At 61.4% G+C, this 57671-nt stretch carries 47 protein-coding genes and 2 pseudogenes (1 of these 49 running past the window's edge); 29 read left to right on the top strand and 20 right to left on the bottom strand.

Annotation, left to right across the window (positions count from 1 at the left end; all coding sequences use genetic code 11):
- Positions 1 to 727, bottom strand: the beginning of a protein-coding gene (locus tag ACODSR_RS06770) for a conjugal transfer protein TraG (RefSeq protein ID WP_489074905.1). The gene continues 1298 nt to the left of window position 1, outside the view; only the first 727 of its 2025 coding nucleotides appear in the window; its start codon is at positions 725 to 727; the stop codon falls past the left edge of the window.
- A gap of 360 nt (positions 728 to 1087) precedes the next feature.
- Positions 1088 to 1939, bottom strand: coding sequence for a HEPN domain-containing protein (locus ACODSR_RS06765; protein ID WP_489074903.1), 852 nt, complete (start codon positions 1937 to 1939; stop codon positions 1088 to 1090).
- Positions 1940 to 2216: 277 nt separating this feature from the next.
- Between ACODSR_RS06765 and ACODSR_RS06760 the strand changes: the two genes are divergently transcribed.
- The 10 genes from ACODSR_RS06760 (at position 2217) to ACODSR_RS06715 (ending at position 16353) form a co-directional block, all read left to right on the top strand.
- Entirely contained in the window at positions 2217 to 3404 is a 1188-nt protein-coding gene (locus ACODSR_RS06760) for a Fic family protein (protein WP_489074901.1), read from the top strand.
- 93 nt (positions 3405 to 3497) lie between these two features.
- Complete coding sequence (locus ACODSR_RS06755) at positions 3498 to 3758, top strand: type II toxin-antitoxin system prevent-host-death family antitoxin (RefSeq protein ID WP_489074899.1); 261 nt, start codon at positions 3498 to 3500, stop codon at positions 3756 to 3758.
- A complete protein-coding gene (locus tag ACODSR_RS06750) occupies positions 3758 to 5767 on the top strand; it encodes a type I restriction-modification system subunit M (protein WP_489074897.1) in 2010 nt (669 codons plus the stop codon). Before ACODSR_RS06755 ends, ACODSR_RS06750 begins: the two co-directional genes overlap by 1 nt.
- The gene (locus ACODSR_RS06745; protein WP_489074895.1) at positions 5764 to 7062 is read left to right on the top strand and encodes a restriction endonuclease subunit S domain-containing protein; all 1299 of its coding nucleotides are present in this window, start codon (positions 5764 to 5766) and stop codon (positions 7060 to 7062) included. Before ACODSR_RS06750 ends, ACODSR_RS06745 begins: the two co-directional genes overlap by 4 nt.
- A complete protein-coding gene (locus ACODSR_RS06740; RefSeq protein WP_489074893.1) occupies positions 7059 to 8306 on the top strand; it encodes an AAA family ATPase in 1248 nt (415 codons plus the stop codon). Before ACODSR_RS06745 ends, ACODSR_RS06740 begins: the two co-directional genes overlap by 4 nt.
- Positions 8303 to 8926 carry a retron system putative HNH endonuclease gene (locus ACODSR_RS06735; RefSeq protein ID WP_489074891.1) on the top strand — a complete coding sequence of 208 codons (624 nt, stop codon included), beginning with the start codon at positions 8303 to 8305 and terminating at the stop codon, positions 8924 to 8926. The genes ACODSR_RS06740 and ACODSR_RS06735 overlap by 4 nt, the downstream gene beginning before the upstream one ends.
- The gene (locus ACODSR_RS06730) at positions 8923 to 11955 is read left to right on the top strand and encodes a type I restriction endonuclease subunit R (protein WP_489074889.1); all 3033 of its coding nucleotides are present in this window, start codon (positions 8923 to 8925) and stop codon (positions 11953 to 11955) included. The genes ACODSR_RS06735 and ACODSR_RS06730 overlap by 4 nt, the downstream gene beginning before the upstream one ends.
- 131 nt (positions 11956 to 12086) lie before the next feature.
- Entirely contained in the window at positions 12087 to 14282 is a 2196-nt protein-coding gene (locus tag ACODSR_RS06725; RefSeq protein WP_489074887.1) for a ScoMcrA-related endonuclease, read from the top strand.
- Positions 14279 to 15025 (top strand): PGN_0703 family putative restriction endonuclease, encoded by a 747-nt coding sequence (locus ACODSR_RS06720; protein WP_489074885.1) that lies wholly within the window; start codon positions 14279 to 14281, stop codon positions 15023 to 15025. The genes ACODSR_RS06725 and ACODSR_RS06720 overlap by 4 nt, the downstream gene beginning before the upstream one ends.
- Positions 15022 to 16353: an McrC family protein gene (locus ACODSR_RS06715; protein ID WP_489074883.1), complete on the top strand. Its 1332-nt coding sequence runs from the start codon at positions 15022 to 15024 to the stop codon at positions 16351 to 16353. The genes ACODSR_RS06720 and ACODSR_RS06715 overlap by 4 nt, the downstream gene beginning before the upstream one ends.
- 90 nt (positions 16354 to 16443) lie before the next feature.
- Here the strand turns inward: ACODSR_RS06715 and rlxS are convergent, their stop codons facing one another.
- The 6 genes from rlxS to ACODSR_RS06685 all read right to left on the bottom strand — a co-directional run bounded on the left by rlxS (position 16444) and on the right by ACODSR_RS06685 (position 21527).
- A complete protein-coding gene (gene rlxS, locus ACODSR_RS06710; RefSeq protein WP_489074881.1) occupies positions 16444 to 18432 on the bottom strand; it encodes a relaxase/mobilization nuclease RlxS in 1989 nt (662 codons plus the stop codon).
- Positions 18433 to 18773: 341 nt separating this feature from the next.
- The gene (locus tag ACODSR_RS06705) at positions 18774 to 19133 is read right to left on the bottom strand and encodes a hypothetical protein (protein ID WP_489074879.1); all 360 of its coding nucleotides are present in this window, start codon (positions 19131 to 19133) and stop codon (positions 18774 to 18776) included.
- A 321-nt stretch (positions 19134 to 19454) separates the two neighbouring features.
- Entirely contained in the window at positions 19455 to 20069 is a 615-nt protein-coding gene (locus tag ACODSR_RS06700) for a lytic transglycosylase domain-containing protein (RefSeq protein WP_489074877.1), read from the bottom strand.
- Entirely contained in the window at positions 20057 to 20629 is a 573-nt protein-coding gene (locus tag ACODSR_RS06695; protein ID WP_489074875.1) for a S26 family signal peptidase, read from the bottom strand. The genes ACODSR_RS06700 and ACODSR_RS06695 overlap by 13 nt, the downstream gene beginning before the upstream one ends.
- Positions 20622 to 20846: a helix-turn-helix transcriptional regulator gene (locus tag ACODSR_RS06690; protein ID WP_460989175.1), complete on the bottom strand. Its 225-nt coding sequence runs from the start codon at positions 20844 to 20846 to the stop codon at positions 20622 to 20624. Before ACODSR_RS06690 ends, ACODSR_RS06695 begins: the two co-directional genes overlap by 8 nt.
- A gap of 360 nt (positions 20847 to 21206) precedes the next feature.
- Positions 21207 to 21527, bottom strand: a complete 321-nt coding sequence (locus ACODSR_RS06685) for a DUF736 domain-containing protein (RefSeq protein WP_033967046.1) — start codon at positions 21525 to 21527, stop codon at positions 21207 to 21209.
- 575 nt (positions 21528 to 22102) lie between these two features.
- Between ACODSR_RS06685 and ACODSR_RS06680 the strand changes: the two genes are divergently transcribed.
- Positions 22103 to 22336, top strand: coding sequence for a hypothetical protein (locus ACODSR_RS06680; protein ID WP_489074873.1), 234 nt, complete (start codon positions 22103 to 22105; stop codon positions 22334 to 22336).
- A 59-nt stretch (positions 22337 to 22395) separates the two neighbouring features.
- Here ACODSR_RS06680 and ACODSR_RS06675 read toward each other — a convergent pair whose 3' ends face one another.
- From ACODSR_RS06675 to ACODSR_RS06660, 4 genes are all read right to left on the bottom strand, one after another.
- Positions 22396 to 22839 (bottom strand): hypothetical protein, encoded by a 444-nt coding sequence (locus tag ACODSR_RS06675; RefSeq protein ID WP_489074871.1) that lies wholly within the window; start codon positions 22837 to 22839, stop codon positions 22396 to 22398.
- A gap of 108 nt (positions 22840 to 22947) precedes the next feature.
- Positions 22948 to 24813, bottom strand: coding sequence for a ParB/RepB/Spo0J family partition protein (locus tag ACODSR_RS06670; RefSeq protein ID WP_489074869.1), 1866 nt, complete (start codon positions 24811 to 24813; stop codon positions 22948 to 22950).
- Between the two features lie 120 nt (positions 24814 to 24933).
- Complete coding sequence (locus ACODSR_RS06665; protein WP_489074867.1) at positions 24934 to 25368, bottom strand: DUF2958 domain-containing protein; 435 nt, start codon at positions 25366 to 25368, stop codon at positions 24934 to 24936.
- The gene (locus ACODSR_RS06660) at positions 25365 to 26348 is read right to left on the bottom strand and encodes an ArdC family protein (RefSeq protein ID WP_489075020.1); all 984 of its coding nucleotides are present in this window, start codon (positions 26346 to 26348) and stop codon (positions 25365 to 25367) included. The genes ACODSR_RS06665 and ACODSR_RS06660 overlap by 4 nt, the downstream gene beginning before the upstream one ends.
- A 754-nt stretch (positions 26349 to 27102) precedes the next feature.
- Between ACODSR_RS06660 and ACODSR_RS06655 the strand changes: the two are divergent.
- From ACODSR_RS06655 to ACODSR_RS06615, 9 genes and pseudogenes are all read left to right on the top strand, one after another.
- Positions 27103 to 27337 (top strand): annotated as a pseudogene (locus ACODSR_RS06655) (DUF1348 family protein); the annotation flags it as partial.
- A gap of 607 nt (positions 27338 to 27944) precedes the next feature.
- Positions 27945 to 29039, top strand: a complete 1095-nt coding sequence (locus ACODSR_RS06650; protein ID WP_489074865.1) for a glycosyltransferase family 4 protein — start codon at positions 27945 to 27947, stop codon at positions 29037 to 29039.
- 8 nt (positions 29040 to 29047) lie between these two features.
- Positions 29048 to 31264 (top strand): amylo-alpha-1,6-glucosidase, encoded by a 2217-nt coding sequence (locus ACODSR_RS06645; RefSeq protein ID WP_489074863.1) that lies wholly within the window; start codon positions 29048 to 29050, stop codon positions 31262 to 31264.
- Between the two features lie 147 nt (positions 31265 to 31411).
- Entirely contained in the window at positions 31412 to 32284 is an 873-nt protein-coding gene (ku, locus tag ACODSR_RS06640) for a non-homologous end joining protein Ku (protein WP_489074861.1), read from the top strand.
- On the top strand, positions 32284 to 34788 hold the full coding sequence (ligD, locus tag ACODSR_RS06635; RefSeq protein WP_489074859.1) for a DNA ligase D: 2505 nt from the start codon (positions 32284 to 32286) through the stop codon (positions 34786 to 34788). The genes ku and ligD overlap by 1 nt, the downstream gene beginning before the upstream one ends.
- A gap of 326 nt (positions 34789 to 35114) precedes the next feature.
- Entirely contained in the window at positions 35115 to 37130 is a 2016-nt protein-coding gene (locus ACODSR_RS06630) for a TonB-dependent siderophore receptor (RefSeq protein WP_489074857.1), read from the top strand.
- A 17-nt stretch (positions 37131 to 37147) separates the two neighbouring features.
- Complete coding sequence (locus ACODSR_RS06625) at positions 37148 to 38317, top strand: PepSY-associated TM helix domain-containing protein (RefSeq protein WP_489074855.1); 1170 nt, start codon at positions 37148 to 37150, stop codon at positions 38315 to 38317.
- A 227-nt stretch (positions 38318 to 38544) separates the two neighbouring features.
- Positions 38545 to 39502, top strand: a protein-coding gene (locus ACODSR_RS06620; protein WP_489074853.1) for an IS630 family transposase whose coding sequence is annotated in 2 segments (ribosomal slippage) — positions 38545 to 38867 and positions 38866 to 39502 — 960 coding nt in all. Because the reading frame shifts where the segments join, the coding sequence is not laid out codon by codon here.
- Positions 39503 to 39688: 186 nt separating this feature from the next.
- Positions 39689 to 39907, top strand: a complete 219-nt coding sequence (locus ACODSR_RS06615) for a hypothetical protein (RefSeq protein WP_489074851.1) — start codon at positions 39689 to 39691, stop codon at positions 39905 to 39907.
- Positions 39908 to 39925: 18 nt separating this feature from the next.
- Here the strand turns inward: ACODSR_RS06615 and ACODSR_RS06610 are convergent, their stop codons facing one another.
- The 5 genes from ACODSR_RS06610 to ACODSR_RS06590 all read right to left on the bottom strand — a co-directional run bounded on the left by ACODSR_RS06610 (position 39926) and on the right by ACODSR_RS06590 (position 43415).
- Positions 39926 to 40234, bottom strand: a complete 309-nt coding sequence (locus ACODSR_RS06610) for a response regulator (RefSeq protein WP_489074849.1) — start codon at positions 40232 to 40234, stop codon at positions 39926 to 39928.
- Positions 40235 to 40277: 43 nt separating this feature from the next.
- Complete coding sequence (locus ACODSR_RS06605) at positions 40278 to 41165, bottom strand: iron-containing redox enzyme family protein (protein ID WP_489074847.1); 888 nt, start codon at positions 41163 to 41165, stop codon at positions 40278 to 40280.
- Positions 41166 to 41759: 594 nt separating this feature from the next.
- On the bottom strand, positions 41760 to 42341 hold the full coding sequence (locus tag ACODSR_RS06600) for an NAD(P)H-hydrate dehydratase (protein ID WP_489075019.1): 582 nt from the start codon (positions 42339 to 42341) through the stop codon (positions 41760 to 41762).
- Positions 42342 to 42625: 284 nt separating this feature from the next.
- Positions 42626 to 43258, bottom strand: coding sequence for a DNA -binding domain-containing protein (locus tag ACODSR_RS06595; RefSeq protein ID WP_489074845.1), 633 nt, complete (start codon positions 43256 to 43258; stop codon positions 42626 to 42628).
- Positions 43158 to 43415, bottom strand: a complete 258-nt coding sequence (locus ACODSR_RS06590) for a transcriptional regulator domain-containing protein (protein WP_489074843.1) — start codon at positions 43413 to 43415, stop codon at positions 43158 to 43160. Before ACODSR_RS06590 ends, ACODSR_RS06595 begins: the two co-directional genes overlap by 101 nt.
- Here ACODSR_RS06590 and ACODSR_RS06585 point away from each other — a divergent pair.
- The 5 genes and pseudogenes from ACODSR_RS06585 to ACODSR_RS06565 form a co-directional block, all read left to right on the top strand.
- Positions 43403 to 43543 (top strand): hypothetical protein, encoded by a 141-nt coding sequence (locus tag ACODSR_RS06585; protein ID WP_489075038.1) that lies wholly within the window; start codon positions 43403 to 43405, stop codon positions 43541 to 43543. The genes ACODSR_RS06590 and ACODSR_RS06585 overlap by 13 nt on opposite strands.
- A gap of 141 nt (positions 43544 to 43684) precedes the next feature.
- Positions 43685 to 44443, top strand: coding sequence for a LuxR family transcriptional regulator (locus ACODSR_RS06580; RefSeq protein ID WP_489074841.1), 759 nt, complete (start codon positions 43685 to 43687; stop codon positions 44441 to 44443).
- A 56-nt stretch (positions 44444 to 44499) separates the two neighbouring features.
- The gene (locus ACODSR_RS06575) at positions 44500 to 45114 is read left to right on the top strand and encodes an acyl-homoserine-lactone synthase (RefSeq protein WP_489074839.1); all 615 of its coding nucleotides are present in this window, start codon (positions 44500 to 44502) and stop codon (positions 45112 to 45114) included.
- Between the two features lie 15 nt (positions 45115 to 45129).
- A complete protein-coding gene (locus ACODSR_RS06570) occupies positions 45130 to 45564 on the top strand; it encodes a phytanoyl-CoA dioxygenase family protein (RefSeq protein WP_489074838.1) in 435 nt (144 codons plus the stop codon).
- Between the two features lie 158 nt (positions 45565 to 45722).
- A pseudogene (locus ACODSR_RS06565) lies at positions 45723 to 45970 on the top strand (IS5/IS1182 family transposase); the annotation flags it as partial.
- 287 nt (positions 45971 to 46257) lie between these two features.
- Here ACODSR_RS06565 and ACODSR_RS06560 read toward each other — a convergent pair.
- The gene (locus tag ACODSR_RS06560; protein WP_489074836.1) at positions 46258 to 47901 is read right to left on the bottom strand and encodes an AMP-binding protein; all 1644 of its coding nucleotides are present in this window, start codon (positions 47899 to 47901) and stop codon (positions 46258 to 46260) included.
- A gap of 455 nt (positions 47902 to 48356) precedes the next feature.
- Between ACODSR_RS06560 and ACODSR_RS06555 the strand changes: the two genes are divergently transcribed.
- Positions 48357 to 48590, top strand: coding sequence for a hypothetical protein (locus tag ACODSR_RS06555; protein WP_489074834.1), 234 nt, complete (start codon positions 48357 to 48359; stop codon positions 48588 to 48590).
- Between the two features lie 24 nt (positions 48591 to 48614).
- On the opposite strand, the gene ACODSR_RS06550 is transcribed toward ACODSR_RS06555, so the two are convergent.
- A complete protein-coding gene (locus ACODSR_RS06550; protein WP_489074832.1) occupies positions 48615 to 49088 on the bottom strand; it encodes an Lrp/AsnC family transcriptional regulator in 474 nt (157 codons plus the stop codon).
- A gap of 95 nt (positions 49089 to 49183) precedes the next feature.
- Between ACODSR_RS06550 and putA the strand changes: the two genes are divergently transcribed.
- Together putA and proC are read left to right on the top strand one after the other, a co-directional pair.
- Complete coding sequence (gene putA, locus ACODSR_RS06545; protein WP_489074830.1) at positions 49184 to 52807, top strand: trifunctional transcriptional regulator/proline dehydrogenase/L-glutamate gamma-semialdehyde dehydrogenase; 3624 nt, start codon at positions 49184 to 49186, stop codon at positions 52805 to 52807.
- An 11-nt stretch (positions 52808 to 52818) separates the two neighbouring features.
- Positions 52819 to 53595 (top strand): pyrroline-5-carboxylate reductase, encoded by a 777-nt coding sequence (proC, locus tag ACODSR_RS06540; protein WP_489074828.1) that lies wholly within the window; start codon positions 52819 to 52821, stop codon positions 53593 to 53595.
- A 307-nt stretch (positions 53596 to 53902) separates the two neighbouring features.
- Here the strand turns inward: proC and pdxR are convergent, their stop codons facing one another.
- Positions 53903 to 55390, bottom strand: coding sequence for a MocR-like pyridoxine biosynthesis transcription factor PdxR (gene pdxR, locus ACODSR_RS06535; protein WP_489074826.1), 1488 nt, complete (start codon positions 55388 to 55390; stop codon positions 53903 to 53905).
- A gap of 367 nt (positions 55391 to 55757) precedes the next feature.
- Here pdxR and ACODSR_RS06530 point away from each other — a divergent pair, with 367 nt between their 5' ends.
- The gene (locus ACODSR_RS06530) at positions 55758 to 57251 is read left to right on the top strand and encodes a M81 family metallopeptidase (protein WP_489074825.1); all 1494 of its coding nucleotides are present in this window, start codon (positions 55758 to 55760) and stop codon (positions 57249 to 57251) included.
- Positions 57252 to 57671 lie beyond the last annotated feature (420 nt).

The raw sequence follows: 57671 nt of genomic DNA, 5'->3' as shown, positions 1-57671 counted from the left end.
TGCGGCGTTCGAGCGCGCCTTCGGGATCGACCAGGATATCGGCGATGTTCTGGACGTCGCGCACTTCGTCGATGCCACGCCGGACCTCGAGCAGCGGATTATAATGCGCCGATGCGGCGTCGGTCGGGTTGAAGAGAAGACAGTGCGAGAAACGCGCGCGCCATCCGGCGGTCAGCGTCCAGTTCTCACCCTTGATATCATGGACGACGGTCGAGCCGGTCCAGGACAGCAAGGTCGGAACGACGAGGCCCACGCCCTTGCCCGATCGCGTTGGCGCAAACGCCATGATGTGCTCAGGGCCGTCATGGCGGAGATAGCGGCCGCCAAGCGTGCCGAGCATGACGCCTGCGTCGCGATGCAGCCCGGCGCGCTCGATCTCGCGGGGGCTTGCCCAGCGCGCCGAACCGTAGGTGGTGACGTTGCTCGACTGGCGCGCGCGCCACAGCGAGCCCAAGATCGCCGCCGCGCAGCCGACGAAGCCGCTGGCGCCAGCCAACATGCCGGCCTTGTCGAACACGATGGGGGCATAGGCGTCGTAGTGATACCACCAGCCGAACAGCGCCCAGGGATGATAGATCGGAACGGCGCCGAGCCGGAACCACGGCAACCCCAGTTCGGGCTGATAGGCCAGCATCGCCGCAGCCCATTGCGTCGCGGCCCAGACCCCTGCGATCACGATTGCGAAGACGACAAGGATCTGGCCGATAAGCAATTTGGTGGGTGTCACGTCGAGGCTCCCGCCCTCCGGACAGGACCGGCTCGGGCGGATTCAGACTCGGGGACAGGCTTGAAAAACGGAACGGGGCTGATGGGAGCAGAAGGGCTCGCGTCGGCCAGCTTTGGCCGAGTGGGGGAACCGGAAGCTATCCGGCAGGCGCCGTCCGACCCTCCTGAAGCGCGAATGATGCCAGTTTGATCCCGCTGCCACGTCGGTCAATCAAGAGATCAATTTCCATTGAGAGTCGCGCATGACACCGCCAACGCTGTATACAAATCGATCGGGACGCTGGTGACGCTCCGCCCTCCCGCCGTTCCGCATCGATGCTGTCAAAGCTATTCCGAGACAGCCCTCGGCAAATGGCGGCGCCTAGAGGCCCGCGTCGCTCCTGAGCGTTTCGATGCGCTCGCGAGATATTACCTCGACGATGTCGCGTAGCGAACGGACCGACTGCGATAGGGCGTCCAGATCGTCATTACCGATCTCGTAGCTGGCCGAATAGCGCGCCTCCACATACGCGCGCTTCAGAAGTTCGAAGCGACGGCGGTCGATTCGGGTCGCGCGCGTCCACGCCTGAATCAGCCGCGGCTCGCTGTCCTCGGCCAGCGACCGTAGGAATTTGATGTTGTGCGAGCGCGGGAAATAGAGCGTGCGAACGAGCAGAAAGCAGATGTAGGCCCGTTCCGTCGCCTGATGCAGCGTGAATGCCGCGTCCTTCCGCTTGCCCTTTTCGATGCAGAATTCAGCGATCTCTATCGCGTCATTCACTTTCGCAAGCCAATCCGAGAAATAGGCATGTGCCATCTCATAGGCATCGGCGGCCGTCAGCGGCTGCGGCGTGGCAAGTGCGCTCCCGGGCAATTCGTAGAGAACGATCCCGTCGCGGGCGATATCGACCCAGAAATATTCACCCCGGCTCAGCGCCTGGTTCACCTCCTGCAGCGTGTGGACGATGATGTTCACCGGCCGCGCAATCGCGGTATCGCGCAGGATTTTGTCCTCGGCGACATACCAGTAGTCGGCAATGTCGGTAAGGTCGGGATGGCTGACGATGACTAGCAGGTCGTAGTCGGACTGGTAGCCATTCTCGGGTTCATCGACCCAATCATCCCGCGCGTAGCTGCCAAACAGGATGACCTTGAGGATGCGGCCATTCTTCTTCCACGGCTGGTTCGCGCGCGCGGTCGCTTCGGCGAACTCGCCCATCAGCAATTGCTTCACCCGATCCAGTTCGCCTTGCTGGATCGAGGGCAGATGATCGACATCAGAGCGCACGGCGGCGATTCTCGCGAGAGACCAAGCGCTTGGCAAGCCTTGACCACGCGCAAGGGCACGTCGATGGTACCGCCTCACGCACGAGCGCAGCCTCGTAGATATCGAAGACGCCTGCGCATCACCCCGTCGTCTCCCTTATTTAAGCCCGCTTACCTTAGCCTGTTTGCTAATTAAGCCAAGAGCCAGTTGCTTAAATAAGAGACTCTCCGCATATTGGGTCCGCATGGTTGATCCCGAATCCAATCTGCGGCTGGGCCGCTTCGTTGAGACCCCCGTTGCGGGCGAAGTTGTGCGGGCCTTCGTACCGCCGCCGCTTCCACCAGCGCCACCCGTCGATGTGCTGGGCCTGCTCGATCGCCTCAGCCTGGCCGAACGCGCATTGGGTCGCCTCGACGGCATCACCATGCTCCTGCCGCGCCAGGAACTCTTCCTCTACATGTACGTGCGAAAGGAAGCGGTGCTGTCCTCACAGATCGAGGGCACGCAATCGACCTTGTCGGACCTGCTCCGCTTCGAAACCGAGGCGCAGGCCGGCCAGCCGATCGACGATATCCGCGAGGTCTCGAACTACGTCGACGCTATGATGTACGGGCTCGATCGGCTGGAAGAACTGCCGCTGTCGCTTCGTCTCATCCGCGAGATGCACGAACGCCTACTGCAAAGCGGCCGCGGCGGCACCAAAAGCCCCGGCGAATTCAGGCGATCACAAAATTGGATCGGCGGCACGCGCCCCGGCAACGCGCTGTTTGTGCCACCGCCGATTACGGAACTCGATGGCTGCCTGGATGCTCTCGAACGCTTCATGCACGAGAGTGAATCTCGCCTGCCCGCGCTGATCAAGGCGGGCCTCCTCCACGTTCAATTCGAGACGATCCACCCGTTCCTTGATGGCAACGGCCGCATCGGGCGCCTGCTGGTGACGCTGTACCTTTGCGTCAACGGTGTACTGCGCAAGCCGCTGCTCTACCTCAGTCTATATCTGAAAACCCACCGGACCGACTATTACCGGCTGCTTCAGGAGGTGCGCGAGCATGGCGCATGGGAGGCCTGGCTCGACTTCTTCCTGGCCGGCGTAGCAGACACAGCCAACCAAGCTTTCGATGCAGCTACCCGCATCGTCGATTTATTCAAGGAAGATCGCGAACGGATCACAGCCCAGAGCGACCGTGCTGGATCAGCGTTGCGCGTCCACGACCTTTTCCAGCAGAACCCGTTTCTGACCGCGAACCAACTGGTCGAACGGACGGGACTGTCGGCACCGACCGTTAACGCGGCGCTCGCAGACTTGGAGCGCTTGAGGGTGGTCGAGGAGATCACCGGAAGGAGACGCGGTCGCGTCTTCAGTTACCGCCGATATCTTGGAATTCTCAGCGAGGGCACCGAGCCTTTATCCTCCCGCGCTATGGGATGACGGCTTAGTCCGAGGATCCGGAATGGCTCCTTCGAATAAATTCAGGGGCTTTAATCACGATGTTACAAAATCACTGAGTGGCCACGTGGCTCCATGGCCATGTGTACCGCGGAAATGAGCTTTGCCGATCAACCCATTATGGCTAAAGTAGCTCCAACTCTGGAGGGGCACATGCAGCACATGCAGCACATGTCGGCGCGCGACGCCAAGAATGGCTTTGGTCGGCTGATCGATTTGGCCCGGGCCGCACCTGTGTCCATCGACAAATACGGAAGGCCGGTCGTCGTGGTCCTGTCGGTGGAGGAATACGAGCGGCTGACAACACATAACGAAAAGAACGGAACGAACGCCTGATGGCCACCCATACTGATCTTGCCAACCTGATCTGGGACATCGCCAACCTGCTCCGCGGCCCCTATCGCCCGCCGCAATATGAACGGGTGATGCTGCCGCTTGTCGTCCTGCGCCGCTTCGATTGCGTGCTGGCCGATACCAAGGATGCCGTAGTTGCCGAGGCCAAGCGCCGTGCGGGCGGCAAGATCGAGGGCGATGCACTCGACAGCAAGCTGAATGCCGTTGCGGGCCACCGCTTTCACAACCGCGCGCCCTATGATTTCAAAAAGCTCCTGGGCGACCCGAATGACCTTCGGCAGCACCTGCAAACCTACATCAACGGCTTTTCTGTCAATGTCCGAAAGATTTTCGACTATTTCGAGTTCACTGCTGAAATTGAGCGGATGGACGAGGCAGGAATCCTATTTCTGATCGTGCAAGCAATCGCCGGCGTCGATCTTCACCCCAACAAGGTCAGGAATGACCAGATGGGGCTTCTGTTCGAAAATCTGATTCGGCGCTTCAACGAACTGGCGAACGAAACGGCTGGCGATCACTTCACCCCGCGTGAGGTGATTACGCTCATGGTTGATCTGCTGTTCAACGATGATGACGACCTGTTCGTCAAGGAAGGTGCTGTTCGCACGATCCTTGATCCTGCGTGCGGCACGGGCGGAATGCTGGCTGAAGCGCAGGCCTATATGCGGCGGCATAACTCGCCAGCAAAGCTCTACGTCTATGGACAGGATTACAACAAACGCGCCTTCGCTACTGCTGCGTCTGACATGCTAATGAAGCAGGTTGACCATAACGGTCATGGCGAGAACATTCAGTTTGGCGACACCTTCACCGACGACAAGTTCGCGGAAAAGGGCAAGGACCGGTTCGATTACTTCATCGCCAACCCGCCGTTTGGCGTGGACTGGAAAAAGCAGCAGCGCGAGATTGTGCAAGAGCATAATCGCGGCAAATCGGGCCGGTTCCATGCCGGCCTGCCGCGCGTGAACGATGGATCACTGTTGTTCCTCCAGCACATGATCTCGAAGTTCGAGGATGTTGACCCGGCGAAGCAGAAATACGGCTCGCGCGCCGCGATTGTCTTTAGCGGTTCGCCGCTGTTTACCGGCGGCGCGGGCGGCGGGGAAAGCAACATCCGCAAGTGGATCATCGAAGAGGACATGCTGGAGGCGATCGTCGCCCTGCCGGAACAGATGTTCTACAACACCGGCATCGGCACCTACATCTGGATCGTCACCAACCGGAAGGCCAACGCACGCAAACGCAAGATTCAGCTGGTCGATGCGCGCGACACCTGGATCCCCATGCGCCGCAGCCAAGGCGACAAGCGCCGTAAGATCGGCGAAGGCCCGGCGCTGCCAGGCGAAGATCGCGCCGACGAGCCGGACCAGATCGCCGAGATTGTTCGCCGTTACGGACAGTTCGCCACCAGCGAACAATCGAAGATCTTCGACAATGAGGATTTCGGCTATACCCGCGTCACGGTGGAGCGGCCCCTGCGGCTGCGCTACCGGATGACGGTGGAGGACAAGGCTCGCTTCCTCGATGCCGCGCCGCACCTGCTCGATGATGTGCAGGCCATCGACAAAGGGCTTGGCCGCGAACCGCTGATGGACTGGAATGCCGCGTCAAAGGCCATTGAACGGATCGTCAAGCAGCGCGGATCGAAGTGGCGCGCGGCGGACGAGAAGCTGTTCCGCAGCGTGTTCACCGACAAAGCCCCTGCGGCGGAAAAGGTGCGCAAGGGCAAGGGTTTTGAACCCGATCCCGATCTGCGCGATTTCGAGAGCATCCCGCTCAAGGTCGATATAGACGCCTTCTTCGCTCGCGAAGTGCTGCCCCATGTGCCCGATGCCTGGATGGACCGGACCAAAGACAAGGTCGGCTATGAAATCAACTTCAACCGTCAGTTCTACAAGTTCACCCCGCCCAAACCGCTGACGATGATCGATGCCGAGCTGAAAGAGGCGGAAGATGAAATTTTGCGCCTATTGCGTGAGGTGACGGAGTGAGCGCCGTCGAACAACTGCGTCAAATGATGCCAATGCAGTGGCGGTTGAAGCCATTGCGATCAGTCGCCGAATACCAGGTCAGCAACGTCGACAAGCTCGTTGTTGAAGGTGAAGAGCCCGTTCGCCTTTGCAACTACGTCGATGTCTACCACAATGAAGTGATCGATCTCGACATATCCTTCATGCCGGCGACAGCCACTCCAGGGGAAATCGAACGATTTGGCCTCAAGGTCGGCGACGTTCTGATTACTAAAGACTCCGAATCCTGGGATGATATCGGCGTCCCGGCGTTAATTGGCGAAACAGCCCCAGACCTAGTTTGCGGTTATCACTTGGCGATGATCCGTCCTGATCCCGATCAGATCGAAGGTGAATTTCTGCTCCGGTGTTTGCAGGCGAAACCCGTTGGGATTCAGCTTGAACTCGCTGCGAATGGGATCACTCGTTTTGGCATTCCGAAAGCTGCGATTGGCAGCATGTCGATTCCAGTGCCGCCGCTTCACGAACAAAGGCGGATAGTCGATTATGTAGCGAGCCGGATCTGCGACATCGACGCCCTGATCGAGGCCAAGCAGAATCTGCTGGGCCTGCTGGTCGAGAAGCGGCGGACGCTGGTGGCAGAGGTGATCATGCGCGGGCTGGATCGCTCCGTCCCCTTGCGCCCCTCCGGCATCGACTGGCTCGGCGATATACCGGCGCATTGGGAGGTCCGTCGTAGCAAATGGCTTTTTGACGAGCGCGACGTTCGGAGCGCAACTGGCGAGGAGACCCTCTTTTCCTTGCGGATGGAGCGCGGACTGGTGCCGCACAATGATGTTTCGGAGAAGAAAACGCTGCCCGAGGAGTTGGTTGGATATAAAATCGCACGGCAAGGCGAACTGGTCGTCAATCGTATGCGAGCGGCAACCGGACTGATCGCGATTGCGCCGGAATATGGTTTGGTCAGCCCCGACTACGCCGTATTCGTGCCAAGCGCAGCGATCGAGTGCGATTACTATGTAGAACTGTTCAAAACGACATTGCTCCAAGCCGTATTCCGGTCTGAATCAACCGGTCTCGGAACTGGATCGCAGGGATTTTTGCGCCTGTATTCTCAAAATTTTCTTGCGCTGTGGTTCCCCTATCCTCCGATTGGGGAGCAGCGGAAAATTCTTGCGCACCTGAATGTAGAGCGCGCCAAAATCGACAAGCTGGCAACCGCCACCGAACGCTCCATCGGCTTGCTGAAGGAACGCCGTAGCGCCCTGATCGCCGCCGCCGTCACCGGCCAGATAGACATTCCGGAGGCCGCATGAAGATCACCAAGCTTGATGTGACCAACCTGCGCGGCTTCGAACATGCCTCGTTCGATCTAGATCCGTCATTCACGCTGCTGGTCGGCGTTAACGGCGTGGGCAAGAGCAGCGTGCTGGAAGCATTGCGGATTTCCCTGTCGCGCGTGATGCCCAAGTTCACGACCAGCAAAGGTATACCGCTCGCTTTCGCCGAAGATGATACGCGCATCGGCAGTCCGGCCCTGACTGTCCGTCTGGACTTCCAGTTTGCCGATGGCGGACGCCATTTCTTGATGCACCTGCCGCGCGAAAAATATGTCGCGGATCAGGAAGGCTCCGTGCGGCAGGGGGTGATGACTTTGCCCGATCAGGAGGAAATGTCGCAGCCCTGGCCAAAGGTGGACAAGGACGGCAGCCAGCCGATGGCCCTGTTTTTCGGCATTCGGCGGTCTCACCCCACGGACGAGCGCATCAACACAGGCCGAACTGTCACCGGTCAAGCCATCGCCTATGCCGATGCGCTCTCCACTGCCCGCGCGCTGCACCTGGCCGACATGGCATCATGGGTTCTGGCGCAGGAAGCCTTGGCCGAAGAACTGCCGCGCGCACGGATGCACCTCGACGCCTTAAAATCCGCCGCCGCACGCTTTCTGCCAACCTGCACCGATCTGCGCGCCACCAATGAAAACGACAAACCGCGCCTGCTGATCACCAAGGACGGCGTGGAACTGGACGTGCGCCACCTTTCCGAAGGCGAACGCGGGATGCTGGCGCTTGCCCTCGACCTTGCCCGCCGCCTGTCGCAGGCCAATCCCGGATTAGACGATCCGGTGCGCGACGGCGTGGCGGTGGTGCTGATCGACGAGCTTGATATGCACTTGCATCCAAGCTGGCAGCGCCAGATTTCCGGCCTGCTGACCCAGACGTTCCGCAACTGCCAGTTCATTGCCACGACGCATTCGCCGCAGATTTTCGGTGAAATCAAACCCGATCAAATCCGCAAGATAGATGACGGTAAGGTCTATAGTCCGGGCCATTCCTATGGTGTCGATTCCAGCCGGTTGTTGGAAGAAGAAATGGGCACTCCGCCGCGCAATGCCGACGTCGCGGCAAAGCTGGACGTTATCGCATCGCTCATCGGCGAGGAGAAGGGTGCGGAAGCGCGGAAGGCCATCGACGCGCTCGCTGAGGAGATTGGCGACAGCGATCCCGAAATCACGCGCGCGCGCCTCTTGCTCGATTTCATGGATGAGGGCGACGAATGAGGGCTATCACAAAAGGCGATGAGCCCGCCTGCCTTACTGAGCACCGCGCTACCGAACACAGCTTCTACCAGAACTATCCGGGCAAGGATGCGCTGCGCGCCGCGCTTGTGGCCGAGCAGCGCGGGCTTTGCTGCTATTGCACGTCGCGCATTTCTGCCGACGGACGGGCGATGAAGATAGAGCACTGGCGTGGCCAGAGGGCTTACCCGCATCTGCAATTGAACTACGATAATCTTTTTGGCGCATGCCGGGGCGGCGAAGGCGAGCCGCTGCTCAATCAGCATTGCGATACCCGGAAGGGTGGCCGCGATCTGATGGTAAACCCGGCCAGTCTTGATCAGGACATCGTCAATGGTATCCGGTATCAATCGAACGGCGAGATACGATCAGATCACGTTCAACTTAATGGCGAAATTGACGATATTCTCGGCTTGAATGTTGCTGTTCTGAAAAACAACCGGAAAAGTGTTTTGGACGTTGTTCTTGCATGGTGGCAGAATAAAAAGCCAAATCATGCGCAGGTGCAGGCGCGCATCGATAAATTCGACAATGGCGTTGGCGAACTTGAGCCCTTCACCCCCGTTGCTGTCTGGTTTCTGAACAAGAGGTTGGCCGCATGACCCAGGTAAAGCCCGCCCGGCACACCGAAGAAGCGTTCGAAATCGTCGTCGAGAGCGTGTTGCTGGCGAATGGTTATGCCTCGATCGCATCGGACCAGTTCGACCGTGCATCCGCCATTTTTCCCGAGGCTGTGCTCGATTTCATCCGCGCCACTCAGCCAAAAGAATGGAAGGCGCTGGAGGCGCTCCACGGCGACAAGACCGGCGCGCAAGTACTGGCCGACCTGGTCAAGTGGATCGATGCCAACGGCTCCCTTGCGACCCTACGGCACGGCTTCAAATGCTATGGCAAGACCTTGCGCGTCGCGACCTTCAAGGCGGCGCATGGCCTGAACGCCGAACTGGAAGCGCGGTACGCCGCCAATATAGTCAGCGTCACCCGCCAGCTTCGCTATTCGGTCAGAAATGACAACGAATTGGATCTGGTACTGAGCGTCAACGGCATTCCGGTGGTGGCGATCGAGCTGAAGAACGCGATGACCCGTTCGACCGTAGAGGACGCCATCCGCCAGTATCGCAATGATCGCGACCCGCGCGAACCGATCTTTGAATTCAAGCGGCGCATTTTGGCGCATTTCGCGGTCGATACCGATGCCGTGTTCATGACCACGCGCCTTGCCGGTGCCGCCACCCATTTCCTGCCGTTCAATCGCGGGGACAATGGCGGCGCGGGCAATCCGCCGGACCTTAAAGGCCGAAGCTATCGTACGGCTTATCTGTGGGAACAGGCGTTGCAGCGCGACAGCCTGCTCGATCTGCTGGCCCGCTTTGTGCATTTGCAGACCGAGGAAAAGCGGGATGAGGCCGGGCGAAAGGTCAAGAAAGAGACTTTGATCTTTCCGCGCTATCACCAGCTTGAAGCCGTGCGCGAGCTGGTCGCGGCGGCAAAGGCGGACGGTCCCGGACACAATTACCTGATCGAGCATTCTGCGGGCAGCGGGAAAAGCAACACCATTGGCTGGCTGACTCACCGCCTTGCCTCATTGCATGATGACGCGAACGACCGCGTGTTTGACAGTGTTATCGTGATCACGGATCGCGTCGTGCTCGACAAGCAGTTGCAGGACACGATCTATCAGTTTGAGCACAAGCACGGCGTGGTCCAGAAGATCGATGATAACTCCCGGCAGTTGGCGGAAGCCCTGGAAGGGTCCGTGCCGATCATCATCACGACCTTGCAAAAGTTTCCATTCGTGTCGCGCCAACTCGTCCGCCTCGCTGAAGAGCGCGGTTCGGCCGGCGATGGGGTGCTCAAGACACGGCGCTTTGCGGTCATCATTGATGAAGCGCACAGCTCTCAGGGGGGCGAAGCGGCCACGGACCTCAAGGAAGTCCTCGGCGGTGAGCGCCTGCGCGAAGAAGCCCAGCGCTACCGGGCGGAAAACGACGATGTGGGAGAGGAAGAGCTATTTCGCAGCATGGCCAAGCGCGGACGCCAGGCCAACATTAGCTTCTTTGCCTTCACCGCCACGCCCAAGCACAAGACTTTGGCCGTGTTCGGCAAGGGCGGCAAACCAGCCCATCGCTACACGATGCGACAGGCCATCGAGGAGGGTTTCATCCTCGATGTGCTCAAGCATTACACAACTTACGCGACCTATTTCCGGCTGCTCAAGTCCAGTGACGACGACCCGAATGTCGTGCGGAAAAAAGCAGCCCTGGCGCTGGCGCGGTTCTTAAAGCTGCACCCGCACAACATTTCGCAGAAAACAGAAGTGATGGTCGAGCACTTCCATGCCGCCACCCAGCACAAAATCGGTGGCCGGGCAAAGGCGATGGTTGTGACGGGATCACGCCTGGAAGCGGTGCGCTACAAGCAGAGCTTCGACCTTTACATCAAGACCAAGGGCTATGCGATCAAATCGCTCGTCGCGTTCTCCGGCGCTGTTGATGACGACAAGCTACACGGTGTGGCATACACCGAAGAAGCTATGAATCTGGGCGTGCGCGAGAGGGAACTACCGGACGTCTTCGCGACATCGGAATACCAGGTTCTCCTCGTTGCGGAAAAATACCAGACCGGCTTCGACCAACCCCTCCTTCATACCATGTATGTGGACCGGAGGCTGTCGGGCATTCAGGCGGTCCAGACGCTGTCGCGCCTGAACCGCACCCACCCCTTCAAGGAAGATACGTTCATTCTCGATTTCGTAAATGATCGGGACGAAATTCAAGAGGCCTTCAAAACCTACTACGAAGGCGCAGAGATCGGTGAAGAAGTTGATCCGAGCCGCATGTACCAAATCAAAGGTGAGCTGGATTCCAGCGGCATTTATTCAGGCGTGGACATTGAAGATTTTTCGGGCATTTATTTCAAACCAAAGTTGAAGCAGAGTCCTGCAGATCATCAAAAGATGAATGCGATTATCGACCGCCCAGTCGGCAGCTTTACCGAAATCGTGAAGAGCGATCCCACGGAAGCCGAGGTGCTGCGCGGCAAGATTCTAGCGTTTTGCAGCCTGTATGGCTTCCTCAGCCAGATCATTCCGTATCAAGATTCTGATCTGGAAAGGTTGTATGTCTTCCTGCGACACCTCGCGGCAAAGCTACCCAAAAAAGGCGGCAGCCCGTCTTACCAATTCGACGATGAGGTCAGGCTGGATTACTATCGCCTGCAAAAGGTGAGCGAAGGGTCGATTAGCCTTTCCGAAGGGACTGCGAGGCAACTCGACGGGCCATCCTCCGTTGGGTCCAAAATTGCCAGAGACGAGCAGGTTCCGCTTTCACGGCTGATTGATGTCGTCAATGAACGCTTCGGCACGGATTTCAACAATGCCGACCAGCTCTTCTTCGATCAGATTGTGGAAGCCGCATTGGCAGATGCGAGCCTGCGACAGGCAGCCATCGCCAATCCGGGGGAGAAGTTCGAGCTACTATTCAAAAATTTGCTTGAAGCTCTCTTTGTGGAACGCATGGACCAGAATGAAGAGATATTTGCTCGATACATGAACGATAAGGCATTCCAGGGTCTGGTCACCAATTGGCTTTCAACGGAAGCATATTCAAAGCTCAGGTCGTCACTTGAGTAGGGGGTTTATGGGGACATTGGGCACAAACCATCCGCATGCGATTTTCGCTGCTCCGGTCACGGCATATTCTGCCGTGGCGGGTCGAATGGTATTCAGCGCCGCCGAATTATTGGATGATTGGGAAACATAAGATGCGTGAGGCTGAATTTCGGGCGTGGCTGGAGGCGCAGGATTACGAAGAAGCGACGGTTATCATGCAGATCAATCGCGTGCGGCGGATTGAGCAGAGTTATGGCGATCTCGATGCATTGGTAGAGAATGCCGGGCTTGAAAAGCTACAGCAACAGCTCGCCTATTCCAAGGCAGATGAGCGAGCGCAAAATCCCAACCCGGCCAAATTCCAGATCGATGGCAATATCTACAACAATATGGCAACCTATCGGAAGACGCTCGATTACTATCGGCAGTTTTCAGCAGGGGGCGGTGTACAACAAGCGGACGGCCAAAACATTACCGACGACGCCATTGAAGCGGCAATGGATGAGTTTGATGCTATCGGCCTCGAGGGTTTCAAGTCGCAATATGGTTTCGGCACGCCTCAGAAATACTGGGTGCGGCGGCCAAGCAACGGAAAGCTTTATCCTGCGAAGGCGATTGTGGGTGTCTCGCACGGACATATTCCTGGCGGCGTCCCACTGAAGGCGTCAGACTTCTACGGCGGTCAAGGGGAGCAGGCCGCCAACGGCATCTTGCGCAAGCTGGGTTATGAGATCGTAACGCGCGGGTTGACCACGCCCGACCGGATTGAGCTAAATGCGCCCGATGAAAGCAATGCCGTGACCATGCCCACCAACCTTATACTCTATGGCCCACCCGGTACCGGCAAGACATACAATACGGCGCTGGAGGCTGTGGCGCTTTGCGACGGCGAGGCAGACTATGCTTCCACCAGGCAGGGCCGGGCGGCCCTGATGGCGCGATACAATGAATTGCAACGCAAAGGCCGGATTGGGTTCGTCACCTTTCACCAGAACTTCAGTTACGAGGATTTCGTCGAGGGCCTACGCCCTCAGCAAGCGGAAGCTGACGAGGAAGGCGGGGCGGGAACGGGATTCAGTCTCGTACCACGTGATGGTGTCTTCAAGCAGATTTCCAAGGTGGCGGCGGAAAATAAGGGACAAGCGGTTACAACAGACCTGCCGCCGATGGATGGCAGTCGGAAGATATTCAAGATGTCGCTGGGGCGAAGTTGGTCATCTGAAGATGATGCGATCTTTGAAAACGCCCTTGTCGGCAAATATGTAGTGCTGGGCTGGGGCGGCAACGTCGACTGGTCGGACCCGAAATATGACGATTGGGAGGAGATCAAGAAACGCTGGCGTCAAGATCACCCCGATGCAAGCGGCAATGATCCCAACATGTCGCAGATGTACACCTTCCGAGCTAATATGGAGATCGGATCGATCATCGTCATCTCGGATGGAAACATGAAGTTTCGGGCGATTGCCGAGATCACCAGCCCCTATCAGTATCAGCCTGGCCCCGGCGGGGAATATAATCATCGGCGTTCGGTCCGCTGGCTCTGGCACAGTACGGAGAGCCTGCCCCGCGAACGCATTTACCGCAAATCGCTCAGTCAGGTGTCGGCCTATCAGATGCGCTCAGCCTCGGTTGAGTGGGAGGCGCTTGGCCAGATCATTTCCAGCAGCGGTGATGCTGTTGCAACCAGTGGTGAACCGGAATCCTATGTTCTGATCATCGACGAAATCAATCGTGCAAATGTTTCCAAGGTCTTCGGCGAATTGATCACCTTGATCGAGCCTGACAAGCGGGCCGGGATGGACAATGCGCTGAGTGTCAAGTTGCCCTACTCTGGCGAGACCTTTTCCGTGCCCACCAACCTGCATATCATTGGCACAATGAACACGGCGGACCGTTCCATTGCATTGCTCGACACCGCGCTACGGCGACGGTTCAATTTCCGGGAAATGGCACCGGAGCCCGGCCTTCTGGCGGATGCCAGCAAACGGACCGGGATTGATCTTGTCCGCGTACTCACCACCATCAACCAGCGCATCGAGTATCTGATCGACCGGGAGCACCGCATCGGGCACGCCTTCTTCATAGCCTGCGAGACGGCTCAGCAGGTTCACGCCGCCATGCGCGACAAGGTTATTCCGCTGTTGCAGGAATATTTCTTCGAGGACTGGAGCCGCATTCATGCGGTGCTGGGCGACGGGTTCATCCGCGAGGACAAACTCGATCCGCCACCGGGCATCGAGGGGGACCGGGTATCGAGTTGGTCCGTGCTTGCTCCCTTTAAGTCCGACGCATTCGAACGGTTGACCGGCAAAGTGGCGAATACGGCGGAGAAGCCTGGCGAGTGATCGACGAACTTGCCAATCACTTGCTCCCCGGTGTGCCTATCGATCGGGTTACTGCTGCGCTCGGCGTAGCGGCAGGGCAGGAATTGGCCTCGGGCAAGTTTGGCAGCCCCGAAAGCAGTTCGGCTTTGGCGGTCAATGGGTTCGGTCCCTTACTCGAAAGTCCGGGTACTTTGCCGCCGTTTCCGTGCCTTTACGATCTCGATTGGCCCGCGCTGTCCGTCGATATTGAGCGTCAGATGCGCCTTCCCTGGCCGGGTGGCCGACACCCGTGGCTCGATGCCGCCGTCGAAACTGCAACGCACCTGATCGGCGTTGAATCGAAGCGCTTCGAGCCGTTCCGCGATTCCAGGTTGGCAAAGCTGTCGCCCAAATACTCAACGCATCATTGGGATGAAGGTATGGAGCCGTGGTGCGCGATGCGTGACCGGTTGCATGCGGAACCTGTGGCCTTTCGCCATCTCGATGCGGCGCAACTGGTCAAGCACGGCTACGGCCTGGTGGCTGAAGCAAAGCGACGGGGAAAGACACCAGTCCTGCTCTACCTTTTTGCCGAGCCAACGGAAGGCCGCGCCATTTCGGCCAAAGCCTTTGCCGACCACCGGTCCGAGATCGCCAGATTTGCCGCCGGGGTAGCCGGTTCTGCGGTCCGCTTTGCCGCTTGCTCATGGCGTGAATGGTTGACCACTTTCCCGCCAAGCCTGACCGATCATGCCGATCGCCTCATTGCCCGGTTCCGCCCATGACGCATCTGACTGTCCACGAATGGGGGCGCACAGGCGTACATAATGGCACCGACCCCGCCCCGAAGGAGGCGTTCACCCGCAGCCAGGCGAATGCCCTTCTTCAGGCTGCCCGGTCCCATTCGCTGGCCAACCGGTCAGGGACCAATATCCTTGTAGATCGCTACAGCGAGATATGGGCCCAGCAGGTTGTCGGCGTGATTGCCGCGCCGGGATGCAGTCTTGAGATTCTACCTAAGATCGATGCGGCGTCGGATGAGAATGATGAGACAATCCGCAACCGCCTTGTCTCGATGCTCGATGTCGCGCTCGGTTTCAAGCTCGGAGACGGACAGGCCCTGGCGATGGCGCGCCAGAAGGAAACCCTGCTCGACATCCTGATCCGCCTGTTTGCTGATCGCCTGCTCGCCGAGACCCGGCGTGGCCTACCCCGCGCCTACATCGCGCAGGAAGAGGATCTCACGGCGCTGCGCGGTCGGCTCGCCGTCATCCGCCAATTCACACTCCATGCAGTGCGACCTGACCGGCTTGCGTGCCGGTTCGATACCTTGCTGCCTGACACGCCATTGCTGCGGATCATGAAAGCCTGCGTCCTGCTGCTGCGCCGCCACGCGCGCGCGCTGGAAACACAGCGGCGCCTTGATGAGCTGCGGTTTCTCCTGGCGGAGGTGAGTGATGTTCCCGTCAACGCCTTGCCGTGGACGCAGGTGCGCATCGACCGGACCAGCCGTCGTTGGGAGACGCTTTACAAACTTGCTAGGCTTTTCCTTAAACGGGAATGGCAGCGCACCAATCACGATGCCAAGGCGGATCAGGGCGTCACCTTGCTGTTCGCCATGAATGATCTGTTCGAAGCCTATATCGCGGCGCTCGCACGCAGGGCGTTGCAGGGTAGCGATCTGACAGTCCATTCACAGGGCGGATTGCGCTATTGCCTGATGGAGGAGGGTGAAGGCAGCAGGCAGCGCTTCCAGACAACGCCGGACATTCTCATCAAGCGGGATGGGCAGATCGTGATGGTGATCGACACCAAATGGAAGATGATTAGCCGAAATCCCGAAGACAAGAAGCGCGGCGTTTCGCAATCCGATGTCTACCAGATGATGGCCTATGCGCGGCTGTATCGGTGCCGCGAGGTGATGCTGGTTTATCCCCATCATGCCGGTCTTGGCGCTGGGGCGCTGGATGCAGGCTACGACATGAACGAAGGCGATGAACGGCTACGAATAGCGAGCGTCGATCTTTTGCACGGGGAGGCCGCAATTGCTCAGCGACTAGGAGATCTCATTTCTCAAACCAAGTTGCCGTACAAATCAACAGCCGCTGAATAGACGACCGGTTTTTGGGGGCGATCCCCGGCTTGGCTATAGCCGCCTTGCCGGCGCATTCGCCTTACGATGGGCACCCGCATGCCTCGACGATCACGAAATCCCGGGCCCGCTCCGCCTTCTTCCGATTGACCAACTGATGCCGTCACCGTGCATCAATCCCGAGACCGATTTTCCGACCTGCCGTTCCAGTGCAGGGCGCCACGGCACGAGCGTGAAATCACGGGATCGCTCGACCAGCGCGAAGCGCCCGCTGACGAGTTCGACCGGCCGGCGATAGACGCCCTCGATCCGGGCTCCCTCGGCAGCCTCCCGGAACGGCGTGTTCAGTTCGTCGGCGAGCTGGCTTGCAACCCGAAGCAGCTCACGGCGCTGGAGCGCCGCGAGCATGCCGCTCGGAAACGTCGTGCCGCCGCCCGTCTCCTCGGCAAAACCCTGCGCCACTAGCCACTGCCGGCGCCGCGCCTGGGCGTCGCGCAGATCATGGCCGAACCCAGCGTCGCGAGCAGGCACGGGCGCCCCCGACACCAGTTCGCGGTCGATCCAGGTCGCAGCCTCGACATCGACCAGCCGATCAAGCGGCTGTGCGGACAGCATTGTGATCGCGACGGGACGGTCCCGCAGCTTCGCCGTCTCATGGGCCGCCGCGCGATCGAGATGGTCCGGCGCAATGATCCAGCGACCGGACGGCTCGCGCTCGACGATGCCCGATATCCGCCGCATCGCCTCCAGCCGCCTGACATGAGTTTCGGCAAAGGCTTCGGTTGCGGTCGGATCGTGGCGCAGATGGGCGTCCACATCGTATCGTCCACCATTGGCGGCGGCGACCGCGGCGATCGTCCGATCCACGTCCCGCTCTTTCGGGCTGAGCGGATCGATCCGCACGATCGCACCACGCGGCAGGCTGGCATCGGTTTCCGTGCCTTTACCTATCGCCACATAATGGCTGCGCCCGTCCACACCGTCGACGACCAGATAATGGCGGTCGGCATGCTCGTCGGCGAGCCCGCGCGCCAGCACGCGACCGACCAGCGGGCGGGCATCGGGCGCGGCAGGGTCGTAGATCGCCTGGTCGGCCGGCGCCCGGGCAATCGCGGCGCGCGAAAATTCGCGCTGCATCGTGCGGATGATGTCGCCGCGTTCGCCCAATGCGCGGAGTGTATCGGCGAGGTCGGGCGCGAGCAGGAAACGGCCGGCACCGAGCGGTTCGGCCAGGCCCAGGCGCGACAGCTTCGCCAGCCGGCCGGCGCGCAGCGTCTGATCGAACGCGTCGCGACCGTTGGTTGCCACCACCCGCTCGGTGTCGGCCCCCTTGAGCAAGGCCCGGTCGATCGAGGTCAGGCGCTCCTGCTCGACTTCGGCGCGCAGCGTCTGCGCGATTTCGCAGTGCGTGCGCGGGCCAAGGTCGAGATCTACCAGCTCGGCGGCGCGCTCACGGATGCCGGTCGTCATATAGTCGCGGGCAATGACCAGGTCGGCGCCACGATCGTCCTTCCCGCGCACGACGATATGGGTGTGCGGATGGCCGGTGTTGAAATGGTCGACCGCCACCCAGTCGAGCTTCGTCCCAAGATCCTCCTCCATCCGGTCCATCAGCCGACGGGTCAGGGGTTTCAGATCGTCATATTGATCGCCGTCTTCGGACGAGACGATGAAACGGAACTGGTGGCGATCGCTTGTCCCCCGTTCGCCGAACGCCTTGCCATCGACGACGTCTGCATCGCGCCCGTAGAGCGAGCTGCGTTCGCCCTCGCGCGTCGTGCCGTCGCGCTGGAGATAGCGCAGGTGCGCGGCGGCAGCCGATACGCCCTTGCCGGCGAGCTTGACGATGCTTGCCTTGACGATGACGCGGCGGCTGTTCGACGCCCCGTGGCCGCCGCGGCTGGCGAGCAGCCGCCCGACCCCTGCGCCGCGCCCGATCCGGGTGCCCGAGAACGACCCTCGTGCGAGACCTGGGGCGGCGGCGGCGCTGCGCGCAAGATTGGCCGCGGCGAGGACGCGGCCGAGATAGCGCCGGGCGCGCTTGCCGCCCTGCTGGCGCTGGCGCCCAAGGCGCGGTTCAAAGCTGTCGTCGTCGGCCATTGTCCTGATTCCGGGGGCGTGGAAGGGCAAGCATGCCGCGCAGTCCGTGATATGAAAACCGGTGCCGCCGAAGAGGGCGGAATACCGCCGTTTCCCGGTGGAACGGCACTGGCCGGAAATAGCCAGTGCCGGTAACGGGTCCAAAAAACGATGTGTAGACAAAGGCTTATGGCGCACCAGTGCCATAGCTTTATCTTGCCTTACGCCGCTCTCCCAACTGAACCGCCCCTGCCGCCCGTTTTCACCATCCTGTTGCCCACCCATGTCGCCCGAGCCGAAGCAAAAAGAAGCCGGGACACGATGCCTGTCCGGCACCCTGTCCCGGCGTCTCCGAGCCCCGATCAATGCGTCGCCGTAAAGGCTTCGCGTGCCTGGCGTTCGCTCCTGAAGCTGCGCCGCCCCATCAATCCATGCGCGTTCCCATCGCCATCGACGATGCTCACCGCCACGAACCAGCAGCCATCCAGCCGGCCGACGATCGCCACCCGATCGAGTTCGAAATCCTCTTCGTCGATGCTCTCATACGCCCCGAGCCAACGCTCCGACGCCCTCGCATCCCACAGGAAATCGCTCTCCTCCGCCTCCAGGAACCGCTGCGCCAGCGCTTCGCCAGCGCCCCGTCCAAACTCGATCTCGAGCCCTGCCACCAGCGTTGCCACCACGCGGTCCGACGCCGCACCGATGGATTGAAACATGGTCATGATCGCCTCCTTCGCTTGAAATCCTCCTCATTGAGGACAGCCCTCCGAAGACGGGTGACGGAGCGGCTGTCAGGGCCGCTGGAGGCGAAGCCGGAAGCGCCGCGCAGCGGCGGCGGAGGAACCGATTTTGTTGCGCTGAAAACAAACAAACTCGCGTGCGAAGCACGCTCTATCTCGCGGCAAAATTGGAGGGGCCGCCGGCCTTGCACAGCCGCTTCGGCGCCCGTCATACTCGGCCTTGCCGAGACGAGCCCCTCCAAAGTCTGCCAATGCGTCGTGTCCTTGCCGCCCGCACCCTTCGACGTTGCCGGATGTGCCGGGTCAGCGGGGTGCGCGAACCGCGAACAGGGAATCTGGCGGTTCATCCGGCCCGCGTGCTGGCGATGAATCTACGGAAGCGTTGCCGGTTCGAAGAGCGACGAACAATGTTGGTGGCGGCCGCTGCGGAAGGGATGGCAACGACACCGAAGGTGTGCCCGACACCTGCGCGAGATAGGCGCGCGTCTCGGTCGGCAGTGCGCGGCCCGTTGCCAGATGGGCGGCATAACGACCGGGACCGGCATTGTAGGCGGCGAACAGCCCAGGGTAGCCGAAGCGGTCATACATCGCGCGCAGATAGGCCGTGCCTGCGAGAATATTGTCATGCGGATCGTGGGGATTACCGCCCAGACCGTGCGCTGCGCGCATCGCCGCCCAAGTCGCTGGCATCAACTGCATCAGCCCCATTGCGCCCGCGTGGGATGTGATTGGTCGCCCGCCAAGCATGGTCTGACCACCGCTTTCGGCGCGTATCACCCGCTCGATCCAAACCACCGGCACCCCGAACCGCGCGGACGCCTCGGCGATCTCCGCCCGCCAGCGATCGAGAGGATCGGCGGCGGCGGGAGTCGCAACGAGAAGCGCGACAGCGAGCGCAAGCGGTTTCAACGCAGCCACAACGGGGTCGCCTTGCCGATCACATCCTGCGCCAAGGTCGCACCGAAATAGCGTCCGTCGAACGAGTCCGGGGTTTCCGCCATGAGCAGGAAGACCATGCCCGGTCCGAGCCGGATGCAGCCCTGCCATGCGGGCAGTGGACGGCCCACCGTATCGGCGACGCGGCGTTTGGCGACCGGCCCTCCGTTCACCGTCACCACCCGATCGACCGCGCAGATCGTGTCTCCGGCAATGCTGGCAACGCGCTTCACTAGCGGCACGTTGCTGGGCAGATAGTGGCGGCTCGCGGCCAGCTGCCGCGCTTCGGCCGGTGGCCACGCGATCACCATGTCGCCGCGTTTGAGCACCGCACCGGGCGACACGGCATAGAGGCCGATCGGCGCGCTGGCGCTCGCGTTCCAGACCAGCCGGGGCAGAGGTGGCAGCGCGATCGTGGCGCCGAGGCAGCCGATACCGACGCCGAGCAACGCGGCGCGGCGGCGCAGCTTTGCTCGGCGTGCGCGGGCGGCACGCAGCGCGTTGCCCCAGGCGAAGAGCGGCAGGTCGCGGCGCTCAACCACGGTCGCCTCCGCGCGCGCGGGCCGCCGACCACGCCTCGATATCGTCGATATGGTAGCGCCAGGTGCGGCCATGCAGGCGGCATTTTGGACCCGTTCCCGTCTGGCGCAGGCGCTTCAGCGTCGAGTAGGCGAGGCCGAGATGAAAGGCTGCCTGCTTGGCGGTGAGGAAGGGGCAGGTCTCGCGCGCGGCCTGCGCACGTTCGGCAGTATCGTCCATGATTCCAGTCCATCCGTGCCGGTGCATCGTGCGCCGGCTGATGAGCGCGGATTGGATCGATCCGGCCGTCTTCGGCAGGGTCGCAAATCGACCCATGCGATTCCGACCCCCCCCCGTTTCGGGCCGTTGGCGGTGCCCCGCGCCCTTGCGGGACGCGGGGCGCCGGGTTCAGTCGGCCGGGTTCTTGAGGCTCGATTTCGTATAAAGCGGTGTGGGTTGAACCGGGTGGCACGGGCTTTCATCCGTGCAACGGAAAGCGGACGGTGCAGACGCCCCCGCCTGCAGAGTCCCTCGCGAGCTATGGCAAATCCGGCGCACCGCTTCATGCCCCGCGCCCTTGGCGGACGCGGGGCGGTTCGCTCAATCGGCCGGGTTCCAGATGATCGCGAAGGCGTCGTCGTCGTCCTGCCCGGCGGCGCGGCCGAGATTGGCGTAGAGCCGGCGCGGACCGAATTCGGGGGCGGCGAGCGACAGCGACACATAGTCCTTGCCGCTCATTTCGCCGCGCCGGACCCATCCGGCCCCGACCTCGACGCCCGCTGCCGACACGCGATAGTCGGGCTGGGTGTCGCCGGACTTGCGGGTGTTGGGAATGATCTCGATGTCGGTGCGGATCGAGAGCGTCTTGAGCTGGCCCTTGAAGCCTTCTCCGTCGCGGGTGACATAACCGATGGCTGGCATTGTTCGTCTCCTGAAAAGTCGCCCCGAACCGTTTCCGGGCGATGGGCGGACCGGAGGGACGGTCACAGCGGGCCTGCGAACCGACAGGCCGGAGCGGCAGCGGAGGACCGGAGCTGAAGGCTTATTTGAAGCGCAGCGACCGCGAGGAGCCCGCCTTGGCGGGCGGGGAAATAAGCCGCATGGCGATGGTTTCGCGGGACTGCGACCGTCCCAGGTCATGCGCCCGAGGAGCCGGAAACGGTGCGGGCCACGGTAGTGGTAACGACGACAATGCCGCCGGTTCATCCCTCGCGATGGATTGGTCGTGGACTGCACGGACGCACCACCGCGCCATCGGATCAACCGTCCAAACGCACGGACGGTAACGCCGCCGCCATTGCCGTCGGTGTGGCCGATGACGGCCGGTCGGAGCTTCGCGTCCGGGTAAGGAGGCGATAGAGGCGAGCGACATGTCGATGACCATCCTCCGCCTTCCGATAGGCTGCGCCGCGCTCCTACGGATTGCCGCTGCGCCGCCGGGCCAGGGGCGCGTCGGCTAGGCACAAGATAGCGACACCCTCCGGCTGAAGAGCGGCTTGGCGCTCGCATCGCCAGGATCGACGCCGCCGAAAACCCAAGCGGGACAGGCCAGATGCAGGACCGAAATCGCGCTCGCACGATCCGCGACGGCGCGCGCCAGGACGCTGCTCGACGGCCGGACTGTCACCATCAGGCGGGTCGGGCGCAGCTATAATCGCACGATCGCGCGGGTGACGCTGGCCGATCGCGATGTCGGGTCCGAACAGGTGGCGACCGGGCGCGCAGGCTGATGAGGAAAAGGGAATAGCCGCGCCCCGGCCCGCGCAACAGGCCGGGGCGCGGCCGATATTCAGTACGTCAGCCGCAGCGGCGGAACCGCGAAATCGCCCGCTGCGAAGTGGGCGAGGATCGCCTCGTAGCTGTCGAGACGCTCGACGGTGCAACGGCCGATCAGGAGATAATCGTCCTCGTCGGCGGCATAGGACCGCACCTCGCCCGCGCCGGTGAACACGGCGCGCTCGGCGCCCCATTGACCGCAATAGGCGCCCGACCAGCGGGCGAAGGGCAGGCCATGCTCGACGCACCATGTTTCGAGGTGCTCGAACCGGCCCCAGGCCACTTCATGCGCCATGAGTTCAAGTGGCTCACCCTCGCGAAACATCGAGAGCGTGAAGGGTTCGCCGTCCCATTCGGTGGACAGTCCCTCTGCCTGAACGAGAGCGGCAAGGTCGGGCAGCAGGGATCGCGGCAGGGTGCCGCCGATGGTGATGCTTGCGGATACGCGGTCGGCCATGATGGTCTCCTTTCCCGCGCGCGCGAGTCCATCAGGACGAGGGCGCGCGGCCGAATTTTCGTGAATGAAAAGGATGCGGGCGGCGGTTTTCCCGCCGCCCGCAAAGGATCAGGCGGCGAGGCGGTCGGCCTCGTCGTCGTGGAAGGGCGGCACGGGACACCCTTCGACCGGCAGGGCCATCACCGCACCGGGCGCGGTCGGGTCCGGCTCGTCGTCGCCCGGCAACCGCCGCTCGATCTCGCGCGCGGCTTGCGCCTTGGCATGGGCCGCAACGGTGCCGACGCCGCCGCGCGCCGTATAGGCGGCGGGCGGGAAGGTCATCCAGCGCGGCACCCAGCCTTCATGCCGGTCGCGCCCGTTGGTGCCGTCCAGATGATCGCGAACGATGCGTTTCAGGGTCTTGGTCTTTTCTTGCCGGTTGGCGCTGGCGACGGTTTCGCCCGCCACCTCGGCGACGATCCGGGTCAGCACTTCCCGGTCGCGGACAAGCGAGAAAAAAGCGTCGTCGGCCTGCCAGCAGCGGGCCATATCGACGCCGATCTCCATGCCCACCGCCTCTACGGCGGCGCTGCCTGACGCTAGCGTTTCGCCCATGACGATGGCGATCACCTCCATGACGACCGCATCGGGAAGGTCGAGCAGCCGCTGGAAGATGCCGACGACACCATAGTCGTCGCCATTGCCTCCAGTCACGGTCGGCTCCTCGGCACAGAAGCCGAGAACCGCCAGCACCGCGCGGCGGCGCTCGTCGAAATCCGCCTCGGCTTGTGCGTTGTCGAGGCTGTCGCGCACCTCGTCTTTGCGGGTTGACTGCGGCTCGGGCGTGACGCGCCACAGGTGCGATCCGCCGATGGCATGGGCCACCATCAAGCGCAGCGCGATGGCCGGATGGCCGGTGAGCGCGGCGCGGACGGCGGCATGGCGATGCAGATCGACATAGGTCTGCATCGTCGATGTCATTTCGGGACGCGCCGCTTTCGGGCTGCTCCCGGTCCCGTTCTCCGACCCTTCCGCCTTGGCGATCCGGCGGGCTTCCTTGCCCGACACATAGCCTTCATGGACGATCACCTCGCCGGTCGCGCGCACGTCGATATAGACGCGCCCGCCCTTGCGCTTGCCCGCCTTCTCATATTCCCATGTCGAGAAATGTGTCGTGGGCGGCACGATGATCGCGTCGGCCCAGCCTTGCTCGACATAGGCGGCGCGGCGTGCCTCGATCTCCGCATTCTGCGCCGCCCAGAAAGCATCGGGATCGGCGACATAACGGTCCTCGCCGAACAGGTCGGCGATGGTCGCAAGCCCGCTTGCCTCCACGTCGAACAGCGCATGTTTCACCGGGATCGACTGCCCGCCCAGCAGCCATGATTTCAACTGATGGCCGGTCGGCAGATAGGCATTCTCGTCGTCGGCGAGTGCCAGCCATGCCTTTTGCTGGCTCTTGGACGCCATCGTCAGATGGCGCACGGTCGCCGCGTCGATCTGTTCCTTGCGATAGAGGTCGCGGATCGCAGGGAGCAGATTGCCGAGCGCCAGCACCCGTTTGACGGTGAGGTCGGGCAATCCGAACGTCGCGGAGATGTCTTCAAGCCTGCGGCCTTCGCGGACGAGGCGCGTGAAAGTCTCCCATTGCGTCACCTCGTTGGGGTCGAGTCGTGCCATGTTCTCGATCATCGACGCCTCGATGGCAGCGGCATCGTCGCCCTCGTCGAGAATCGCGCAGGGCATCGGCTCCGGCGTCATATCGCCCGCCGCCCGCCGTTCCTCGGCGACGATCTTCGCGGCATGGAAGCGGCGGCTTCCGGCAACGATCTCATAGCCATCGGGCGCGCAATTGGGACGGACGATGACCGGCTGGATGACGCCACGGCTGCGGACGGTCGGCAGGATGTCGGACACGTCCGGGGCCTTTTTGCTGTAACGCATATTGGCCTTGCTCACGACCAGCTTGTCGAGCGGGATAAAATCGAGTTTCATGGGTCTACTCCTTGTGAGTGCCGGTCCCGTCGCCACGGGATTCGCGGTTTCGCCGCGTCGGGACCGGTTACCGGGGTCGTTGACTTCCCCGGCGAGGCTTGCGGCGGGACGCGCCGCGCGTCATCCGCCGTTCCCTTGCTCGGGATCGGTCGGAAGCTCGGGAACCGGCGCCGACTCGATGCGCCAGATGATGGATTGGGCTTGGCTGATCGAACCGGCCCGGCGCGCGGTGTCGGCCCAGACCGACAGGCTGACGGTCGTCGAAAAGCCGATATCGCGCTCGATCTGCAAGCCGAACGACAGGCGGATGCCCGCCAGTTCGGACAGGCTGAAACAGCCCAGTTCGGGACAGCCGAAACCGAGGTCGGCCAATCCGAACAGCGTGTCGCCATCATCATACAGCTCGGTCGCCAGCCATGTCGCCGCGCCCAGCGGGTTGAAGAATTTGACGACCGGCGCTGGGTCGGGCTCGTGGGTGCCGGATTGCATCGCATCACGGTGCGCTGCGGCATTCACGCGCAGCGCGGCGTGAAGCTCGGGGGTGAGCAGAATCATGCCGCAGCCCTCCGATCGCCAGAGTCGTGGTGGGAAGTGTCGCCTTTGGCTGCCTCGGATCGGGCTTCGGCGTGCCGCGCCAGCAGCCAGTCGGCGGCCTTGCTGGCGGCGCTGGCGGCGCGGAAGATCGCGCGGTTATCCTCGCGCAGCACCTCCAGCCAACTGCCGAGATAATCAGCGTGACGGACGGTCGGGAAGATGCCCAGCGCGGCGCAGAGAAAGGCCGAACCCATTTCGGCAATCAATTCCTCGCAGGCATAATCCTTCGATCCGAAGCTGTTGACCAGATTGCGGTTCAACCGGGACGGGTGGCCGCTGCCGTGGCAAAGTTCGTGCAGGCAGGTCTGGTAATAGTTGATCTGCTCGAAAAAGGCCGGTTGCGGCGGCACCTGCACATAGTCCTGCGCGGGCACATAATAGGCGTGATTGCCGCCGACACGGAACTCGATGCCGCTTGCCGCGATCACTTCCTCGGCGATCGGCACGATCTGGCGTTCGGGCAAGGGGGCCGGATCGGGCGCGAGGCCGGGGCGCAATCCCTCGCACTGCGCGACGTTGAACACGGTGAAGCGTTTCAGGAACGGAATGGACTTGGCGTCGCTGCCGGATTCGACGGCGCGCACTTTCTCGGCCTCGGGGGTGAAGCGGTCGGCATAGACAACGGTGGTGCCGCGCTCACCCTTGCGGACGCAGCCACCTGCCTCAAGCGCCTGTTTGAAGGTAAGCCAACCCTGCGAAGGATAGCCTTGCTCGATCACCGCGCCCCACAGGATGAGGACGTTCACGCCAGAGTAGCGGCGCGCGGTCAGGGCGTTGCGCGGTAGGCCGGGGCTGATCGCGCTGCCATCACCATCGGGATGCCCCCAAGGCTGAACCCATGGAAAGCGGCCCGCCTCCAGTTCGGCGATGATCCGCGCCGTCACCTCGTCATAAAGGTTCGTGCGCGCCGTTTCGGACTCTCTCCGGGCCTTGGCCGCGATGGGGGTTCCGCCGTTGGACGCCTTGGGTTTCCGGCCCTTGCCGCGCGCGCGGGCAGTCGTGGGAGCACGCATCATTCACCTCCTGCACCGCCCCAAAACCACTATGGCCTTCCCCGGAAGCGGGGGTGGGCGGCAAGACGCGAACCGAAGAGGACCGCTTGAGCGGCGTCGGCACCCAAAGGGCCGCAACGTCAGTGAAGGAGCCGGGCGCAGCCCGGCTTGCCGGGGACGCGAGCGGGCCTAGCAGGGAGCGCCGCCCACTCCCGCGCCACCGGGAGAGGCCACCAACAGCGCCGCCGCGCAAGCGGCGACCGCAGCGCTTCCCGACGGCGTTGCCGTCGCCAACAAAGGGATGGACCCCCGGCCGATGCGGGCGGATCAGCGGTGCAGGGTCGGGCTTCGCGAAGGGGCCCGCAAAGTCCTGTTTTGCGGGGTGCCCCGTGGCCAGGACGACATGTGTCGACCGGCCTCGCGAAACCGGGCGCACCGCCCGATCGAGAGGTCGGAGGGCCTGCGGGGCCGCCATCATACGCCGCACCCTGTCCGGGCAAGGCAAAGCCGCCCGGGCAGTGTGCGTCCTCATCCCCGCTCCATCAGGTCAGCAGCGCTGACCCGCGCCAGCCGATCGTCACCGCCAGGCCGAGACCCGGCAACGGGGCTCGGCGGCGATATGCCTCGCTTCGCGCCGTAGAGCGCGGTCGCGCCGCTTCGCCGACGATGCCGCACTGCAGGCGGCGTGGGAGGCGGTGACGGCGCATCCGGAGGTAACCGGATCGCGGTGCGCTTCGCCTATGAATGGCGTGATGATGCAGGCGCCTGGTATCGCTCTTATGGCAATGAGAATTGGGAGTTCGCGACCGATGGTCTGATGGCGTGGCGGATCGCAAGCATCAACGACCTGCCGATCTTCGAGGGGGATCGCCTGTTCCACTGGCCGCTCGGGGCAAAGGCCGAAGAATCATCCCGGACTGGAAGAACTGGGGCTGTAGATTTCACGGCCGTGTACACCGCCAGCCCGCCATACCCTCGGTTCCGCTACAAGAGAATTTTGAACGTCGCCGGTGCGTTCGCTTCCCAATGCGCTTGTAGCGGATCGGAAGTCATCGACCCATGACCGCCGTTCAGCCCAAGTTTGATTGCCCAGCTTCGGACGTCTGGTTCGGGCAGCTGCGTTCAACTCTCCGTCCATCTACCGCAGTGGGACATCCACTTTTGCGGATATGCGCCATTTAACGCCCGCCCGCCGGGCAGCGCTGCGCTAATACGCATCTGTCATGTCCAGCATTTGACCTGAGGCGCGGACATGGTTGAGCAAAGTTTTGAGTGGCTTAGTCTGCCACGAAGTCCGGCCAACTGCGCAGACAAGGCTCGTTCTGTTGCCGACCTTTTGCGGCGTAAGGCTGGCAATATGGTGGATGAGACATCACTGGACGGGATGATGTTTCATCTATGCTCTCCAGCAAAGATATGGCCACAAGCATTTGAGACGAAGCGTTTCCCGCTGATGAAACCAGGCGGTGTCTGAACGCTTATACCGATGCAGCCTGCCGCTGGTCGGGGAACGGAGGGCTCCACTCGATTGAGAGGAACGCCTGCATGAAGATCGCGCAAATTGCCCCCTTGGCTGAAAGCGTGCCACCCAGATTCTATGGGGGCACCGAACGGATCGTTTCTTATCTCACCGAAGAACTTGTCCGACAGGGTCATAATGTCACCCTGTTTGCCAGCGGGGATTCGCAAACTAGAGCGGAACTGGTGCCGATTACCGACATGGCGCTCCGTCTTAATCCGAACGTGGTCGACACCATTCCCTATCATATGATGATGCTGGAACAGGTGCGCCGCCGCGCCGACGAGTTCGACGCGCTGCACTTCCACATCGACATGCTGCATCTGCCAATGGTTCAAAACTTTATCGGACGTACCGTTACAACGCTGCACGGTCGGCTAGATCTGCCCGATCTGCCGCCTTTCTATCGCGCATTTCCAGATCATAGTCTGGTGTCGATTTCCGACCATCAACGACTCCCCATGCCCCCGGTCAATTGGGGCGGGACTATCTATCATGGCCTGCCCGCTGACCTGCTGGCACAGCGATTGGGCGCGGGCGAGGATTATCTGGCGTTTTTGGGCCGTATATCGCCCGAAAAGCGGCCCGATCGGGCGATACGAATTGCTGCACGATCGGGCCGGAAACTCAAGATCGCGGCCAAGATCGACAATGTCGACCGGGCCTACTGGCAAGACGAAATCGCCCCGCTGGTCGATCGCTATGCCAATGTCGAATATATTGGCGAGATTAACGAGCAGCAAAAGGCCCAGTTTCTGGGGCAGGCGAGCGCGTTGCTGTTCCCTATCGACTGGCCCGAACCCTTCGGTCTGGTGATGATCGAAGCGATGGCCTGCGCGACGCCGGTCATCGCATTTCGCTGCGGTTCGGTTCCCGAAGTCATCCAGCACGGCGTCTCTGGTTATATCGTCGAAAGCGAAGATGAAGCGGTGGCGGCAGTCGCTGCCTTGTCGCATCTGGACCGCGCACGGGTGCGCGGCGCATTTGACGCACGCTTCACGGCGGAGCGCATGGCGACCGACTATGTCGCATTATATCGTGATTTGCCCGGCGCGCGCACCGACGCTGCCCGGCTGCGCCGTCGCCGCGGAGAAGATGCCGAACTTCAGATAGTCGCATAGGAGCCGCCATGACGCTGATCCAGCCCCAGCCCGAACTGCACGGCATTGCAGGCGGGCAGGCGCTCTCCCAGGCGCAGACCCAGTTCTTCATCCCTGCGACCGCCTCGCTCCATGAACGCAGGCCACGCACGCTCAAACATGGCGACAGCTTTGCCGTGTTCGACCATAGCGGTGACGCGATTTCCGGACCGGGCAGCCCGGAAGGTCTCTACCATCGGGACACGCGCTATCTCTCGCACCTGTATCTGACGATCAACGGGATGCGGCCCATCCTGCTGAGTTCGGCGCTGCGCGACGACAATGCCATGCTGACATGCGATCTCGCCAATCCCGATTTCTTCGGGGAGGATGGCAAGGTTGCCGTGGAGCATGACCTGATCCACCTGCGCCGCACCCGCTTCCTGTGGAAGGATGCCCTGTACGAACGGATCACAATCCGCAATTTCGATACGGAAACGCGCCAGATCAGCATCGACCTGAGCTTTGCGGCGGACTTTGCCGACCTGTTCGAGATACGTGGCATGACGCGCTTGCGTCGCGGAGCCATGCGCGCGGCGCAGGTCGGGAAAGCAGATGTGCTATTGGCCTATCTTGGGCGAGACGATCGTGAACGACAGACCCATCTGCATTTCGATCCTGTACCCAGCGAACTTACGGACAGTCATGCACGCTTCGGCGTGACGGTGCTGCCTGGCCAGCGCTGCGCGCTGTTCACCCGCATAGGCTGCGACCGGGTGGAAACCAGTGATGCACTTCCCAAGCAGTTTCTTAAGTCTCTGCGCGAAGCGATGCATGCGCTTGGGGCCGCGCGCAAGCGGGCGGCAGCCCTGCATTCGTCCAACGATCTGTTCAACGAAGTCACGCGCCGGTCGGTTGCGGACATATCCATGCTGTCCACCGATACCGAATTTGGCCCCTATCCCTATGCCGGCATCCCCTGGTTCAGCACGATATTCGGGCGTGACGCGATCATCACGGCGCTCGAAACCCTATGGATGGACCCGGCGATCAGCCGTGGCGTTCTGGGCTATCTGGCCGCGCATCAGGCAACCAGCTTTGATCCGGCGGCCGACGCCGAACCGGGAAAAATATTGCATGAGGTGCGCCATGGGGAAATGGCCGAGTTGGGCGAAGTACCGTTCCGTCATTATTATGGCAGCATCGATTCCACCCCATTGTTCCTGATGCTGGCGGGTGCCTATCTGGAACGCACTGGCGACATTGCCTTTCTGCAAAGGATCCTGCCGAATATCGATGCGGCGCTCGGCTGGATCGACACGCATGGCGACCGAGATGGCGACGGATTTGTCGAATATGGCCGTCTGACCGACCAGGGCCTACAAAATCAGGGCTGGAAGGACAGCCATGACTCCATCTTCCATGCCGACGGCAACATCGCACGCGGCCCCATCGCTCTCGCCGAGGTTCAAGCCTATGTTTATGGCGCGTGGAAGGCGGCCGAGGCGCTATTTGGCGCGGTTGGCGAAGATGAACGCGCAGCGGTCTATCGGGACCGTGCCGCGCAGTTGATCGACCGGTTCGACGCTGCCTTTTTCGACGCGACACTTGGCACCTATGTGCTGGCGCTTGATGGCGACAAGCAGCCGTGCCGGGTGCGGTCCTCCAACGCCGGGCACGTCCTCTACACCGGGCTGGCACGCGAGGAGCGCGCCGAAGCCGTGGTGCGTACGCTGATGGCACCAGCCTCCTTTTCCGGCTGGGGTGTACGGACGATCGCTTCGACCGAAAAGCGGTACAATCCCATGAGCTATCATAACGGTTCGATCTGGCCGCATGACAATGCCCTGATTGCGGGTGGTTTTTCCCGCTATGGCTATCAGCGCCAAGCTGCCCAAATATTCGAGGGGCTGTTCGCAGCGGCCACCTATGTCGACATGATGCGCCTGCCCGAACTGTTCTGCGGCTTCCCGCGCCGCCGCTCTCAGGGACCGACCTTCTATCCGGTTGCCTGTAATCCGCAGGCATGGTCAGCCGCCGCGCCGCTGGCGCTGATCCAATCGAGCCTAGGACTGCGGTTTGACGTCCAGGCGGCACAAATTTCATTCCACAAACCCACCCTGCCGCATTTCCTCCAAAGCCTCACCATAAGGAGACTGGGCATCGGCGCCGCGAAGGTCGATATCGCGTTTGACCGGATAGGCGATCAGGTTGTCGTCAAGCCGATGCCGCATGGCAGCAACGCCCGAATAGCAACGATCGCCTGATTTCAATGCGCGCCGCTGAGATAGCGGCGAATTCCGCCGCGCGATGGAGGGATGGCCGTCAGGGAGCCCGCAGTTTGGTGGACGTGGGCACAACCCCATGATGGGAACCAACCTTGTGGCCATACGCTGATAGGGCGGAGGTCGTTCATGTCCGCACGCGCATATTGGCAGGGTCAAATCAAGCTGGCGCTGGTTTCGATTCCGGTCGAAATTTACCCGGCTACCAAATCCGGCCCTGCCATATCCTTTCGCCAGATCCACGAGCCGACGGGCAAGCCGATACATTATGACAAGGTGGTAAGCGGAGTGGGTCCGGTCGACAGGGACGAGATTTTCAAGGGGTATGAGATTTCCAGAGGCAATTATGTCCTGCTGGAGCAGGATGAGATTGAGTCGGTCAAGATTGAGAGCCGCAAGACGCTGGACCTCGTCCAATTTGTCGATGCCGATGCGATCGATGTGCTTTACTATGAGAAGCCCTATTTCGTCCTGCCCGCCGACGATCTGGCTGAGGAAGCTTATGCCGTGCTGCGCGACGCATTGCGGCAAACGAAGAAAGTCGGCCTCGGTCAATTGTCAGTGAGAGGGCGCGAGCAATTGGTGTCGTTGAAGCCGTGCGGGCGCGGGCTGGTGCTGGAAGTGCTGCGCTATGCCGACGAGGTCACGAAAGCGCAGAGCTATTTTCGCGGACTTCCGGGCGAAGAGGCTGATCCCGACATGCTGGACCTGGCCGTCAGCATCATCGACAAGCGCACCGCGCCCTTCAAGCCGGAGGAATTTCACGACCGTTACGTCGATGCGCTCCACCGCCTGATCGAGAAGAAGAAAAAGGCCAAGGGCAAGCGGATCATCGAGGATGTCGATGATGAACCTGCGGGGAGAAAGGCGGGCAATGTCATCGACCTGATGGCCGCGCTGAAAGAATCTGCCGGGGCGGGCAAGAGCGCGACGTCGAAAACGGTCGATCCGAAGGGAACGAAAAGTAGGAAGGCGACCCCGGCAAAGCGCAAGAGTGCCTGATGGCCAGCAAGGACGCCCTTGCCACCTATAACGCGAAACGCGATTTCGCCCGCACCCGCGAACCCAAGGGTCAGGTTGCGAAAAGCGCGGGCAACAGCTTCGTCGTACAGAAACATGCCGCGACCCGGCTGCATTGGGATTTCCGGCTGGAGATCGACGGCGTCCTCAAAAGCTGGGCCGTCACAAGGGGGCCAAGCATCGACCCGGCCGACAAAAGGCTGGCAGTGCGGACCGAGGATCATCCGCTCGACTATGGCACGTTCGAGGGATCGATTCCCAAGGGAGAATATGGCGGCGGCACGGTGATGCTGTGGGATCGCGGCACATGGGAACCGATTGCGGGCAAGAGCGCCGCCGACTTGAAGGACGGACACCTGCATTTCATCCTGCATGGAGAGCGGATGAAGGGAGAGTGGCTGCTGGTGCGGATGAAAGGGCGTCCCAAGGAGAAGCGCGAGAATTGGCTGTTGCGCAAGATCGAAGACAAGGAGGCCGGATCGGGTGACGCGCTGGTCGAGCGTGTGCTGACCAGCGTGCTAACGGGTCGTTCGATGGCGCAGATCGAAGCTGACAAAGGCGGCGAACAGTCCCTCGCCGGGGTGAAAGGCAAAAGCTTCGCGGCCAAGATGGCGGCAGCGAAGGATCATAATGCCAGAGTCGGCGGCAAGCGGAAGGCGCGCACCACGGCCTTGCCCCACTTCGTGAAACCACAACTGGCTACTTTAGTCGATGCTGTGCCGACCGGGAATGATTGGCTGCACGAGATCAAATATGACGGCTATCGCGCGCTGATCGCCGCGAGCGGAGACAAGGTGACGCTCTTTACGCGCAACGGCTTGGACTGGACCGAAAAATTTACGCCGCTGACAAACGCGATCGCCGCGCTCGACCTGCCCCCTTGCCTGATAGACGGCGAAGTGGTGGCGCTGGACGGGAACGGAAATCCCGATTTTTCAACGCTTCAGAACATGCTGAAGCGCGGGCATGGTCAGGAGGATGCGGCACAGCCGTTGCACCTGTTCGCCTTCGATCTCCTTTCGCTCGACGGACAGGATCTTAAAGGACTGACCACCATCGAACGCAAGGAGCGGCTCGCCGCGCTGCTAAACATGTCCGAGCCGCCTATCCATGTCTCCGATCATATTCTGGGTGCCGGCGAGACATTGTTCCGGTCACTCTGCGAGGCGGGGCAGGAAGGCATCATCTCCAAACGGGCCGACGCCCCCTATCGTAGCGCTCGGACGCGCAATTGGGTGAAGGTCAAATGCACCCGGCGGCAGGAGTTCGTTCTTGTCGGATGGACAAAGAGCAATGCCAAGGGACGCCCTTTTGCATCCCTGCTACTGGCGCAGCATGAAGGCAGGACGCTGACCTACAAAGGCAAGGTCGGGACGGGCTTCGACAGCGCGACGATGGACGAACTGGCCAGGGCGATGGCCTCGCTGGCTACGGACAAGCCCACAGCCGAGGTGCCGAGCGCGGAGGCGCGCGGGGTCAGTTGGATCAAGCCCAAGCTTGTTGCCGAAGTCGCTTTCGCCGAATTTACCGGCGATGGTCGCGTCCGTCATGGCAGCTTTCTTGGCCTGCGCGCAGACAAGCCGGCCGGGACGGTGAAACCGGAGAAGCCCGCACCGGTCCCCGCTCCCCAAAGCGCAGTCAGGATTAGCAACCGCGATCGAATCATCTTCCCCGAAAGCGGCCAGACCAAGGGGGAGTTGGCGGACTATTATAGGCGCATGGCGCCGCTGATGCTGCCTTTCGTTGCGAACCGGCCGATCAGCCTGGTCCGCTGCCCGCAGGGGCGCGCGAAGAAATGCTTTTTCCAGAAACATGACAGCGGCGCCTTCGGCAAGGCGGTGCGCCAAGTGCCGATCCGGGAAAAGGATGGCGGATCAGAAGATTATATCTATGTCGAGAACGCCGACGGCCTGCTTTCCTGCGTCCAGATGGGAACGATAGAATTTCATGGCTGGGCCAGCAGAACCGACGATGTGGAACAGCCCGATCGGATGATCTTCGACCTTGACCCCGACGAGGGGCTGGACTTCGACAGGGTGAAGCAGGCAGCTATCGATATACGCGATCATCTCACGGATATCGGCCTTGTCTCCTTCGCTATGCTTTCTGGTGGCAAGGGCGTGCATGTCGTCGTGCCGCTGACACCCGGCCACGACTGGGACACACACAAGGATTTCGCGTCCCGCTTCGCCCAGGCCTTGAGCGCCGCCGAGCCTGAACGCTTCATAGCGACGATGAGCAAGGTCAAGCGCAAGGATCGCATCTTCATCGACTGGCTGCGCAATCAGCGCGGCAGCACCGCCATCCTTCCCTATTCCGCCCGCGCCCGCCCCGGCGCACCCGTCGCCATCCCGATCGGCTGGGACGAACTTGGAAAAATGAAGGACGCCCATCCCTTCTCGATCGAGGATATTGAAACACTGCTGAAGCGAAATGCAGGGCTAAAAGGCTGGGGGTTCACAACGCAAGCTCTGCCTGAAATTTAACCCGACTCCGACGCAATCGACGCCGCTTTGCCGTTTGGCATCCACATGGACGATCCCGGGTGTGGAAGGTCCGCTCTTTGACGGGCCGCCAGCTTAGCACCGTGTCGGTGGTTAGATCGCCTGTCTGTCCCTGTTATGAACTGTGAAAATGGAATTTGGCGGCTTGCCCTGACCATTCAAAATCCGTATCGCAAATCACTATCATTAGCGAAACTGATACGGGGGTTATCTTGTCCATATTCCGCGCGGCGCTATTTGCGTCTGCTTCCTTTTGCGCGTCGGTGGCTTTCGCGCAAGAAGCCCCCGCGTTGGCACCAGATGCAGCCATGGCCGATAGCGATCAGATCATCGTGACGGGCCGCGCCCAGCGCCTCTACCGCACCGAGACCACGACCGTTGGCAAAAGCGCCGAGGACCCGCTCGACATTCCGCAGGCTGTGCAGGTGATCAACAAGGATCTCTTCGCGGATCAGGGCGCGCGCGACGCGACTGACATCTATCGTAACATCTCCGGCGTCAGCTTCTTCAGCTATGCAGGCGTCACCTTCCGCGGCTTTCGCCAGGACCAATCCTTCTATGACGGGATGCGTGGCAATCCGTTCATCGGCTTTTCCGTGCCGCAGTTGTTCAATATCGAACGGGTGGAGGTGTTGAAGGGGCCGGCGGGGCTTTTCTTTGGTCCGGGGTCGCCCGGCGGCATCATCAACTATGTGTCGAAGGTACCCGGCGATGCCAGCGCTATGCGCCTGGTCGCGACGGCGGGCAATTATGACCGGCGTGGCCTATCGGCCGAAGCGACCGGCCCGATCGATAAGGACGGGATCGTCACTTACCGCCTCGGCGGCTTTTACGAGGCGATGAACCCCTATCGGCGCAATACCAAGAATGTGTCGCTGATCGGTGATGGCGGCCTGGCCATCAAGACCAATGAGGGCGGCAAGTTGACGCTTCAGGCGACGGTCTATGACAATGATCTCCAGGCCAACCGCCTGCGCGGCATATTGACCGACAATGACGGCAATTTCCTGACCGACATTCGCTGGAATGCCAACGAACCTACCGACTTTCTGCATTTGAAGTCGCAGGCCTATCAGGCGCGTTATGCGACCGCGATCGGGGAGCGGGTCACGTTCGACGCGGGGGTGCGCTATTTCAAGGCGACCGAGACGCAACAATATCATGAGCCACGCGGACTGGTCGCGGGTAGCGACGATCTGGTCGCGCGCGAGTTTCGCGACCAGATCCGCAATGTCGATGGCCTGTCCTTTTCCACCAATCTGACGGCGCGGGTCGATCTGCTCGGCATGGAGCATAAATTCCAGACCGGCGCGGACTGGTATGACGAGACGAGCGTGCTCAATTCGCGCATTTTGCGCGCGGGCGTGACGCCGCTCAGCCTCAGCAACCCCGTCTATACCAACAGCGCGCGCGACGTGGCGCGGGCCGCTTTGCTGCCCTTCACCGTCACCGACACGCGCACGAAGCGCCAGGGCGCTTATCTGCAGGACCAGATCAGCCTGACCGATGCCTTCATGCTGGTCGGTGGCGTGCGCTACGACAAGTTCGAGGATCGCGTGGTCAACGCTGCTTCTTATGAGGACGACGACATCACCTTCCGCACCGGCGCGATCTACAAGCCGCGCAAGGATGTCTCCATCTATCTGAGCTGGTCGCAAAGTTTCGAGCCGCAGGCGGCCGCCAGCCAGAGTCGCGACGTCGGTGGTCCCTTCGCGCCTGTCACCGGCGACCAGTTCGAAGGCGGCGTCAAGACCGACCTGTTCGACGGCAGGCTCCAGGCCAATCTGGCCGCCTATCGCATCGTGCGCAAGAATATCCTCCAGGCCGATACCAGCCTGCCACCCGTCAACGGCCAGGACCAGCTACGCCCGATCGGCGAGGTGACGAGCAAGGGGTTCGAGATCGACCTGTCGACCGATATTACCGCCAATTGGGTGGCGCTGGTCAATTATGGCTATAATGACACGAAGATCACCGGAACGATCGCGGGTCAGGCGATCACCAACGCCGTCGGCAATCGCTTCGCCAATGCGCCCAAGCATAAGGTCGGCTTCTGGACCCGTTATCAGCTGCCGGCGATCGACGCCGCCTTTGCCGTCGGCGGCGAACATGTGTCGAAGCGCATCAGCCTGTCGGGACAGACCGTGAAACCCTATACGATCTTCGACGCATCGATCACCAAGGGGCTTGGCTTTGCCGAATTGATGCTGCGCGTCGATAATATGTTCGACAAGGTCTATGCGGCATCGGGCTTTTCGGCGCAGAGTGGGCATTTCCCAGGCGAGCCGCGGACATTCCTAGCCGAACTGCGCTTTCAATTCTGACCATGGATCAGCTGCGCATGAAAAAGGGCCGGTCGCTCTGGTGGGTGGTGCATAGCTGGATCGGCCTGAAACTGTCGATCTTCCTGACCTTCATCCTGGCGACGGGCACCTTTGCCGTGTTCGCGCATGAAATCGACTGGCTGGCGACGCCCGCGATGCGGGTATCGCCCCGGTCGGAACCCGTCGCATCCTGGGGAGCGTTGGCGCAGGCGGCGGCCCGTGCTGCGCCCGATGCCCGGCTCCAGACCCTTTATGCGCCCATCGCCCCCTGGTTCGCGGTCGAGGCCTGGGTCAGTCGCGGCAAGGGCGCGCCGGAGCGGGTCTATGTCGATCCGTGGACGGCAGAGGTTACAGGAAGGCATGGCTGGGCCAATGTCCACCGCTTCCTGCGGCAGGCCCATCGCCACCTGATGCTGCCGACGAAGATAGGCATACCGATCGTCTGTTCGCTCGCCCTGCTGCTGGCGGCCTCTTTGGTGTCGGGGATCGTCACCTACAAGAAATGGTGGCGCGGCTTCTTCCGAGCGCCGCGCGGCGGGGACGGGCGGCGGATGACGGGCGACCTGCATCGCCTGATGGGCCTGTGGAGCTTGTGGTTCGTGGCGCTGATCACGCTGACGGGCCTATGGTATCTGGTGGAAACATTGGGCGGAAACGCCAAGGTGCCCAAATTGCCGGAGGTGGCGGCTGGTGCGATGCCGACCGGGGCCGCGCTGGACCGGCTGGTCGCCGTCGCGCGCCGCGCCGATCCTGCGCTCGATATTCGAGAAATCCGCTTCACGCCCGACAACGGCGTCATCTTCCTGGGCCAGTCCTCCGCCTGGCTGGTGCGCGATCGCGCCAACGCAGTGGTCGTCGATCCGGCTACGTCGCGGGTGGTCACGCAGTTGGATGGACGCGCCTTAAGCGCGCATCAGCGCATCTCAGAAATGGCCGATCCGCTGCATTTTGGCACGTTCGGGGGCCTGTGGACCAAAGCCGTCTGGTTCTTGTTTGGCGCGCTGCTGACGGCGATGGCCGTCACCGGCACGATGATCTACGCAATGCGGCTGGCCCGAGCGACGCGATCCGATACCGCCAGGATGAAGATTGCCTGGCAGGGGATGGGTGCCTGGGGATATATTGGTATTGCCCTCATTCTCCTCACTCTGGTCCTGACGCCGGGGGCGATTGGTGGCGCCAGTTGAAGGAAATCGACCCATTGGTTATAATCATCGAGTTTTTCGTTCCCAACTGTCGATATTCTGCTTTGTGGCTCTTTGTTCCCAGAAAACCGTCGTAGAATGGGGAACATGCCGGAATATTCCTGCGCCGTTTCTCGACGCATGCGATGCCTAGAGCATCGAGCTTGAAATAGGAATCTGTGGGTTCCCAAAGGCGAGGGAATATGATTCACCGTTGTTGGAGGTGGATCATGGGAAAAGCCTATTCGCTCGATCTTCGAGATCGGATCGCCAATCACATTGCATCGGGCCAATCGCGGCGTTCGGCCTCGCGCCATTTTGGGGTGAGCCCGAGTTGCGCGGTGAAGCTTGCGCAGCGCGTGGCTGCGACGGGTTCAGCGGTTCCTGCCCGGCAAGGGCGTCCGCCCGGTGCCGGCAAGCTGGCCCCTCATTTGGCGACACTGGCGAAATGGGTCGATGTCGAGCCGGACATTACCATGCCCGAACTGGCGGCCCGGCTTTGGTCGGCAACCGGCGTTCAGGTGCACCCCGCTTCGCTGTCGCGGGCGCTTCTCAAGGCAGGCTATAGCTTCAAAAAAAACGCTGCTGGCGTCGGAATGCGGACGCGATGATGTTGCCCAAGCGCGCCGGACCTGGCGTGTGTATCGGCAACCCAGCCTGCGCAAGCAGTCACACCGGCTTGTCTTCATTGACGAGACAGCAACGACCACCAAGATGACACGGCTGCGAGGACGAGCGCGTCGCGACCAACGCCTCAAGGCCCGCGCGCCCTTCGGTCATTGGAAAACCCAGACGTTCATCGCCGCCCTGCGCTGCGATGGCCTGACCGCACCCTGGGTCATCGACTGCCCCATGAACCGCGCCACCTTCGAAACCTATGTCGAAACCCAACTCGCCCCAACGCTCAATCCCGGCGACGTCGTGATCCTCGACAATCTCTCCAGCCACAAAAGTGAAAAGGCCAAGGCCATCCTCAAGGCACGCGGTGCATGGTTCCTCTTCACCCCGCCTTACAGCCCTGATCTCAACCCGATCGAAATGGCCTTCTCGAAACTCAAAGCGCATTTGCGCCGCACCGGTGCCAGAACAATCGACGCTCTCTGGCAGGCAATCGGCAACATCTGCGACCTCTACTCTGCTGAAGAATGCGCGAGCTTCCTCAAAGCAGCAGGATATGCGTCCGATTAAAGGCGTGATGCTTTAGTCCGCCGATTGAAAGATACGGTGTGCTGATCAACCGAGCGTTCGTCGTAATTTATCCACATTATATCGACTAACCGCGTGTCTCCCCGGCATTGAAATAATAATATTCCCTACGGGTCAGGAGATCGCGAGTCGAGAGAACTGGCTCGTACTCGAATGGAGGGCTCCACCATGTCGTCAGCCGATCCAATGGTAAGCGCTGCGCGCGCCAGCTCCATGATGGACGCTGAACTTATTGAAGTACTGCACGAGATCAACTCGGATCAGCACATAACTGATTATCAACAAGCGATACTTGATGAAGCTTATTTGCGGGGAATTTTGTCGGGAACAGAGGTGGACATTATTTTCCGACAACGGTCACATCGGAGCATTGGTTGCCAGCAATAAGCCCGGACGTGTCCACGTTTATTGCACAATAGACTGGAGGGTCGATATCAGACTACGTCTCAGCGCTAATTTCGGGACCAGAGGAGCAGTTGGATGGTTTTTAACCGCAGGATGGTCGAAACCGCCTGAGCAAAATACATAGGGAATATCATATAAGTCGAGATCGTCAGCCAAAAGATCGATGTCTTCGCGCCCTAGACGAATGTCTAACACAGCTGCTGCTGGCATTGATCTGGCTAGCGCCTCCATCCCGTCGGATAAAGTGGCATAAGGACCATCAACGACGTAGTCGGCCCCCTCGAGTATATCGGAGATCAGAGCGGCCACATCTGGATCATCCTCTACCAGCAATATGGGACATGCCATTGTTTCACCCCAATCCGAAATACGCGCGATAGCTTTTAAAGCAGCGTGCTCCACAATAAAGCCGGATGAGCGCGCCTTCTGCCATGGCGGTGGCACGACGCGGATCTTCTTCGACCAGCGGACGGATCGCTTCGTCATTCCAGTCCCGGCTATGTTTTATGTCGAGAACGGCATGGAGATCAAAGTAACGTCGCTCCGAACCGGTCAAGCCAATCCTGCGCAAACCTTTTGCCGTATGCGCCGAGCGATCGGGGGCGGTCAGTTCGATGATGCCAAGGGCGCCCACGCTATGCCAGGCATAGCTTCGACATGAGGCCATCGCCGTCATCGCATTAGCGAGCGCCAAACTTTCCCATATTGTGTGTTCGATCTGCGTATCGAGATGCAGAATGTCCACCAGCTGGTTGAGCATGGGTCCATGCATGCCTTTGGGGTTTCCGCGCCCCATCTCGTCCCAATAGTTGCGAGCCAGCTCCAGCTTGGCCCGAGTAGGCAACTTGACCTGCGTCATAGCGACAAGATCTTCAAAACCGGCCTCGCCGGCGGCTTCCTGCGAGAGAAACCATCGCAATTCCTCTCTATCGGCATGTTCAGCCAGCCAGGGGAAAAGGCAATCATGCTGTCCCGGTCCGGTAGCTTTCAAGCCCTCGAACCAAGCGACAAATGCGTCAGGATTGGTGGGCGCGTCGGCGGCCTCGGCCACGACATGTGCGCGCAATTCCTCAATGAAAGCGTGCTCCAACCGCAGCATATTGCGATCCTTGTCAAACTGCGCCGCGGTAGCGTCTACGGGGAACGCGGGCGCAAATCTTCGCCTGTTCCACCTGCTGAGTTCCTCCTGAAAGTCTTGTCGCAAAAATTGCGACCTGTCATGTTCGAGCTGAGTGGCCACGAGATTACCTTTCAATTTTCTTAGTATACAAAGCTCGAAGGCCCCGGTGTCGTTCCCTCAAATCGCATTAAACAGGATCAACTGTGCGGAAGTCACCCTCCGGACGCTGACGCGGACTATCGTCCATCAACAGGCCAGATGGTTTCGCGACCTCTCACGTTGTTTCGTTCTTCGAACTCTTCCAAATTTAGGGCGGCCTCAGACCAATAGAGATGGCGGGGCGGGATATTCACCGCTCATAGGCGGAGCGGATGGTACCCATGTGCGCCTGCAAGAGCGGCTCAGTGGTACCGCACATCTGGTAGGCACAGGAAATGCCTTGCGGCGCAAGAATGGCGCGACTGGCGGCTATCGTTCGCTCAGCGGGATCAAGGGGCGAGAAAGGAAGGCCCGAGAGAATGCAATCGGCGGGCGGTAAGTCCCGATCTCTCATCAGGGCGACAAGATTGGCGCTCGACGCGCAGACGGCCTGTACCCGGCCCAAATTCAGGATAAAAAGAGATATACTATGCTCACGAACGATTGTCCTACTGCTCTTTGCCCTGCTCGAACAGCAGCCAGCCCGTAGACGGCAGGTAGTGCGGCCGGTCCAAATCAATATGCGCTGGCGCTGGGACCAATATGGTCAAAGCCTGTCAAGCAAGGAAGGCAGTCGGGGCAATAGTTCGCGCGCGAGAAACCCCGTGGCACTGATGTCTCGCACAGCCTGTCGGCCCCAGCGCCGTGGAGTGCCACGCCCCAAGCCGTCGCCACATACGGCGACGTTCCGCGCGCGAGCAAGCCGCCAATAATCCCGGCGAGTACGTCGCCTGATCCGCCAATGCCAAGTCCCGGACATCCACCAGTATAGTGAAGAAGAGGGACGCCGGGCCCGCCTATCCAGGTCTGGGTTCCCTTGAGGGCGATCACCGCGCCGGTGAAACGTACTATTTCCTGAACCATAGCGGCTGGGTTGGCCGCTACTACATCGAGGGGGCCGTCCATCAACCGCGCCATCTCGCCGTGATGCGGCGTCAGGACAGGTGGACTGTGCGAGGCTGCGCTCGCCAAGTCACTTAATTTTGCGCATGTGAGCGCAGCCGCGTCCAGAAGTAGAGCCGGCGGCGACAAGTCAATGAGTCCCTTGACCAGTTCGCCAGTATCCGCGGTCGCGCTCATACCGGGTCCTGCCAGCAACAAATCACAGCGGAGTCCTGAATCCGAATGGCGGGACCATTGTTAACGGTTAAGGCTCGTTCTACCGCCACGCCTTTTACCGCGTAAGGGTCAGCAGCGCTGATTCGCGCCAGCCGATCGTCACCGCCAGGCCGAGACCCGGCAACGGGGCTCGGCGGCGAGAAGCCTCGCTTCGCGCCGTAGAGCGCGGTCGCGCCGCTTCACCGGCGCGACGCGTCATGCCTTCGGGGAAAACCTGTCCAATGAAAAAAAACGCACCCCATCAAGCGGACCAAATCGCGGGGCTAGGGCTTTCGCCGCATCAATTGCCGCCAGCCACCGCGTGCCATGTTACCCGCGTCTCGGACCAGACGCCTGACCCGCGACCGCAGCGAATCGGATGGTTCCGTCCAATCCAGCGCCACACGGTGTTCGCCGAACAGGGCGGCACCGATCTCGCGCTGGCTGGCCCCTTGCACGAGCGCATCATGGACCCGCAGCATGTTAACCATGCGGGCGATCTGGGGATCGGGGGGGAATAGCGAGCGGGAGAAACGGCGGGTGCGACACAGGTGGAGAAACCGGCGCAAGGGCAGCAATCGCCGCTCCGACGATTGGATGCCCTGCAATCTGAACTGGAGCAGGACGGCTTGCTGTCCCGTCAGGCACCCTTCCTCGATGTCGAACCGGATGTGATGCCAGCCGTCGGAGAGGACGGCATGTTCGCGCCCCTCTACGCCGATGGCGACGGTGAGCCAGGGCGCGATATGGGCAAGATCGAGGCTGTCGGGATGTGATGGATCGGCGGGCATGGCGGCAACGGCGATCGTCCCGGGATCAAATTCGGCATGCCAGATGATCCGCGCATCGGGTGCAGCGCGGCCCGGATGTTCGGCGAAAGTGAAGCCCCCATGCAAGCGGTTCGGGATGAACGCCACGAGTGGCGGTACTCGCCTGCACATGCCAGGCGATATAGGCGGGATCACGGCGCAGCCATTCCCACATGAGACCTGCGCGATCGATGCCGCGCAGCCGCGCATAGCCTTGCCCGTGACGCCAGTCCGGCGAAGACGGTTCGCCGGTTGGCACGCTCATCCGCCGCGCTCGACGCCGCTGGTCGAACGACGATCAAGGACAAGAATGGATGGCGTGGGCAATATGCGCTCTGGCTGACCCGAACCATGCTGCACTGCACTATTTCGCAGGAAGCGGTTGTGATATGACATTTTTATGACGTGAGTCGTCGCGCACCGACGTGAGACACCCGTGCTCGACCCGAAATACAGGGAAAGGGCGATCGCCGGACATGCGGTGACTTGAGACACTGCCGGGGATCGCAATGCCGCCTTATGCGCATGCACAGCATGGCGACGCAGTTCATGCGCGTCATCGAAGCCGTCGCAAACCCGGACGATCTTATCGCCGCCACGGCGGCGATGACGGATCAGCTCGGTTTTCAATATTTCGCGCTGACGCATCATGTCGACATCGTCGCGGCGAGCGGCAGCGCCATCCGCCTCCACAATTATCCGGCGCGTTGGGCCGACTATTATGATCGCAACGCGCTCGGCGTATCCGATCCGGTCCACCGCGCCAGCCATATGACCAATGTGGGTTTCCCCTGGTCGCGGATATCGCAGATGATCCCGATGACCCGGCAGGACCACCGCGTGCTGGCGCTGGGGCGCATGCAGGGCATCGGCGACGGCTTCACGGTTCCGGCGCATGTGCCCGGTGAAGCGCGCGGCTCCTGCTCGTTCGCGAACGAGGCCGGTCGGCCGATACCGCATGAGATGCTGCCGCTGGCGCAACTTGCCGGCATGTTCGCGTTCGAGGGCGCGCGGCGGATCTGGTCGATCCGCGGAGGCCAGCAGGGGCCGTTGCGACCGATGCTTACCGACCGCCAGCGCGACTGCGTCCTCTGGGTCGCGCGCGGCAAGAGCGACTGGGAGATCAGCCTGATCCTGGGCGTCGGCGAGGAGACGGTCGCCCGCCATATCAAGCAGGCCTGCGAGCGTTACGGCGTGAACAAGCGGACATATCTGGTGATCCTGACGCTCTTCGACGGAACCCTGACCTTCTCCGATATCTTCCGCCGCCGATATTACCCTTTTCCGGAATAGCGGCATGACCCGCAGCAGCGCGACCCTGGACCGATCACGTCCAGGGAGTCCTTGTCATGCTACATGTCCTTCAATCCGCCACGCCGTCGGCATCGCACGCCGTCCTGCGGTCGATGTTCGCCGCCCGCAAATCCGTCTTCGTCGACCTGCTCAAATGGGACGTGCCCGTCCTTGACGGTCGCTATGAGGTCGATCAGTTCGACGATGTCCACGCAACCTATCTCATCCTTGCCGAACCTGACGGCACCCACCTGGGATCGGCGCGGCTGCTGCCGACGACGCGCGCCCATATACTGGGCCATCTCTATCGCGACCTGTGCGACGAGGCCCCGCCCCGAGCCCCGGATATTTTCGAGATCACCCGCTTCTGCCTCGATCGTCGGCTAAGGGCGCGCGAACGACGCCAGGTGCGCGACGCCCTCGTCAACGCACTGGTCGATCATGCGCTCGCGAACGGCATCACCACCTATAGCGCGATCGCGCAGATGGGCTGGTACCAGCAGATCCTCGCCTTTGGCTGGCGGTGCATGCCGCTCGGCCTGCCGCGCGTCATCGACGGCACGATGCTCGCCGCGCTTCGTATCGAGATCACGGCGGAGACCCCGGCGCTGCTTGCCGACGGGCGCATAGTCGCTTCGGCATTGCGCGAAGACCAGCGTGTCGCGGCCTGAAGCGGGAGACAGGACATGAACGACATGATCACCCTTTCCGGCGACCTTTCCAGCGAGATCGCGCGCCACGCTGCCGACCTGCTGGCCCAGGGCTATTGCATCATCCCCGACGCGCTGCCGCCGGCAACGATCGCCGCGCTCGACGCCGACCTGGCCGGCGATTTCATCCGAACGCCCTTCGGTCAGGGCGGTTTCTACGGCACGACGACCAAGCGCTTCGGTCGGCTCCTGATCCGCTCGGGCCATGCCGCAGCGCTGGTCCAGCATCGGCTGGTACTCGGTGTCGTCGAGACGATATTGTCTCCCTGGTGCGATCGCATCCAGCTCAACACGACCCAGGCGATCGCGGTGCATCCCGGCGCGCCGGCGCAGCTTCCCCACCGTGACCAGAAGCGAGGTTCTCAAGCCTCGGCGCCGCCTTCGCAGCGCGCAGCCAGACTAACATTCTGATTCACAGAAGCAATACCGCAGGGAAGATTGCAGTTGGGCTTGCCTATCGACTTGAAAGGACGAACGTCATCTTCGCCTATTTTTCATGGCGCTTTGCCGTGACAGTGGTCGCGATCATTCGGCACGGCCCTCGATCGAACGACCTACAATTCATCGTCGATCTCGTGCGCGTCATGGAAGCCTCATTGGAGCATCCGTCGCACAGGCAGCAACATAGAGAGGGAGGGCGGCGATCTGACGACTTCAAACCCGCGTTCGGTACGCTCAAATCCTGGATGGGCAGCACTACGTCCTGACCAAGACGCTCAAAAACGTCAGAACCGAAATGAGTTTGTGCGTGCTGGCCTGTAATATGAAGCGAATGATCCAGATCATGGGCATTCAGCCACTCATTGCGGCGAACCGACCTGATCACGAGCCGCGCCCTTGGCAAAAATCGTGTGCAGCCTGCAATCGCACTAAGATCCGACACCTCCGCCTTGCCGCGTTTTTACATAGCCTCGGCCAGATCTCGCCATTCAGTAGGCGAGCGGCGAATGGTCGATCGTGTCCGATTCTGCCGTCCGCCTGACGTAAACCTGCCGGGCTGCAATGCGCAAAAGCACGACGTTTCTATATTCAGAGCGACGGCCATAAGCTGAATTTCTTCATCGTCGTCGCGACAGGTTTGGGTGGCGCTCACGTTCGGGCTTCCTACAGGGTGCGCAGGATGAAGCGCTGGATCTTGCCGCTGGGTGTCTTGGGTAGTTCGGCCACGAACGCGACGAGCCGGTGATAGGCATGCGCCGACAGCCGACTCTTCACGTGACGCTTCAGGTCCTCCGCCAAACCTGGTGAGGCTTCATAACCCTGATTGAGAACGACGAATGCCTTTACCAACTCGGTTCGCTCCGGGTCGGGTACACCGATGACCGCCGTTTCCATCACGGCCGGATGCTCGACCAGAGCGCTCTCGACATCGAAAGGACCAATCCGGTAGCCCGAAGAGGTGATGACATCATCAGCCCGGCCGATGAAGCTTATGCTGCCGTCGCTTTCCCATTCCACCGTGTCACCGGTTCGGTAATAGCCGCCCGCAATAGCGGGCGTTTCTTGTTGCCAGTAGCCATCGAACCAGAGGAGAGGCGAGTTGGAGATGTCGATCGCGAGCTCGCCGGGCTGGTTTGGCCCCAGTTCGCGGCCCGTCTCATCGAGCACTGCGATGCGGTACCCCGGCATGGGAAGACCTGCCGATCCGATGCGCACGCGGTGGGACAGCCCATGATGATTGTTCACCACCATGCCCATTTCGGTCTGGCCGTAGTGATCGTGGATGGGTACAGCCAGATGGCTGTCAAACCAGCGGATCACTTCGGGGTTGAGCGGTTCGCCTGCACTGCTCACCACCCGCAGACTGCCTTTTGCTCGTGCGGCCGCCTCCGGTCCCGCCGCGATCAGCAGCCGGTACGCGGTAGGCGCACCGGCCAGGTTGGTGATCCCGAGCTGGTCGATCACGTCGTAAGCCGCCTCGGCCGTAAACCCGCCGTCGTAGAGCGTTGTCGCATGGCCAAGCAGAAGCGGCCCGATGATGCCGTAATAGAGGCCATAGGCCCAGCCGGGGTCGGCAATGTTCCAGAACCGATCCTTCGGCCTTAGATCCACCGCCCAGCGCATATAGGCACCGATTGCAAGGAGGCCGCGCAGCGGTACCCCCACACCCTTGGCAAGGCCCGTCGTCCCCGACGTCGACATCATCAGGAAAAGGTCGTCGGGGCTGCGCAGAACCGGTTCGAACACTGTGCTCCGCGCATCGCGTTCGGCGCGGAAGTCGAGATCGCCATCCCGCAGCGTATCGCCGGGCGCTAGGACGGTCGCGATGCTGGGGCAATCCGCGATTTCGTCCAGCTTGGAACGATTGGCGCTGTCCGTGACGATGAGGGTCGCGCTGCTGATGCCCAATCGGTGTTGGATGGCCTTGGGGCCAAAGGCAGTGAATAGCGGCTGATAGACCGCTCCCGCGCGCCAGACCCCCAAGATGGTCGCAAGAAGCTCTGGAATGCGGGGGAGAAGGCCCGCCACGCAATCGCCGGGACGTACTCCCGAAGCGACCAGCATGTTCGCCACTTGCGCTGAGAGGTCGTACATCCGGGCGAAACTATAATCTTCTCGTTGCCCGTTGGCCGACACCCAGATGAGCGCGGTTCGATTGTTGTCGGCATATCGATCGCAACACTCGACGCACGCGTTGAAACCGGCCTGGATACTGCCTGACAGCCGCGCGAATTCGGTCTGTATGGAGAAAATGTCACACGCCACCCCATATGCCTGGGGTGTGGCGGATGCTGGTGCACCGGTCATGCCTTCATGGTCCTCTTCCGTGCTCGCGACTTTCGCGCGATGCTTTTTCTGTTAATCGAAAACCCGACTGTGTGGCGCTCGACGATCAATCAATGAGTGCATCACGACCCTACGGCGCAGTGAAGAAGAGCTTTTGACGTTATCCCCATACCTCTTTTTCCGTGACCGTGGCCGCGCCTGCTGCATGAAAACACCTTGAGCGGGACTGCCGCCTTCATGCTGAATTCTGTGGTAGAACGGTGGCGGCCGCCAGTGCCATTACGACTCTTTTTGATGGTGCCAGTTCCCCGGTCGGATCGCGCCACCACTGTTTACCTATGTGGTATCGTTCCTGCTGGACCTGTCACAGTACTCCGCCTCCCTTTGCGGCGTTTGAGTGCAGGCGCGCCATTCGCGATTGGAAGACGACAGCATTGCCAAGCTGTGCCGCAAGGAAGGCATTCCCGGAGCCTGTATTGTTCCTGGTCGAACGAGTTCACGAAAGGGGCAAGCGCCGCCAAGCGGAGGAGCCGCTGCGGAATATTGCCGATGTTGCGGCGGTTGAGCAGGTCATCGCCAATAGCGTCGTGCAGATGTCACACTCGTTGAAGGTGCCGTTCGCGAAGACGAAGGGGGCGATCGCCGCTATTGACCGCCGCCAATCCACGCCGCGCATCAGCATTATTGGTGGCGGGAAGCCACCTCGGTGAAATCAAGCTGCGCGGGCATAACGCCTAGCGATTGGCGTCCTTGACCGTCTCCATCGCGACGAAGGTCGAAGTGCTGGCGACATGCGGCAGGCTGGAGATCTTCTCGCCGAGTACGGTGCGGTAGCGGCGGATATCGGCGGTGCGGACCTTGAGCAGGTAATCAAAGCTGCTGGCGATCATATGGCATTCTTCCACCTCGGGAATTCGGCGAACCGCGGCATTGAACTCGGCTAACGCAAGCTCGCGCGTGTCGGACAGCTTCACTTCGGCGAAAGCCACGTGATCGAGGCCCAGCTTGGCCAGATCGAAGATCGCCACGAAGCTGCGGATCACGCCTTGGTCGATCAGCCGCCGCAGCCGCGCCTGGCACGGCGTTTTAGAGAGGCCGATGCGCCGCGCCAGTTCAGTAACCGTGATCCGTCCGTCGTCGCGCAAGATTGCGATCATCTTGCGGTCGAATTCATCCAGATCGCCTATTTTTACCTCATTCGACGGCATATCGATCAATCCTTTACGTGAAATAGAGTCTAATCGACCATATAGTTGCCGATGAAAAGTCGGAAAATCCGGTCGATGACGTGTAATATCTGGCCATGCTCCAGACCGACTCCATACCCTTCGCCGCCTTCGCTCCGCCGATCCGCCCGCAATCGCCGCAACGTGCGGCGATCACCCACGCCTATCGCCGGGGTGAGGCGGAATGCCTCGCTCCGCTCCTGGCTGCGGCGACGCTCGACATGGCCACGGCTGAGGGAGTGCGCGACACCGCCCGTAAGCTCGTCGCGACCTTGCGCGCGCAGCCGCGCGGCAGCGGTGTCGAGGGGCTGGTCCAGGAATATTCGCTGTCGAGCCAGGAGGGTGTCGCATTGATGTGCCTGGCCGAAGCGCTGCTGCGCATTCCCGACGATGCGACGCGCGACGCGCTGATCCGCGACAAGATTGCCGACGGCGACTGGCGCGGGCACCTTGGCGGCGGATCGCTGTTCGTCAATGCGGCGACCTGGGGCCTTGTCGTCACCGGCAAGCTCGTCGGCAGCGTCGACGGCGCCATCGATTCCCGGGGCCTTGGCGCGGCGCTGACCCGTATGATCGCGCGCGTGGGCGAACCGGTGATCCGGCGCGGCGTCGATCTCGCCATGCGGCTGATGGGCGAGCAGTTCGTCACCGGCGAGACGATCGACGAAGCGCTGAAGCGCGCCGGACAGCAGGAAGCCAAGGGCTTCGCCTATAGCTACGACATGCTCGGCGAAGCGGCGACCACGGCAGCCGATGCGGCCTGCTATCTCGCCGACTACGAAACCGCGATCCACGCGATCGGCCGGGCAGCGGCCGGGCGCGGCATCCATGCCGGGCCGGGCATCTCCATCAAGCTCTCGGCGTTGCACCCGCGCTACAGCCGCGCGCAGGCGGGCCGCGTCATGGGCGAACTACTCCCCCGCGTGAAAGGCCTGGCGCTGCTCGCCAAGGCCTATGACATCGGCTTCAACATCGATGCCGAAGAGGCCGACCGGCTGGAACTCTCGCTCGATTTGCTCGAAAGCCTGGCGCTGGACCTGGACCTCGCCGGCTGGAACGGGCTCGGCTTCGTCGTCCAGGCCTATGGCAAGCGCTGTCCGTTCGTGATCGACTGGATCGTCGATCTGGCGCGCCGGGCCGACCGCCGGATAATGGTGCGCCTGGTCAAGGGCGCTTATTGGGACGCCGAGATCAAGCGCGCGCAGGAAGGCGGCCTCGCCGATTTTCCGGTCTACACGCGCAAGGTCCACACCGACGTCGCCTATATCGCCTGCGCCCGTAGGCTGCTCGCCGCGCGAGACGTGATCTTCCCGCAGTTCGCCACCCACAATGCGCAGACCCTGGCGACGATCTATCACCTCGCCGGTCCCGACTTCGCGCTGGGCGACTGGGAATTCCAGTGCCTGCATGGCATGGGGGAGCCGCTTTACGAACAGGTCGTGGGGAAGGGAAAGCTGGACCGGCCGTGCCGGATCTACGCGCCCGTCGGCACGCATGAGACGCTGCTCGCCTATCTCGTCCGGCGATTGCTGGAGAACGGCGCGAACTCGTCGTTCGTCCACCGCATCGCCGACCCGGCCGTGCCGATCGAGGAGATGATCGCCGATCCGGTCGATGTCGTCCGCGCGATGGCCGATCCCGGCGCGCCGCACGATCTCATTGCCCTGCCAGCCGGGCTCTTTCCCGACCGGCGCAATTCGGCCGGGATCGATCTCAGCGACGAGACCGCGCTCGCCGCGCTGGGGCAAGCCCTGGCGGACAGCGCCGCCGTCTCCTGGACCGCAGCGTCCGCAGACGGGCAGGGAACGCCGCGCCCGGTCCTCAATCCCGCCGATCATCGCGACGTCGTCGGCACCGTCACCGAGGCTTCCGCCGACCAGGCGCGCGCTGCGGCCGTGCGCGCTGCGGCTTCTGACTGGAGCGAGACGCCGGTCGCCGAACGCGCCGCCATCCTTGAAAGCGCGGCCGACCTCATGCAGGCGCATATGGCCGTGCTCATGGGCCTGGCCATTCGCGAGGCTGGCAAGTCGGCCGCCAATGCTATTGCGGAAGTTCGTGAAGCGATCGATTTTCTTAGATACTATTCCGCACAGGCGCGTGCCACCTTCGGCCCTGCTCAGGTGCCGCTCGGCCCGGTGGTCTGCATCAGCCCCTGGAACTTCCCGCTGGCGATCTTCACCGGCCAGATTGCCGCGGCGTTGGCTGCAGGTAATCCGGTGCTGGCCAAGCCCGCCGAGGAGACACCGCTGATAGCCGCCGCAAGCGTGTACTTCCTTCACAAGGCCGGGATTCCGTCGGACGCCCTGCAACTACTCCCCGGCGACGGCGCGATCGGCGCGGCGCTGGTAGCCGCGCCTGAGACCGCAGCCGTCATGTTCACCGGTTCGACCGACGTGGCCCGGCTGATCCAGCGCGCGCTCGCGACGCGGCTGTCGCCCGCCGGGAGGCCCATCCCGCTCGTTGCAGAGACGGGCGGGCAGAATGCGATGATCGTCGACAGCTCCGCGCTGTCCGAGCAGGTCGTCGCCGACGTCATCGCTTCGGCTTTCGACAGCGCCGGGCAACGCTGCTCTGCGCTGCGTATCCTGTGCCTGCAGGAGGACGTCGCCGATCGCACGCTGGCGATGCTCAAAGGTGCGCTGGACGAGCTTTGTATCGGCCGCACCGACCGGCTTGCCGTCGATATCGGCCCTGTCATCACCGCAAAGGCGCAGGCGACGATCGAGGCGCACATCGCGGGAATGCGCGATCGAGGACATCGCATAACGCAGCTTACGCTCCCGGACGAGACCGCGCACGGCACTTTCGTCGCGCCGACGATCATCGAGATCGACGACATCGCCCAGGTGACGCGCGAGGTCTTCGGACCGGTGCTTCACGTCCTGCGCTATCGTCGCGAGCGGCTCGGTGCGCTGATCGACGCGATCAACGCGACGGGTTTCGGCCTGACCTTCGGCCTGCACACGCGGCTCGACGAGACGATTGCGCATGTCACCGGGCGGGTGATGGCGGGCAATCTCTACGTGAACCGCAATGTCATCGGTGCGGTGGTCGGTGTGCAGCCGTTCGGCGGGCGCGGGCTTTCGGGCACCGGGCCAAAGGCGGGTGGTCCGCTCTATCTCAACCGGCTGGTTGAGCTCCCGCCGGTCTTCGCCGCGCGTGCCGAACATCTCGCCACGCCCTTGCACCTCTTTGCCGACTGGCTGGAAGGGCTGGACGATGCGCGGGGGGCCGCCCTCGCGCGCCGCTACGGCGAGGCGTCGGCTTTGGGCGCCGAGCTGGTACTTCCAGGTCCGGTGGGCGAACGCAATATTTATACTTTGCATCCGCGCGGTGCGATACTGATGCGGCCGGCGACACGCGAGGGCATGATCGAGCAGATGGCTGTGGTTCTCGCCACCGGCAATCGCGGCTTCGTGGAAAGCATGGCGCTGCCAGTCGGTCTGCCGCCCGCGGTCGCGGACGCCTTCGCTATCGACCGTTCGGAAACATTCGCTGCGGCGCTGGTCGAAGGCAGCAGGACGCAGGCAGCGGCGATGGCTGAGGCAGTAGCGGCCATGCCGGGCGCGATCCTATCGGTGTTCGCGGCGGACAAGAGCCAGCCGCTGGCCTATCATTGCGACTGGCTGCTTGAGGAGGTGTCGATCTCGATCAACACGACGGCTGCTGGCGGCAATGCCAGCCTGATGGCGATTGGCTGAGGAGCACACGCATGACCATTCTCCTGATCGGCTGCGGACGCATGGGCGGCGCCCTGGCGCGGAGCTGGACCTCGGCCCAGCGCGTTCTCGCCTTCGATCGCGATGCCGTCCATCTAGAGGGCGTGGAGCAGGTAGCAAGCCTGGCGCACGTGGCGGAAAGCGATGATCTCGTCATCGTGCTGGCGGTCAAGCCGCAGTCGTTCGGCGACGTCGCCCCGCTGCTCGCGCCGCTCCTGCCGCGCGGTCCGCTCATCGTCTCGATCATCGCGGGCCTGACCATCAACGGGCTCGCCGCAGCGCTAGGCGGCCATCAGCGTGTCGTTCGTGCCATGCCCAATACCCCCGCTGCGATCGGCCGTGGCATCACGGCTTCGGTTGCGGGGGAAGGGGTCGGCCCGGCAGACAGGGGCGTTGTGGACCGATTGTTCGCGGCGACCGGCGAGCACCTGTGGCTGGATGCGGAGGGCGACCTCGATCTGGTGACCGCAGTTTCGGGAAGCGGGCCGGCCTACTTCTTTCGGATGACCGAAGCTCTGGCGCAGGCCGGCGCGGACAGCGGCCTGCCGCCGGACGTGGCGATGCGCCTCGCCCGCGCGACTTTTACCGGTGCGGCGGCTCTCGCCGACGCTGACAGGGTGCCCTTGGCACGGTTGCGTGAGCAGGTCACCAGCCCCGGCGGGACGACGGCAGCGGGTCTTACGCGTATGGACGCAGGCGGTGTTATCGACATGCTGATGGCGGAGGTCGTCGCAGCGGCAGCGGAGCGATCCCGCGCGCTTTCCGGCTGATACATACGATCCGAATAAAAATGATCCTGAACGGGAAACCTGCCTGAAGACGGTTGGGTGAACCGGCAACCGGACTATGCCGCCATTGCTCGCAGTCCTGCCTATCGCAATCTCGTGCGCGAAGGTGGCGGCATAATGGGGTTCCAGAGCGGCTTAGCCATTGCCTGCGATTACATGTCGGCCGCCGATTGAAGCACGACCGAGAGGCCCGAAGCCTTCGATCGGTGGTTTTCAAAAGAAGCGTTGGCTGCCCGAGGCGTGCCGACCGATCGAGGGCCGCAGCAGACCTACTATCGTCGGCGCAACGCTAAATTAATTTGCCATCGAGTGCCTTCGCTAATTTCCCAACGGCACCATCAATCTCCTGTTGCAAAACACAGGCGAATCCCAACACGAGGCCATGTCGTACTTTTGGACCCAGATAAAAACGGCTCAACGGCGTCACACCCAAGCCTTCCTGTTCCGCCAATGCCGCGCATTGATTGTCGTCCACCCCATCCGGCAAATAGGCCACGAAATGCAAACCGCGATCATGAACCCCCAAACGTAATTGGGGCAAATGCTGATCCAGAGCTTCGATCAGCGTGTCGCGGCGCTTGGTATACTCCTTTCGCATTTGCCGAAGATGAGACACGAACGCACCGCTGGCAATGAACTCCGCCATGACGGCTTGCATCACAGCGGGCGGGTGGCCATCGGCATACATTCGAACGGCCTTGAAGGCGGGCATTACTTCAGGGGGCACCAGGCAGAAACCCAAGCGTAGGCCGGGGAACATGGTCTTGTTGAAAGACCCGACATAGATAACGCGGCTGCTGGGATCCAGGCCCTGGAGACAGGGGACCGGATCGCCTGCATAGGCGTATTCGCTGTCATAGTCGTCCTCGATTATCCATGCCCCTACCCGGTTGGCATACTCCAACAAGGCGATTCTTCGCTCGATAGGCAGCGTGCCACCCAACGGATACTGATGGGATGGTGTGACATAGATGAGGCGCGGCTTGGGCAAAGTCGCAATGGCGCGTTCAATATCGATGCCCTTGTCATCGACGGGAGCTGGAACCAGCTTCAAGCCTGCCATCGTCAGAGCATAGCGCGCGCCGAGATACCCAGGCTCTTCAATCCAGCATATATCGTCACGATCAGCGAGGACACGTGCTGTCATATCAAGTGCCTGTTGCGCTCCGCTGACCACCAGCATCCGCGATTCATCACCTGCGCAACCGCGTGACGATCCAACATGCGCGGCGATTGCCCTACGAAGATCCTCGCCGCTATTCGGGTTGGGGCTGCAAAAATCATTAACCGTTGCGGCGCGCCAATGACGGGACACGAGCGTCGTCCACTGCCCGATTGGAAATTGGTCGATCGCGGGCATGCCGGAAGTGAATGGACGAAGACGGCTATTGGAGCGTGTATCGAGAAAATTTGCGAAGGTCGCAGCATCCTGGGAAAGGGGATGTGGGCCAATACTCCGCTTATCCTCTGATAGACCCGCGCTTCGCGTCTTCTCTATGAATCCTTTGGAAATCGCGCTCGTGACCCGCGTGCCCGACCCCACGACGCTCACCAGAAAGCCCTCGCTGAGCAACTGCTCGAACGCGGCGCTTGTCGTGTTGCGGGAAACATTCAGCTCAGAGGCAAGCAATCTGGTAGATGGCAGCCTCGCGCCGGGCTTGAGGCTGCCAGTGAGAATGCCATTGCGGATGGCATCCGCGACCTGAAGATGCAAACTTCGATTGCTTCGGCGCTGAAGCGCAATGGTACCAAGGTCAAGAGCGGGCGATCGTCTCATCTGGCCCTTATCTCCTGTTATTAAGCCACCCTAACCCCGTCGCGATATTTGCAACCAACAATGAGGCTGGATTCTGCATGTTACAATGATGTTACGTAATATTGGATGGAAAAAGCAAGTCATTTTATGCTTTCGTAGCAGGCCATTTCTTGCACTTCTGTCGACGTGGAAACTCCCGATTTGATTAGCGGAAATGATCATCTGACTCCCGGTGATGCATTTAACCATCTCGCAGGATGGGGTTAGGCAGCTATGCGATCGGCTTCCCGGTTCAAGTGGCACCACGGAGACGGATGAAATGGCTATGGCGGTGGACCACAGGCTCCACTTAATGGCTATCGATATGCGAACAGGACGGAGCGTCTCTATGTCATTCAGGGTTTTCACAGCCGGCTTCACTCACGAGTCCCATAGCTTCAGCCCGATCCTGACTGACCGTGCGATCTTCATAAATACCAATGGTGTGACGAACGGCGCTCAGATGTTGGACCGATACAAAGGCACCAACAGCGAAATGGCCGGCGTCATTGACCGTGCGGAAGGCCATGGCTGGACTTTGATCCCGTCAGTTTTCGCAGATGCGATGCCGTCAGGTCCGGTCACCGAGGATGCTTATGAACATTTTGTTGGCACGATCATAAGGGACCTGACTGCGGCGAATCGAGTCGATGGAGTGCTGCTTGTTCTGCATGGCGCGATGATCGTAACGCATATCGGTGACGCCGAGGGGGAACTGCTGCGTCGTGTACGGGCAGTTGTCGGTGATGAGACGCCGATCGCGGTGACGTTCGACATTCACGGTAATATCAGTAGTGACCTGGCCGATCTTGCGAACATTGCCTGTGCTTACCGAACAACGCCACATACCGACCAGTTTGAAACAGGGACGCGGGCAGCTGACATATTACATCGAACGATGCGTGGAGACATCAAACCTCTCATTAGCTACGCACAACGACCGATGTTCGACGGTCTCGATCTGGGCCGAACAATTTCTGGCTATGGACCGATGGTCGATGCCTTGGCGCTGGCGCAGAAACTGGCAGCTGAAAATCCTACCGTCCTCGACGTCGCCGTGCTTGCTGGCTTTGAGTGGTCGGACAAATACTGGACTGGCTCCAGCACTCTTACGACCACCGACAATGATCCCGATACCGGCAACCGGATTTCCAACGCAGTCATGGACCTTGCTTGGTCCCAACGTCACATGAAAACGGTCGAGTTGCTCACGCCAGCAAAAGCGATGGAAATCGTTCGGGAGCCTTCGGAGAAGGAAGGTCCACTGCTGATCGGAGACTATACCGATTGCCCCGGTGCAGCTGCTATGGGAGACAATGTCGTTCTGCTGCGCGCCATGCTGGATGCGAAGCTCGAAAATGCGGCACTGGCGTCGATCGCGGATGCCGATGCAGTCGAAGTGTGCCACAAAGCTGGCGTAGGCGCTGTTGTTAAACTCAGTCTTGGCGGCAAACTTGACCCTAATTTTAGCGGGGAACCATTAGAGGTCGATGCGAAGGTAGTTAGTCTGTCCGACGGGCGCACCCATCGTACAGGTCCCTATTTCACCGGCACGCTGGTTTCCCTTGGCAATAGCTGTCTCATCCAGGTGGAGGGAGTGTCGGTCATCATCGCCACCAACCGGGTCCAGATCGATGATCAATCTCAGTTCAGGCTTTTCGGCATCGAGCCGAAAGATTGCGATGTCGTTGCCTGTAAGGCAGTAAACCACTTCCGCGCCGATTTTGAACCCATCTGCCGCAAGCTCATCTATGTCGACGTGGGAGGCATCGCATCAACAAACTTCAAGCAGTTCAACTACAAGAACGTTCGCAGGCCGATTTGGCCTCTGGACGACATCTGATATAAGTGCACATATGACCCTATTCGGTATCACCTCCGGCCAGAATGAGAGGCCCGGTAGGTCATGATGGTTGCCTGATAGCATGGCCATGTGGCTGGGGCATGTACTCCACCCACATCGGCCCGTCGGCGCTTCGCAGCCGCTTTGAGTGTAGCCTGCGATAAGGGCAGCATGGCCGACGAGGTCGGCTCGTGCCCCGTTCGACTTCGCTCAGGATAGGATTGTCGCTGACCACGGTGTGCAGTTTGCCACGCATCGAACAGGATGGCAGCTCACTGGCCACTCGCACACCTGCAGGGTTTATGACGCAATGGCCGACACCCTCGGCACCTCTCCAAACCGATTGTCTATCCCGTGAACGTGTGCCTCGCATCGTTCTGATGGCCGCTGTCAATGTTTCAGTCACGCGGAGCGGTCGCC

The organism is Sphingobium sp. FG125 (assembly GCF_057809795.1).
Note: the sequence above shows the minus strand (reverse complement) of the source record. Positions and strands in the feature narration are given on the sequence as shown.

What these genes read in the sequence shown, in the direction of transcription:
- ACODSR_RS06760 (WP_489074901.1), top strand. Translation starts at nt 2,217, where the DNA reads ATGGTTGATCCCGAATCCAATCTGCGGCTGGGCCGCTTCGTTGAGACC.
- ACODSR_RS06755 (WP_489074899.1), top strand. Translation starts at nt 3,498, where the DNA reads ATGGCCATGTGTACCGCGGAAATGAGCTTTGCCGATCAACCCATTATG.
- ACODSR_RS06750 (WP_489074897.1), top strand. Translation starts at nt 3,758, where the DNA reads ATGGCCACCCATACTGATCTTGCCAACCTGATCTGGGACATCGCCAAC.
- ACODSR_RS06740 (WP_489074893.1), top strand. Translation starts at nt 7,059, where the DNA reads ATGAAGATCACCAAGCTTGATGTGACCAACCTGCGCGGCTTCGAACAT.
- ACODSR_RS06735 (WP_489074891.1), top strand. Translation starts at nt 8,303, where the DNA reads ATGAGGGCTATCACAAAAGGCGATGAGCCCGCCTGCCTTACTGAGCAC.
- ACODSR_RS06730 (WP_489074889.1), top strand. Translation starts at nt 8,923, where the DNA reads ATGACCCAGGTAAAGCCCGCCCGGCACACCGAAGAAGCGTTCGAAATC.
- ACODSR_RS06725 (WP_489074887.1), top strand. Translation starts at nt 12,087, where the DNA reads ATGCGTGAGGCTGAATTTCGGGCGTGGCTGGAGGCGCAGGATTACGAA.
- ACODSR_RS06715 (WP_489074883.1), top strand. Translation starts at nt 15,022, where the DNA reads ATGACGCATCTGACTGTCCACGAATGGGGGCGCACAGGCGTACATAAT.
- rlxS (WP_489074881.1), bottom strand. Translation starts at nt 18,432, where the DNA reads ATGGCCGACGACGACAGCTTTGAACCGCGCCTTGGGCGCCAGCGCCAG.
- ACODSR_RS06705 (WP_489074879.1), bottom strand. Translation starts at nt 19,133, where the DNA reads ATGACCATGTTTCAATCCATCGGTGCGGCGTCGGACCGCGTGGTGGCA.
- ACODSR_RS06690 (WP_460989175.1), bottom strand. Translation starts at nt 20,846, where the DNA reads ATGGACGATACTGCCGAACGTGCGCAGGCCGCGCGCGAGACCTGCCCC.
- ACODSR_RS06685 (WP_033967046.1), bottom strand. Translation starts at nt 21,527, where the DNA reads ATGCCAGCCATCGGTTATGTCACCCGCGACGGAGAAGGCTTCAAGGGC.
- ACODSR_RS06675 (WP_489074871.1), bottom strand. Translation starts at nt 22,839, where the DNA reads ATGGCCGACCGCGTATCCGCAAGCATCACCATCGGCGGCACCCTGCCG.
- ACODSR_RS06670 (WP_489074869.1), bottom strand. Translation starts at nt 24,813, where the DNA reads ATGAAACTCGATTTTATCCCGCTCGACAAGCTGGTCGTGAGCAAGGCC.
- ACODSR_RS06665 (WP_489074867.1), bottom strand. Translation starts at nt 25,368, where the DNA reads ATGATTCTGCTCACCCCCGAGCTTCACGCCGCGCTGCGCGTGAATGCC.
- ACODSR_RS06650 (WP_489074865.1), top strand. Translation starts at nt 27,945, where the DNA reads ATGAAGATCGCGCAAATTGCCCCCTTGGCTGAAAGCGTGCCACCCAGA.
- ACODSR_RS06645 (WP_489074863.1), top strand. Translation starts at nt 29,048, where the DNA reads ATGACGCTGATCCAGCCCCAGCCCGAACTGCACGGCATTGCAGGCGGG.
- ku (WP_489074861.1), top strand. Translation starts at nt 31,412, where the DNA reads ATGTCCGCACGCGCATATTGGCAGGGTCAAATCAAGCTGGCGCTGGTT.
- ligD (WP_489074859.1), top strand. Translation starts at nt 32,284, where the DNA reads ATGGCCAGCAAGGACGCCCTTGCCACCTATAACGCGAAACGCGATTTC.
- ACODSR_RS06630 (WP_489074857.1), top strand. Translation starts at nt 35,115, where the DNA reads ATGGCCGATAGCGATCAGATCATCGTGACGGGCCGCGCCCAGCGCCTC.
- ACODSR_RS06625 (WP_489074855.1), top strand. Translation starts at nt 37,148, where the DNA reads ATGAAAAAGGGCCGGTCGCTCTGGTGGGTGGTGCATAGCTGGATCGGC.
- ACODSR_RS06615 (WP_489074851.1), top strand. Translation starts at nt 39,689, where the DNA reads ATGTCGTCAGCCGATCCAATGGTAAGCGCTGCGCGCGCCAGCTCCATG.
- ACODSR_RS06590 (WP_489074843.1), bottom strand. Translation starts at nt 43,415, where the DNA reads ATGAGCGTGCCAACCGGCGAACCGTCTTCGCCGGACTGGCGTCACGGG.
- ACODSR_RS06580 (WP_489074841.1), top strand. Translation starts at nt 43,685, where the DNA reads ATGGCGACGCAGTTCATGCGCGTCATCGAAGCCGTCGCAAACCCGGAC.
- ACODSR_RS06575 (WP_489074839.1), top strand. Translation starts at nt 44,500, where the DNA reads ATGCTACATGTCCTTCAATCCGCCACGCCGTCGGCATCGCACGCCGTC.
- ACODSR_RS06570 (WP_489074838.1), top strand. Translation starts at nt 45,130, where the DNA reads ATGAACGACATGATCACCCTTTCCGGCGACCTTTCCAGCGAGATCGCG.
- ACODSR_RS06560 (WP_489074836.1), bottom strand. Translation starts at nt 47,901, where the DNA reads ATGACCGGTGCACCAGCATCCGCCACACCCCAGGCATATGGGGTGGCG.
- ACODSR_RS06550 (WP_489074832.1), bottom strand. Translation starts at nt 49,088, where the DNA reads ATGCCGTCGAATGAGGTAAAAATAGGCGATCTGGATGAATTCGACCGC.
- putA (WP_489074830.1), top strand. Translation starts at nt 49,184, where the DNA reads ATGCTCCAGACCGACTCCATACCCTTCGCCGCCTTCGCTCCGCCGATC.
- proC (WP_489074828.1), top strand. Translation starts at nt 52,819, where the DNA reads ATGACCATTCTCCTGATCGGCTGCGGACGCATGGGCGGCGCCCTGGCG.
- pdxR (WP_489074826.1), bottom strand. Translation starts at nt 55,390, where the DNA reads ATGAGACGATCGCCCGCTCTTGACCTTGGTACCATTGCGCTTCAGCGC.
- ACODSR_RS06530 (WP_489074825.1), top strand. Translation starts at nt 55,758, where the DNA reads ATGTCATTCAGGGTTTTCACAGCCGGCTTCACTCACGAGTCCCATAGC.